This window comes from Bordetella genomosp. 1 (assembly GCF_002261335.1).
GTDB lineage: Bacteria > Pseudomonadota > Gammaproteobacteria > Burkholderiales > Burkholderiaceae_B > Bordetella.
In genome coordinates, this window is record NZ_NEVL01000001.1 from 669,430 (window position 1) to 725,298 (window position 55,869).

Here is a 55,869-nt window from a genome sequence, read left to right on the forward strand (position 1 = left end):
CTGGGACCACAATCGCGTGGTCGCCCTGCTGCCCGACGGTGCCGACCCGGCCCAGCTGCTGGCGCAGGCCGCCACCGAGGCCGGCCTCGATCCGGCGCTGTTCGAGGGCTGGACCCTGCGCGACGTGCCCGATGCCGACTGGGTGCGCCTGACGCAGGCGCAGTTCGGTCCCATCCAGATTTCCGAGCGCCTGTGGATCGTGCCGAGCTGGCATCGCGACGATCCCGGCGTGGCCGAGGCCATCGCCGCCACGCCCGACACCGCCATTCACATCGAGCTCGATCCGGGCCTGGCCTTCGGCACCGGCAGCCACCCCACCACGCACCTGTGCCTGGCCTGGCTCGAAGCCGAGCTGCCGCAGGGCGCCACGCTGCTCGACTACGGTTGCGGCTCCGGCATCCTGGCCATCGCGGCGCGCAAGCTGGGCGCCGGCAAGACGCTCGCGGTCGACATCGACCCGCAGGCGGTGCAGTCCAGCGTCGACAACGCCCGCACCAACCAGGTCGAGCTGAGCGCGATGCTGCCCGACGGCCTGGCCGACGGCACCTTCGACGTCGTGGTCGCCAACATTCTTTCCAATCCGCTCAAGGTGCTCGCGCCGATGCTGGCCGGCCGTGTCGCGCCGGGCGGCGCCCTGGTGCTGTCGGGCGTGCTCGAGCGCCAGGCCGAAGAAGTGGCCGCCGCCTACGCGCCGTGGATCGATCTGTCGGTCTGGCGTGCGCGCGACGGCTGGGTCTGCCTGAGCGGCCGCAAGGCCTGATGACGGGGGCGGCGGCATGGCCCTGGTGACCCGTTGCCCGCAATGCGGCGCCGCCTTCAAGGTGGTGGCCGACCAGTTGCGCGTGCGCAATGGCCTGGTCCGCTGCGGCGCCTGCCAGACCGTGTTCGACGGCCGCGCCTGCCTGGTGCAGCCCGAAGCGCCGGTCGTGCCGCTGCTCACGCAGCCGGCCGACGAGACGCCGCCCGCGCCGGTGCCCACGCCGGTGCCCACGCCGGTGCCCACCCCGGTGCCCACGCCCACCCCGGCGCCTCATCTGGCGCCGCCGGTCGAGCCCGCCATCCCCGACGTGCACACCCCGCCCGCGCCTGCCGTGCCCGAGGTCGCGCCCGCCGTGCTGCGCGGCCGCGCCGACATGCGCCGCGACGCGCCCGAGCAGGCGGCCGACGACGATAACGACGAGAACGACGCGTTCGACGAGGGGGCCGACGCGGCGCCCGCGCCGCTTGCGTCAGCCGCGCCGTATGGCCGCACCGAACCCCAGGTTTCCTTCCCGCCCCTGCGCGCCGCGCGCGACGAGGCCGGGCGCGAGCCGCGCCTCGGCACGCCGGCCCCCTGGGACGACACGCCCGCGCGGCCGGACGACGCGCCGGCCGTGATGCGCGGCGTGGCCCGCCCCGGCCAGGTGCGCGGCGAGCCCCGTCTCGGCGCGGGCCCGCGCGAGCCGGTCTGGCGCGATGGCGCCGGCGAGGCGCAGCCCCAGCCCGATCCCGACCCGGACGACGACGCGCCGCGCTGGCGCGCGCCCCTCGAGGCCGAGCCGCGCATCGGCGCCCACGAAGACGACGACATCCGCGCAGCGGATCCGCAGGACGACGAAGACGAGTCGCAGCCGGTGGTGCAGGGCGAGTCCCGCACCCGCTACTCCAGCGCCACCGACAGCGGCCGCACGCCGCCCGAATTCCTCGACGACGACCGCAGCGAATCGCGCCGTGCCGGCCGCCGGATCTGGAGCCTGCTGTGCGTGCTGGGCATCGTGGCGCTGCTGTTGCAGCTGCTCTACGTCTACCGCACCCCGATCGCCACCACGATTGCGCCGCTGCGCCCGGTGCTCGAGCTGGCGTGCCAGCCGCTCGGTTGCAGCGTCGGCTACGCGCGCCGCATCGAGCGCATCGCCATCGCCTCCTCGTCGTTGCAGCCGCCCAGCGGCAGCGCCGGCGCGGCGGAAGAAGGGCGCAGCCAGCTGGTTCTGAATGTGATTTTGCGCAACCGGTTCGACAAGCCGCAGCCCTGGCCCGCGCTGGTGCTGCAGCTCACCGACATGTCGGACACGGTGGTGGCGCGCAAGGTGCTGATGCCGCGCGACTACCTCACGCCGCAACAGGCCGCCGGCCCGTTCGCCGCGGCCGGCGAGGCGCGCATTTCGGTGCCCGTCCAGGTCAGCGGCCTGCAGGTCAACGGCTATCAGCTCGACAAATTCTTTCCCTGATTCATCTTTGAGGATCCAGCATGACGGCCCCTGTTTTGATTTGCGGTTCCATGGCGTTCGACACGATCGCCGTGTTCGAAGGGCGCTTCAAGGAACACATCCTGGCCGAGCGCATCCAGTCGCTCAGCGTTTCGTTCCTGGTGCCGTCGATGCGCAAGGAATACGGCGGTTGCGCGGGCAACATCGCCTACAACCTGAAGCTGCTGGGCGGCACGCCGCTGCCGGTGGCCACGGTGGGCGAAGACGCGGGTGAGTACCTCGACTACCTCGCCAAGCTGGGCATCGACAGCACCTACGTGCGCACCGTGCCGGGCACCTTCACGGCCCAGTGCTACATCACGACCGACCTCGACGACAACCAGATCGCCGCGTTCCACCCGGGCGCCATGGCCTTCTCGGCCGACAACGATCTGTCCGCGGCGCAGGCGCAATGGGCCATCGTCGCGCCCGACGCCAAGGAAGGCATGTTCGCGCACGCCCAGGCGCTCAATGCCCGCGGCATCCCGTTCATCTTCGACCTCGGCCAGGCCATGCCGCTGTTCGATCGCGACGACCTGGAGCGCATGATCGGCCTGGCGCAGGCCATGACCGTCAATGATTACGAAGCCGGCGTGGTCGAGCAGCGCACCGGCCGCAGCATGCAGGACATCGCCAAGACCCTGAAGGCCGTGGTCATCACCCGCGGCGCGCAGGGCGCGACGCTGATCACCGAAGGCCAGACCACCGAGATCGCGCCGCTCACGGCCGACGCCGTGGTGGACCCCACCGGTTGCGGCGACGCGCACCGGGGCGGTCTGCTCTACGGCCTGACCGCCGGCTGGAGCTGGGCCGACAGCTGCCGCCTGGGCAACCTGATGGGCGCGATCAAGATTGCCTCGCGCGGCCCGCAGAACCACGCCCCGTCGCACGCCGACATCGACGCGCGCCTGCACGCCGCCTACGGCCTGCGCCTGGGCTGAGATCGGGCGGCCATCCCGCCGGGGTGGCCGCCGTTTTGCGCAAAATCAGACTTTGCGCTTGCCACCACGCCTTTGGCGGGAACCTCCCGCCAAAGCGCCGCCTCTAATCATCGGATAAGCTCAAACAGGGCCAAAACGATGTTCCCGGCCTCCCGCCCCTCGCTTCGGCGATCCCCGCGGTTACAGGCTCGTCTACCTTGGTTTCACCCTGTTTCGGCCTCGCGCAAATAACGGCACGGGCCGGAGTATCATCAATTCATCAGTGTCGTCGTTCCGATCGAGGAGTTTCAATGACCCCCACTCTTACCCCCTCCAAGTCGGTTCCGCGTGCCGGCCGCTGGCTGGCTGTGGCCGCCCTCGTCACGTCCGTGGCCGTGCTGTCGGGTTGTGCCAATCCCAGCGCCTCGGCCAACACGTATTCCTACGGCCAGGCCCAGCGTGAACAGATCGTGCGCACCGGCACCGTGACGGGCGTGCGTCCGATCACCATCCAGAACGACAAGTCCAGCGGCGGCGGCATGCTCGCCGGCGGCGCCCTCGGCGGCGTCGCAGGCAACGCCATCGGCGGCGGCACCGGCCGCGCCATCGCCACGGTCGGCGGTGTGATCCTCGGCGCCCTGGCCGGCAACGCGGTCGAAAACCAGGTGGGCCGCAGCTCGGGCTACGAAATCACCGTGCGCCTCGACAACGGCGAGACCCGCGTGGTCGCGCAGGAAGCCGACGTGCCCGTGAGCGTCGGCCAGCGCGTGCAGGTCGTCAGCGGCGCAGGCCCGACCCGCGTCACGCCGCTCTGATTCCCGGTTTTACCAGGCATCGCGCGCAGTAGGATGGGCCCCACTGCCGGGCCTGGCCTCACCGCCAGGTCCATGCGAGCAAACCCGCGTCCCTCAGGGGCGCGGGTTTTTTATTGGGCGCCGCGCGGCGGTGCGGCGGCATCGTGTGTTCCGTACCACAAGCCTCATCCCCATGGATGAGATTCAGCGTGTCGTCAGTTATCGGCTTGTATAGTCGCGTCGCAACTCTCGGGGGCGGGGGTGATCAAGCCCGTAGAGGGCGCCTGACCATATTCATCCTATGCACACCGAGCAAGAACTCCACACCCGGATCGGCGAGATCGTCGAGTCGATCGTCCTGAAGAAAGTCTCTCCCGATACCCCGCTGATCTCCTCCGGCCTGGTCGACTCGCTCGCCGCCGTGGACATCACTCTCGCGGTCGAAGCGGAGTACGGTTGCAGCATCCCGGCTCCCGAAATCGCTGAGCACATGCAGTCGGTTCGCGTTCTCGCCGGCTATGTTGCTGCCCACGCTTCGTAATCCCCGCCTGCTGTCGCACATCGCTGCGGCAGCCACCGCCACGGCGCTGGCGCTGGGATGCTATCTGGGCGCCGACACCGCGCTGACGCAGGCGGTGCAACCGCGCTCCAGCCTGCCCTCGGTCAGCGACAACTACCTGCCCAACCTCGGCCCCGACTGGGGCACGCAGAACGTCAACCTGACGCGCCTGGGCAATGCCCTGTCCGACGGCACGCTGGTGGTGCTGGGCTCGTCCGAGCTGTCCAGCCACGACCTGCGTTTCGTGCCGTACCGCTTCTTCCCGCAAGAGCTCAAGGTGCCGACGCTGGCCTATGGCCACGCCATGTTCCAGTCGTATGGCATCGTCAGCGTGCTGGAGTCGGTGGCCGATTCGCTCACGCCCAACTCGCGCCTGGTCGTGATGGTGTCGCCGGCCTGGTTCGCCTCGGGCGGACAGTTGCCGCGCTCCGCGTTCGCCGAGCATGTGAGCGGCCCGGTCTGGGACAGGCTCTGGGACCGGCCCGCCACGCGCGAGCAGATGCAGACCTGGATCACCAACAACGCCAACTGGGGCCTGCTGTGGCTGATCGCCAATGGCCAGGCCGCCGAGCTGAAGGACAAGCTGCAGCTGTGGTGGAAGGCGCGCGGCGAGCCGCAGCCCGACAAGCCGCGCAGCGCGCTGTCGGTGCCGGCGCACAAGTACGTGACCTGGCCCTCGGCCGCGCGCCTGTCGGGCACGCAGTGGGACAAGCTGCTGGGGCAGGCGCATGAGGTCGAGCACAAGCTGGGCAGCAACAATCCCTACGACGTGCGCGACGACTACTACCAGCAGTATCTCGCGCCGCTGAACTCGCCCGCGCGCAACGAATTTCCCGATCTCGCGCCGATGGCGCGCCCCGAGCTCGGCGACCTGGCGCGCGTGATGGCGCTGCTGCAGCAACGCAAGGTGCGCGCCTACTTCGTGATCCAGCCCTTCAACCCCAAGCTGATCCTCGACGTGGAGCGCTTCGATCCGGTGGTCGATGCGATCAAGGGGATGTGCGAGCGCTACGGCATGGGTTGCCTGGACATGTACAGCATCCCCTTCCAGCGCGGCATGGTGCGCGACGACATGCACCTGGCCGAAGTCGGCTGGGCCATGGCCGACCGGGGTATTGCGGAGTTCTTCTCGCGATGAAACGCTTTCTGTGGCACCTGTGCCTTTATATCGGCCTGATCCTCGTGTTCGTGCTGCAGGCGACGCCGCCTACCGGCAGCGGCGGACCGATCAAGGTCGAATTCCAATACCAGCAGTTCTGAGTTCGCCATGGAACTGTTCGCCAGTTTGAATTTCTTCGGCTCCGCGCTGCTCGGCAGTCTCGGCCTGCTGGTCTACCGCTCGCTCGCGCTGCCGTGGCGCATCGGCTACCGCCAGGTGATCGCGCTGCTGTCGGTGGTGATCTGGCTCGCGATCTTCGGCGCGCGGCCCTGGCAGCCGCTGGCCCTGCTCGCGATCTCCGGCGCCGCGCTGTATGCCAACCGCCGCGGCTGGTTGCCCACCTGGGCCAGCGTCATCATCACGATGTCGCCGCTGCTGCTGGTCAAGACCGGCGTCACCACGCTGCCCGGCATGCTGGGCCTGTCGTTCGCCACCTTCCGCGCCATCGACGTGCTGCTGTTCGCGCAGCGCAACGAGCGCGTCTCCGCGCTCGACTACTTCATCTATCTGTTCTTCCCGCTGGCGCTGCTGGCCGGGCCCATGTATCGCTGGCGCAGCTTCCAGGCCGACCTGAAGCGCGGCTACGAAGGCGTCACGCTCGACACCTGGCTCACCGGCCTGGAGCTCACGCTGCTGGGCGTGATCCAGAAGTTCGGCCTGGCCGAGGCGATCTGGCGCTACGGGCTGGCCACGCTGGACGCGCACGATTATTCGTTCACCGGGGTCGCGCTCAACGCCTCGCTCTACAGCTTCTACCTGTTCTTCGACTTCGCCGGCTACAGCAGCATGGCGATCGGGATCGGCATGCTGTTCGGCTTCACGCTGCCCGTGAACTTCCGCAATCCGCTCGCCACTCTCAACCCGCAGGACTTCTGGCGCCGCTGGCACATCAGCCTGTCGGAGTGGCTGCGCGACGTGGTGTTCATGCCGATCTACAAGGCCCTGTCCAAGACGCGCTTCTTCGGCCGTCATCGCCTGGCCGCGCAGAACATCGGCATCTTCGCCACGCTGCTGGCGATGGGCGTATGGAACGGGCTGGCCTGGCACTACATCGTCAGCGGCCTGATGTTCGGCGCCTATTCGGTGGGGCACAACCTGCTGGTCAACGCGAGCCGTACGCGCCCGGGGCTGCAGGCCTTCATGGCGCGCCGGCCGGTGCAGTGGGCGGGCCGCGCGCTGACCCTCGTGCTCGCCGCGCTCGCGCTGTATGTGTTCAGCGGCCGCAGTCCCATCTGAGGCGGCCACGCCGCTACGCTCCCGACCCTGGTGTTCCATGCGACTCGATCTGCACACGTTCCAATTCGTCGACGCGGCGCGCGCGGATGACGCGCCCGCCGTGGTCGCGCCCGATCGCAGCCTGAGCTGGCAGGCCCTCGCGGCCGAGGCGCGGGCCTGGGCCGAGCGCGCCCGCGCGGCGGGTGCTGGCCCCGACCGCGCCGTCGTGGTCTACGGCCACAAGCAGGCCGGCTTCTTCGTGGCCATGACCGGCGCGCTGCTGCTCGGCGCGCCGTTCGTGCCGGTCGACACCATCTATCCCCCCGAGCGCCTGCGCCGCATCGTCGAGATCGTCGGCGCCGCCACCGTCTATGACGCCGCGCAGGACCGCTTCGAGGCCGGCGCCGCCGCGCCGCGCGTGCTCGACGAAACCGGCCTGGCCTACGTGATGTTCACCTCGGGCAGCACCGGCGATCCGAAGGGCGTGCAGATCGGCCGCGAGAGCGTGGCGCTGCTGGGCGAATGGATGGCGCGCGACTTCGGTTTGGGCGAGGCGCCGGTATTCATGAACCAGGCGCCGTTCAGTTTCGACCTGTCGATGTACGAGGTGTTCGGCACGCTCGCCACGGGCGGCACCTGCTTGATGTCGTCGCGCGACCAGATCGCCGCGCAGGCGGCGTGGCTCGCCGGCCTCGCGCAGGCCGGCATCAACGTCTGGGTCTCGACGCCGTCGTTCGCGCACCAGCAACTGGTGAGCCGCGATTTCTCGCCGGCCATGCTGCCGACGCTGCGCTGTTTCCTGTTCTGCGGCGAGCCGCTGCCGGTGGCCCTGGCGCGCAAGCTGCGCCAGCGCTTCCCCGATGCGGTCATCCTCAATACCTATGGCCCGACCGAGGCCACCGTCGCCACCACCGCGATCGCGATCGACGACGCCGTGCTGGCGGCGCACGAGGCGCTGCCGATCGGCCGCGCCAAGCGCGACAGCCTGGTGTTCGTGCGCGACGGCGAGCTCTGCATCGTGGGCGATCACGTGATGCGCGGCTATCTGAATCGGGCCGACCTGAACCAGAGCAAGATGTTCGTGCACGAGGACGGCCGGCGCGGCTTTCGCACCGGCGACCTGGGCGAGGAAGGCGAGGGCGGGCTGTTGTTCTGCCGCGGCCGCATGGACGACCAGATCAAGCTCAATGGCTATCGCATCGAGCTCTCGGAAATCGATGCCGTGCTGGCCGATCTGCCGGGCGTGGCGGGCGGCGCCTGCGCCGTGCTGCGGCGCCCGGACGGTACCGCGGTGCGGCTGATCGGTTTCGTGGACGCGGCGGTGGCGCGCGCGGGCTTCGACGTGCCTGCCGCGCTGGAAGACTGGAAGGGGCGGCTGGCGCGGCGCCTGCCGCCTTATATGGTGCCGTCGGAACTGGTGGCCTGCCCGGGCCTGCCGATGTCGGCCAACCACAAGACCGACCGCAAGAAGCTGCTCGACATCTACGCCGCGATCGAGGTGTGACGCGGCCTCAGGCCGCGCCGATCGCCAGGGCGTTGTAGCTGAGGCGGCCCAGCATCATCAGCACCACCTGCGCGATGATCAGCACGACCAGCGGCGAGAAATCGATGGCGGTGCGCGGCAGGATGCGGCGCACCGGCTCGAGCAGCGGCGCGGTGAGCGTCTGCAGCAGCGCCATCAGCGGCGACATCGGATTCACCCACGACAGCACGGCCTGGATCAGCGTGAGCCACACGATCAGGTTGAGCGCCCACTTGGCCACCGTGATCAGCGCGACCAGCAGCAGCATCGGGAACAGCGCGCCGATCAGCTGCACCGGCAGCGTGACCAGCAGCGACAGCACCAGGAACACCAGCGCCGCCAGCCAGGCCGCGGCCAGGCTGGTCCAGTCGATCGAGTTGCCCGCCGGAATCACCTTGCGCAGCGGCACCACCAGCCAGTTGGTGACCTGGTAGACGGTCCGGGCCAGCGGGTTGAACGGGTGCAGCCGCACGGCATGGATCCAGGCGCGCAGGATCAGCGCGGCGCCGAACAGGGTGAACAGGATGTCGATCAGGAAGTGCAGGATTTGGGCGAGCATGGACTCTCTACCGGGCTGAGCAAGCGGCTATTTTCGCACGGCTGGAATGCAAAAAGCCGCCTGGCTGGGCCAGGCGGCTTGAAGTACAGCTAGCGCGTTGACGCGTCCGTATTACGGACGGCCACCCGTCGGGAAGGGCCACGACGCGGCAGGATTCAGCGCGGACTTGGCACCCGGGGCAGCAGCCGTGGAGGGCGGCGTAGCGGGCTTCTTGGGGGCAGCCTTCTTGGCAGCGGGCTTCTTGGCAGCAGCCTTCTTCGCAGCCGGGGCCTTCTTGGCAGCAGGCGCCTTCTTGGCAGCAGCAGCCTTCTTGGCAGGCGCCTTCTTGGCGACGGCCTTCTTGGCTACGGCTTTCTTGGCGACAGCCTTCTTGGCAACGGCCTTCTTGGCAGGCGCCTTCTTGGCGACGGCCTTCTTGGCAACTGCCTTCTTGGCTACGGCCTTCTTGGCGACGGCCTTCTTGGCAACCGCCTTCTTGGCGACGGCCTTCTTGGCAACGGCCTTCTTGGCGACAGCCTTCTTGGCTACGGCCTTCTTGGCTGCCGGTTTCTTGGCGGCGACCTTCTTGGCTGCCGGCTTCTTGGCGGCAACCTTCTTCACCGCCGGCTTCTTCGCGGCGACCTTCTTCACTGCAACCTTCTTGGCGGCAGCTTTCTTGGCCGGGGCGGCCTTCTTCACCGCGGCCTTCTTGGCTGCGGGTTTCTTAACCGCCTTCTTGGCGGCCTTCTTGGCAGTTGCCATGGTCATGCTCCTTAGGTTCAGGGGTCCCAGAACTTAAACCCGTGTCATCACCCGCCAACAAGGCGGGCAACACCCGGGCTATTCATCGGCGCATGCTCCTGTCCCTTGCAGGCGACAGCACTTCAGCTTGCGCTAATGAATTCAGCACAGCCATTTGATATGGCCCTCGCTCCGGCGCGAGCCATCTCAAATGGCGTCGATAGGCACATGCCTACCGCTACGTCCTACGTGTCCGAACACTGACCGGGGGCATCCCAGGCGCTCGCCGGCCAGTGTGTCGGGCTTGGCCAATTCCATTGGCCGGCGAGTGTCAGCAGGTCTTATTCCCAGCTCAGCGCACCGCCGGTCTGGTATTCGATCACGCGAGTCTCGAAAAAGTTGCGTTCCTTCTTCAGGTCGATCATCTCCGCCATCCACGGGAAGGGATTTTCTTCCTGCGGGAACAGCGGCTCGATGCCGATCTGCTGGCAACGACGGTTGGCGATGAAGCGCAGGTAGGACTTGAACATCGGTGCATTCAGTCCCAACACACCGCGCGGCATCGTGTCTTCGGCGTAAGCGTATTCGAGTTCGACTGCTTTTTGGAAGAGTTCTCGAATTTCTTCGCGGAATTCCGGCGTCCAGAGATGCGGATTCTCGAGTTTGACGGTATTGATCAGGTCGATGCCGAAGTTGCAGTGCATGGATTCATCGCGAAGGATGTACATGTACTGTTCGGCCGCGCCGGTCATCTTGTTCTGGCGGCCCAGCGCCAGGATCTGCGTGAAGCCCACATAGAAGAACAGGCCTTCCATCAGGCACGCGAACACGATGAGCGACTTCAGGAGCGTCTGGTCCGCTTCGGGCGTGCCCGTGCGGAAGTCGGGATCGGCAATCGCGTCGATGAACGGGATCAGGAACTCGTCCTTGGCACGGATCGAGGGGACCTCGTTGTACGCGTTGAAGATCTCCGACTCGTCCAGGTCGAGACTTTCGACGATGTATTGATAAGCGTGGGTGTGGATCGCTTCCTCGAACGCCTGGCGGAGCAGGAACTGGCGGCATTCGGGCGCCGTGATGTGGCGGTAGGTGCCCAGCACGATGTTGTTGGCCGCGAGCGAGTCGGCGGTCACGAAGAAACCCAGGTTGCGCTTGACGATGCGGCGCTCGTCCTCGGTGAGCCCGTTCGGGTTCTTCCAGAGGGCGATGTCGCGCGACATGTTGATTTCTTGCGGCATCCAGTGGTTCGCGCACGTGGCCAGGTATTTTTCCCAAGCCCACTTGTACTTGAACGGCACCAGCTGGTTGACGTCGGTTTCGCCGTTGATGATGCGCTTGTCGGCCGCCTTGACGCGGCCCGACGAACCGAGGGTGTTCAGTGCGGCGGCGTGCTCCGGTGCGCTCGGCGTCGGCAGCGCCGAGTCGCCGAACACGCCGGTGGCGGCGCGCACGTTGTTGTCCTCGGACGCAGCGTTACCCGCGCCGGATTGCTCCGGCGATTTCGCGGGTTGCGTGGCGAGGTTGTCGTTATCCCAATTAAGCATGATCGAATTCTCCGGTGGCGGTTACTGGCAGGCCTCGCACTCTTCGAAGCCGGGATCGCCCGGCCGCATGGTGCAAACCGCCCCGACGATTTCGGGTTCCGGCAAAACAGGTGCTGCTGCGGAGGCTGCGGCGGCGCTGTGGCCACCGGTGCTGACGGCGTTCAGTTCGCCGCCACGGCCCGTCGACTTCTCGGCGCTGGTGGCACCCAGGGTGCGCAGGTAGTAGGTGGTCTTGAGACCACGCTGCCACGCCAGCTTGTAGGTGTCGTCGAGCTTCTTGCCCGACGCGCCCGCCATGTAGATGTTCAGCGACTGCGCTTGGTCGATCCACTTCTGACGGCGCGACGCGCACTCGACCAGCCAGCTCGGTTCGACTTCGAACGCGGTGGCGTAGAGTTCACGGAGTTCGGAAGGCACGCGATCGATACGGGACAGGCTGCCGTCGAAGTACTTGAGGTCGGCGACCATGACTTCGTCCCAGAGACCGAGTTTCTTCAGGTCACGCACGAGGTAATCGTTAACGACCGTGAACTCGCCGGAGAGATTCGATTTGACGTACAAGTTCTGGAAGGTGGGTTCGATGCACGCAGATACACCAATGATATTGGAAATCGTCGCGGTTGGGGCGATGGCAATGCTGTTCGAGTTGCGCATGCCGTGTTCTTTGATGCGTGCACGCAACGCATCCCAATCGAGCGTGCTCGATTCATCGACCTCGACGAAGCCACCACGCGCATCGCGCAGCATCTTCACGGTGTCTTGCGGCAGGATGCCTTGCGACCACAGCGAGCCTTCGTACGTTTGATAGCGGCCGCGTTCCTTCGCGAGATCGCTCGATGCCCAATACGCGTGATAGCACACGGCTTCCATCGAACGATCGGCGAATTCGATCGCGGCTTGCGATGCGTACGGCACGCGCATCATGTGCAGGCAATCCTGGAAGCCCATGATGCCCATGCCCACCGGACGGTGCAGCGCGTTGGAATTGCGCGCCTTCTCGACGGCGTAGTAGTTGATGTCGATCACGTTGTCGAGCATGCGCATGGCGATGCTCACCGTGCGCTTGATCTTGTCGTGGTCGAGTTCGAAGCCGCCGTTGGCGGTGGGCTTCATGTGCGCGACCAGGTTCACCGAACCCAGGTTGCACACCGCGATTTCCTTGTCGTTGGTGTTCAGCGTGATCTCGGTGCAGAGATTCGAGCTGTGCACCACGCCCACGTGCTGTTGCGGCGAGCGGATGTTGCAAGGATCCTTGAACGTGATCCACGGGTGGCCGGTTTCGAACAGCATCGACAGCATCTTGCGCCACAGCGAGACGGCCGGCATCTTCTTGAACAGCTTCAGGTCGCCGCTGGCGACGCGCGCTTCATAGCCGACGTAGGCGGCTTCGAAAGCGGCGCCGTACTTGTCGTGCAGGTCGGGGCAGTCGGAGGGCGAGAACAACGTCCACTCGCCGTTTTCCATGACGCGCTTCATGAACAGGTCGGGAATCCAGTTCGCCGTGTTCATGTCGTGGGTGCGGCGGCGTTCGTCGCCGGTGTTCTTGCGCAGTTCCAGGAATTCTTCGATGTCCAGGTGCCACGTTTCGAGGTACGTGCACACCGCGCCCTTGCGCTTGCCGCCCTGGTTCACCGCGACGGCGGTGTCGTTGACGACCTTCAGGAACGGAACCACGCCCTGGCTTTCGCCGTTGGTGCCCTTGATGTGGCTGCGCAGCGCGCGCACCGGGGTCCAGTCGTTGCCCAGGCCGCCGGCGTACTTGGCCAGCAGTGCGTTTTCCTTGATGGCGTCGTAGATGCCTTCCAGGTCGTCGGAGACGGTGGTGAGGTAGCACGACGACAGCTGCGAGTGCAGGGTGCCCGAGTTGAACAGCGTCGGGGTCGAGCTCATGAAGTCGAACGACGACAGGATCTCGTAGAACTCGATGGCGCGGGCTTCGCGGTCGTCTTCACGCAGCGCCAGGCCCATGGCCACGCGCATGAAGAACACCTGCGGCAGTTCGATGCGGGTGCCGCGGATGTGCAGGAAGTAGCGGTCGTACAGCGTCTGCAGGCCGAGGTAGCCGAATTGCAGGTCGCGTTCGGCCTTCAGCGCGGCGGCGATGCGGGCCAGGTCGAACTTGGCCAGCTCGGGCGACAGCAGGCCGCCTTCGATACCGCGCGTGATGAAGGTCGGGAAGTAGTCGGCGTAGCGCGTGGCCATGTCGGCCTGCGAGACTTCTTCGCCCAGCACTTCCTTGCGGACCGTGTGCAGCAGCAGGCGGGCGGTGACCTGGCTGTAGGCCGGATCTTTCTCGACCAGCGCGCGGGCCGACAGGATGGCGGACTTGAACACTTCGTCGATCGGCACGCCGTCGTAGAGGTTCTTGACCGTTTCCTTGAGGATCGACTCGGTGTCGATGAATTCGGTCAGGCCGACGCCGGCGGCTTCGATCGTGGCGCGCAGGGCGGCCATGTCGAGCGGGCGGCGGGCGCCGTTGTCGTTGACGTAGATCGCGTGTTCCTGGGGCGCGGGCGCGGCCTTGTCCAGCACGTCGGCGGCGGCGGCGCGCTCCTGGGCGCGCTTCTCGCGGTACAGCACGTAGGAGCGGGCGACGTCATGCTGGCCCGAGCGCATCAGCGACAGCTCGACCTGGTCCTGCACGTCTTCGATGTGGAAGGTGCCGCCACCGGGGCGGTTGCGCACCAGCGCGTTGACGACCTGGCTGGTCAGTTGTTCGACCAGCTCGCGCACGCGTGCCGAGGCGGCACCCTGGCCGCCGTTGACGGCCAGGAAGGCCTTGGTCATGGCGATGGCGATCTTGCCCGGCTCGAACCCCACCACCGAGCCGTTGCGGCGGATGATGTTGTAGCTGGACCATTGGCCAGCGGGCGAGCCTTGTTGGGCGGAGGTGGATTCGGGCGGCACGGCGGTGGAAGGCCGAGTCACAGAGGCGATCGTAGTCTGCATGGAAGCTCCTGTGGGAATGCGAAAAAGGTGAGACATGGCCCGTGCCATGCCTGGGTACTGAGAAGAATTCGGTGTGCGGGGACGTAAAGCTTGGACCGAGAGTCCGGGCGCGTGGCCGTGGGTCCAGCTTATGTATTGACCACTATATGTAGTGTACCACCCCCTCGCGGTGCACTAATTCTAGTGAGCGAAGGCGCACGCTACAAGACAGCGCGGTGACATCATTGCGATTTGTTTGTTACCAAATGTGGAAGCGCGCCGTAAACGGCGCGCCCGGGTTAGCAACTGCTCAGGCTGACGGTTTCAGGCGCTTCTGCGCACCGATACCGCCGCAAAGCCAGGAGACTCAAAGCTCGCGAGAAGCGTGTCCCGCTCGGTTCGGAACCGGGCGATGGCCGCTTCCTTGATGTGACCGTATCCGCGGACCGATTCAGCAAGGCCGGCGATTGTAGCCGCTTCGCCGATGTTGTCCGCGCGGAGGTTTTTCAGCAGGCGCCCGACCAGCTCGCGGTACTCGCCGATCAGGGCGCGCTCGGCGCGGCGCTCGGCCGTGCGGCCGAACGGGTCGGCCCAGGTGCCGCGCAGGCGCTTGCCGTGGGCCATCCAGCGCAGCAGGGTGCGGGTGCGCGGACCGAGCGTCATCTTGCGCGGCACGCCGGTGTGCGGGTCCTTGCGGGCCAGCAGCGGCGGCGCCATGTGGAAGCGCAGCGAGTAGTCGCCCTCGAACTGGGCATCGAGCTGGGCCTGGAAGGCCGGGTCGGTGTAGAGCCGCGCGACCTCGTATTCATCCTTGTAGGCCATGAACTTGAACAGGCCGCGCGCCACGGCGGTGGCCAGGCGCAGGCTGCGCGCCTCGGGCGCGAGTTCGCGCTCGCGTGCCGCCACCGCGTCGACCAGCTTGCGGTACTCGGTGGCGTAGGCGGCGTTCTGGTAGGCGGTCAGGTCGCGTTCGCGCCGGGCCACCACCTGCTCGAAGGTTTCGGGGATGTGCAGCTTGATGACCTGCGCCGCGGGCGCGAGCAGGCCGGCCAGCGCGTCGGGCTCGTGCGCGGCCAGGCGGCCGGCGTCGAAGGCCTTGCGGTTGGCGGCCACGGCCACGCCGTTGAGCTCGATGGCGCGGGTGAGGGCGGCCAGCGTGAGCGGCACGTCGCCGCGCTGCCAGGCGTAGCCGAGCATGAAGATGTTGGACAGGATGCTGTCGCCGAACAGGGCGAGCGCGGCGGCGTGCGCGTCGATCGCGGCGGTCTGGGAACGGCCCGCGGCGTGCTCGATCTTGGCCAGCAGGGCCTGGGCATTGAGCGGCGCGTCGGGGTTGCGGGTGAAGTCGGAGACGGGCGCGACGTAGGTGTTGACGGTGACGCGGGTGCGGCCGTTGGCCAGCGCGCCGAGCGAATCGGGCGCGGTGGCGGCGAGCGGGTCGCACAGGATGGCGGCGTCGGCCTGCTGCCAATCCAGCCGCACCGGACCCGGCGCGGCATGCGCCGGCGCCAGGCGCAGATGGCTCACCACGGTGCCGCCCTTCTGCGCCAGGCCGGTCAGGTCGAGCACGCTGGCCGACAGGCCCTGCAGATGCGCGGCCATCGACACCAGGGCGCCGATGGTGATCACGCCGGTGCCGCCCATGCCGGCCACCAGCAGGCGGTACGGCGCGTCGAGCTCGGGCACCTGCGGCAGCGGCAGCGCCGCGATGCGCGCGGCCAGCCGGTCCATGTCGGGCTTGGGTGCGGCGCTCTTCTTGGGCGCGCCGCCCATCACCGACACGAAGCTGGGGCAGAAGCCTTCGGCGCAGGAGAAATCCTTGTTGCAGCTGGACTGGTCGATGGCGCGCTTGCGGCCGTACGGGGTCTCGAGCGGCACCACCGACAGGCAGTTCGACTGCACGCCGCAGTCGCCGCAGCCCTCGCACACCGCGCTGTTGATGAGCATGCGGCGCGCCGGATCGGGGAACTGGTTTTTCTTGCGCCGGCGGCGCTTCTCGGCGGCGCAGGTCTGGTCATGGATCAGGACCGTCACGCCCGGAACCTCGCGCAGCTCGCGCTGCAGGCGGTCGAGCTCGCGGCGGTGGTGCACCGGCACGCCGGCCAGGTCGACGCCGCGATACTTCTCGGGCTCGTCGCTGGTGACCACGATGCGCGCGACGTTCTCGCCGCGCAGCTGCTGGCAGATCTGCGGCACCGAGATCGGGCCGTCGACGGGCTGGCCGCCGGTCATGGCGACCGCGTCGTTGAACAGGATCTTGTAGGTGATGTGGGTGCCGGCCGCCACGGCCTGGCGGATCGCGAGATAGCCGGAGTGGTAATAGGTGCCTTCGCCCATGTTCTGGAACACGTGCGGCGTGTCGATGTAGCGCGACAGGCCGATCCAGTCGACGCCCTCGCCGCCCATCTGGGTCAGGCCGCCGGTGTCGCGGTCCATCCAGGCCGCCATGTAGTGGCAGCCCACGCCGGACAGCGCCTGGCTGCCCTTGGGCACCTTGGTCGAGGTGCTGTGCGGACAGCCCGAACAGAAGTAGGGGCGGCGGCGCATGCCGTCGGCCTCGTTGGACAGCGGCTGCGGACAGGCGCTGGCGCCGCCGCTCAGGTCGGTGTGCAGGCCGAGGGTGCGGCCGAGCCAGGCGCCCATCGGGCCCGCCAGCTGCGACGGGCGCAACTGCCCGGCGGCGGTGATGAGCGGCTCGCCGTCCAGGCCGGTCTTGCCACACACCGTGGGACGCTCGGGCAGGTTGAAGAGCATGTCCTTGATCTGCGGCTCCATCACGCCGGCCTTCTCTTCGATCACCAGGATGTGCGAGAGGCCCTGCGCGAAGGCCAGCAGGCGTTCGCGGTCCATCGGCCAGACCAGGCCGGGCTTGTAGACCCGCACCGGCGATTGCGGCGACTGGATGTCCAGGCCCAGGCGCTGCAGCGCCTCGAGCGTGTCGAGCGTGACCTTGCCGGCGGTGACGATGCCCACGCGGGCCTGCGGCGCGGGCGCGATCAGGCGGTCGAGGCTGTGCGTGCGGGCGAAGGCGCGCACCGCGGCCAGGCGCCGGTGCATGCGGGTCTCGACCGCGAGCGAGAGGAAGTCGCGCGCGTTGTACTCGCGCTCGGCGGCCTCGCCGTCGTCGGGCATGTCGAAGCGCGGGGGCGGCGCGGCCACGTACGACTGGCCGGTTTCCACCGATTCGGAGGTGGCCTTGAGCGCGACCCAGCTGCCGCTGTAGCGCGACAGGGCCCAGCCCCACAGCGCAAAGCTTTCGTATTCGTCGATCGAGGCGGGGTGCACGATCGGGATCTGCCAGCCGATCAGCGAGGTTTCGCTGGCGTGCGGGATCGACGAGGAGACGGCGGTGTGGTCGTCGCCCACCACCAGCAGCACGCCGCCGTGGCGCGAGGCGCCGGCCGCGTTGCCGTGGTGCAGGGCATCGCCGGCGCGGTCCACGCCGGGGCCCTTGCCGTACCAGAGCGCGAACACGCCATCGACCTTGCGGTCGTCGCGCATGCCGGCCTGCTGCGTGCCCATCACGGCGGTGGCGGCGAGGTCTTCGTTGATGCCCGGCATGAACGTGACCTGGTGCGCGTCGAGCGCCTTCTGCGCCTTCCACATCGCCATGTCGACCCCGCCCAGCGGCGAGCCGCGGTAGCCCGACACGAAGCCCGCCGTGTTCAGCCCGCGCGCGGCGTCGGCGCGGCGCTGCGCCAGCACCATGCGCACCAGCGCCTGCGTGCCGGTCAGGAAGATGCGGCCGGCCTCGCGGGTCAGGTTGTCGGAGAGTTGGTAATCGGTGTCGAGATGGGGTTCGACCGCGGGGGTGCCGTCCATATTGCGCGCTCCTTGGGCTTTCGATCATGATAGGTGCGCAGGACCCACGATTCATTGCGTTATCGGATCGTGGATTCCCTATAATTTGAAATGAACGTTTCGTTTTCACCGCATGCGGCCGTCCGCATGGCGTGGCGGGGGGCGAAACGTCGCAGGCCGGGCACGCGCCCGCGCCGCCGGGGCGCCACCGCGTGCCGGCCCACCGTCAGGGAACCGGCCCTGGCGGCATATCCGAACGGGCACAGACCCATTGACGAGGAGACCACATGGACAAGACCGACCTGGGCATTCTGCGGGCCCTGCAAACCGACGGACGCGCCTCGGCGCAGCAGCTCTCGGAAACGGTGGGGCTGTCGGCCGCGCCGGTCTGGCGGCGGGTCAAGGCCATGGAGGCGAGCGGCGTGATCCAGGGCTATGGCGCGCAGATCGACCGCACCAAGGTCGGCCTGGCCGGCTGCATGTTCGTGCAGATCAGCCTGGAGCGGCACGCCTCGGCCAACGTCGAGAATTTCGAGCGGACGGTGCGCGACGCGCCGGAGGTGGTGGACTGCTATGCGGTGACGGGCGATTCCGACTACCTGCTGCGCATCCTGGTCGAGAGCACGGAGGCCTACGACCGCTTCATGCACCGCTTTCTGTTCAACCTGCCGGGCATCCGCCAGACGCGCACCATCGTCGCGCTGCGCGAAATCAAGCACGACACCCGGCTGCCGCTCTGAGGCGGCGGGCGCGCCACGCGCTCTCTATATAGAGCAGTGCGCGCGCCGCGGGCTCACTGCGCCTGGATGCCGACCACCGATACCCATTCCTTCCAGCGCACGGCATCGGCGCGCACGAAGTCGGCGAAGGCCGGTTGGGTCATGCTTTCGGGTTGCAGGCCGAGCGCCCGGAACTTGGCGGCCGTCTCCGGGTCGGCGAGGGCGGCCCGCATGTGCGCGTTCATCTTCTCCACCTGCGCCATCGGCGTGCCGGCCGGCGCCGACAGGCCGAGCCAGCCGGCCACCACGTAGTCCGGAAAGTAGTCGCCCATGGTCGGCACGTCGGGCCACATGGGCGCGCGCGTCTTGCCGGTGACGGCGATCGGCACCCGGCCCTTGCCGTCGATCTGGCCCATCGCGGTGAGGTAATCGACGAAGGCGAAGCCGATCTGCTTGCCGCGCAGGTCGGTGATGATCTGCGTGATGTTCTTGTAGCCCGCGCCGCCGATGTCGATGTTGGCGCGATGCTTGAAGAGCTCGGCCGGCACCTGCGACGAGGAGCTGTAGTAGCCGAAGAACACCTTGCCCGGGTGGGCGCGCGCGTAGTCCACCAGTTCCGGCACGGTCTTGTACGGACTGTCGGGCGGCACCACGCCCACCGCGCCGAAGAGCCCGAACATGCCGACCTGCACGAAATCGCGCTCGGCGTCGTAGGGCAGCTGCTTGAACAGGTACTGGTTGGCGGCGTGCGTGGAGTTGGTGGAGAGCAGGAAGGTGTAGCCGTCGGGCTTGGCGGCCTTGGCCGCCTGGGTGCCGACCACGCCGCCCGCGCCCGGCCGGTCTTCGACCACCACGGTCTGGCCCGTCTTCGCGCCGAGATACTGCGCGAACGTGCGCGCGGTGAGATCGGCCGCGCCGCCGGCGGCGGACGGGACGATCAGCGTGATCGGGCGGGCGGGCCAGTCGGTGTCGGCCTGGGCGGCGCCGGGCAGCAGCGCGGCGAGGCTCAGCGTGAGGGCGGCGCCCAGCGTGGTCGACAGCGTGGGAATGCGGTTCATGGTTGTCTCCTGTTTTATGGGTGCCGGCCCGAGTCGGGTCAGGCCGGCGCGTGGCGCGCCACGGGGAAAGCGTGGTTGCACCACTGCAGGATCGCGTCGGCGCTGGCGCGCCAGGCGGGTCCGTACATCATGCAGTGCGGCTGCTCGGCCAGCACGCGGTGCGCAAAGCCATAGTGCCGCGCCACCGCCGCGTCCTGGCCGGGCGGATGGCGGTCATGCGTGTCGCGGCCGGCCGCCAGGCACAGGCCCGGCACGCGGATCGCGGCGGGATCGACCGCCACGCGCAGCAGGTAGCGGTCGTTCAATACCTCGGGCGCGGCCGGTATCAGGCGCGCCAGCACCGGGCGCACGTCGGCGCCCGGGGGCAGCGCGAGAAAGCGCTCGCGCACCTCGGTCTCGCCGGGCGGCGCGCGCAGCACGCCCGCGGGCACGGGCGGCAGGGGCGCCGCCTGCGGCACGTTGGCCGGGGGCGAGGGCGCCAGCAGCACCACGCCGGCCACCGGCGCCTGTGCCGCGCAGAGCAGCGCGGGCAGGGCGCCCATGCTGTGGCCGACCACGATCACCGGCGCGCCGATCCGCGCAACGGCGGCGCGGGCGCATGCGCCCAGCTCGGCGATCGTCTGCGTGGGCGAGGGCGCCGGATAGTCGAGCGCGTAGCAGCCCCAGTCCGCCCGGGCGAAGTGGGCGAGGTAATGGGCGTAGCACCAGCCGCCGTGATAGGCGCCCGGCAGCATCAGCAGCGCCGGGCGACCGGGCGCGGCGGCACGGCCTTCGATCAGGCGGGCCTCGCCGAGCGGGCGCGCCGGCAGGCGGTCGAAGAAACTGAAATCGAAAAGAGGGCGGTCCATGCCGCGCATCTTAGGCAGCGGTCGGGAATAAAAAAAATTTATTATTCCAATCGGAAAATAAGCCGAACTAATAGAGGTGCGTCATGGCCGGCCTGCCCGAACTCAGCGTGAATCACTACCGCCACTTTCTGTTGGTGGCCGAGCTGCGCAGCTTCGGCCAGGCCGCCGAACGGGCGCACCGGTCGCAGCCCGCCCTGTCGCTGTCGATCCGCGAGATGGAGCAGCGGCTGGGCCAGGCGCTGTTCGAGCGCGGCAGCCGCGTGGCGCTCACGGCCTATGGCCGCGAGTGCCTGCCGCTGGCCCGCGAGCTGGTGGCGCACCACGAGCGCGTGGCCGCCGCGCTGGGCGGACTGGCGCGCAACGAAACGGGGGTCTTGCGGCTGGCCACCGTCGCCACCGTGGCCACGCACTGGCTGCCCGAGCTGGTGGCGCGCTACCGGGCGCGTTTTCCCGGCGTGCGGCTGCGGCTCTACGACGACAACTCGGAAGGCGTGGAGCGCATGGTGCTGGCCGGCGAGGCCGAGCTGGCGGTGTGCAGTCGGGTCTCGCAGGATCCCCGCCTGCACTTCGAGCCGCTGCTGCGCGATGCGTTCGGGCTGGTGTGCCATGCGGGCCATCCGTTGGCGCGGCGCAAGTCCCTCGCGTGGGCCGAGATCGCGCCCCTGCCGCTGGCGGGCACGGTGGCGCACCGGCAGTTGATCGGACATCCCGCCGCCGCGTTCATGCACGACCGGCCGGTGTTCGTGTCGAACATGATGTCGCTGCTCGCCATGCTGGCGCGCGGCGAGGGCGTGACCGTGCTGGCGCGGCTCGGCGTGCCGCCGGATTCGGCGCTGGCCTTCGTGCCGCTGCGCGCGCCGCGCATCGAGCGCGAGCTCGGGTTGTGCTGGCTCACGGGCCAGACGCTCTCGCCCGCCGCGATGCAGATGGCGGAACTGTTGCGTGCGCACGCACATGCGCAATCCGGCCGCGCCGCGCGCAGCACGGCTCGAAAAATGCTGTCACCAAACTGACGGGGCCGGTTCGCAAACCGTGCAAGCATGCGGGTTCCGAGCCGATTTACAACACTCCGGTGTTGCGCCGACGCACTGCGTGCAGAAGCGCATTGATTTGTCCGCTGCCGCTATTTAGAGTGCGTGCATGCCGTCGCATGCCTATATGAATACGCAGCGTGGCAGATCGTGCTGGGGTGGTCCCGAGGAAGTCATGATTCGTTCGTATTTGTCCTGGACCCGCGCCGCCGGCATGGGTTTGATCGTGGGTGTGGCCCTCGCCGGCTGCGCCGTCAAGAAGCCGGCCGAGAACGCCGGGGCGGCCGAGCCCGCGCCGCCGAAAAAGGTGGTCTGCACGCCCGCGTCGGCCAACAGCCCGATGGTCGGCACCTGGTACTCGGTATCGCGGCCGCGCGGCTTCGCCGGCGACTTTCAATCGCTTACTGTCCTGTCTGCCGATGGCACGATGAGTTACGAGACGCAGCTGAAGGTGGGCAAGCGCACGCGCCCCGCGTTGCGTGAAACCGGCTGCTGGACCCACGACAACGGCATCTACACGCTGCAGACCACGCAGTCCAACGGCGAGCCCGTGGATGCCGACGATCCGATCTACCGCACCGCGTACAAGGTCGAGAGCGTGGACCGCACCAAGCTCACCCTGCGCGAGATGAAGTCCAACGGACAGGTCGTCACGGCCCGGCGCATGCAGCCCGGCTACCGCATGCCCTACTGAGGCATCGTCAAAGCGGGCGGGCGGGTGTAAGGTTGCGGGCTTGTCGTCCGTCGCCCGCACCTGATCCGCCATGACCACCGCGTATTCCGAGAGCCGCGCCATCGCGCTGCTCGCGCTCGCCGCTTTCGTGAGCGCGAGCGCGTTTCGCATCTGCGATCCCATGCTGCCGCAGCTCGCGGCCGATTTCGGCACCTCCACCGGCCAGGCCGCGCACGCCATCACGGCGTTTGCCGTGGCCTACGGCGTGCTGCAGATGTTCTTCGGCCCGGTCGGCGACCGCTACGGCAAGTACCGCGTCATCTCGATCGCCACCTTCGCCTGCGCGCTGGGCAGCCTGGGCGCCGTGTTCGCCGGCAGCCTGGACTGGCTGGTGCTGTGCCGCGCCCTGTCGGGCGCCGCCGGCGCCGGCATCGTGCCGCTGTCGATGGCCTGGATCGGCGACAACGTGCCCTACGAACGGCGCCAGGCGACGCTGGCGCGCTTTCTCACCGGCACCATTCTCGGCATGGCGGCCGGCCAGCTGGCCGGCGGCCTGTTCGCCGACACCATCGGCTGGCGCGCCGCCTTCGCCACGCTGGTGGCCGGTTATCTCGTGGTCGGCGTGCTGCTGCTGCGCGAGGTGTCGCGCCAGCGCGCCGCCGGCATCGCCATCGTGCAGGCGCCCGCCGTGCAGGGCTTCGTGGCCCAGGCCCGCACCGTACTGCAGGTGCGCTGGGCGCGCATCGTGCTCTTCACCGTGTTCTGCGAGGGCCTGCTGGTGTTCGGCGCGCTGGCGTTCGCGCCGGCCTATCTGCACGAGCGCTTCGAGATCTCGCTGACCGCGGCCGGCGCGCTGGTGGCGGTCTATGCGCTGGGCGGCCTGGCCTACACCGTGGTGGCGGCGAAGCTGGTGCGCCGCCTGGGCGAGCGCGGCATGTCGGTCGCCGGCGGCCTGACGCTCGCGCTGGCGTTCCTGGGCTATCTGCTCGGCCCGGTCTGGGCCTTCGGCATGGTGGCCAGCGTGCTGGCCGGTTTCGGCTATTACCTGCTGCACGCCACGCTGCAGACCAATGCCACGCAGATGGTGCCGAGCGCGCGCGGCACGGCCGTGGCCTGGTTCGCCTCGTGCCTGTTCATGGGCCAGGCGGCGGGCGTGGCGGTGGGCGGCCTGGTGATCGACGCGGCCGGCGCCGGCGCGCTGTTCGCCACCGCCGCGGTGCTGCTGCCGCTGCTCGGCGCCGGCTTTGCCCGCGCGCTCTACACGCGCCAGCGCGCCGCCCTGCAATCGGCGTGACGCCACGCGGGGCAACGAAAAAGCCGAGGCATGCCTCGGCTTTTTTACGGGTTGGTGCGGTTCAGGCTTCGGTCATTTGGTGTTCGGCCGCACTGCGCGCATGCCGATCCTCGACAGGTCGATGTCGACCATCATCCAGAATCCGCCTTTGAAATCGGCATGGCCGACCCAGGCTTCCGGCGTGGAGGGCGCGGGAATCGCGTCGCCCTCGCCATGCAGATGCGCCTCGACGGCCTCCTGCGCCGCGCGCGGCAGGTCGCGCAGTTTGTCGGCGGCGGCGAAGCAGCCGGGAAAATCGGGAAACGATGCGCCGTACGCGGTATTCACGGCTTTCTGTATATGGAGGGGGGATCGCATGGAGGACTCCTGACGCAATCCGCTGACCCCTTCCGCCTCAGTCGAGAGAGCGAATCCGCGGTATTCCTGAATGCGGATTATCGGGCCTACAGTCGATGACGCGATAACCCGAAAGTCCGCTTTTGGGCGTATGCCGGCAACGAAAAAGCCGAGGCATGCCTCGGCTTTTTCGGGGGGAAGGCGCGCTCAGGCGGGCAGGTTGGCCAGGCGCTTGAGCACCTCGTCCTTGCCGAGCAGCACCAGCACCGCGTCGACGGCCGGGGTCTGGGGGCGGCCGAAGACGGCGACGCGCAGCGGGATGGCCAACTGCGGCATCTTCAGGCCACGCTCGGCCAGCACCTGCTTGATCAGCGCGGCCACGGCCTCGCGGGTCCAGTCGGTGCCGGCGGCGGCCTGGGCGAAGGCGGCCAGCGCCTCGCGCGCGGGCGCGGTCAGGTGCTGCGCGACCACATCGGCCTCGGCGGGCTTGAATTCGCCGCAGAACAGCATGGCGTCGTCGGCCAGCTGTTCGAGCGTTTCGGCGCGGTCCTTCAGCAGGTCCATCACGGCGGTCAGGTCGGCCGACCCCGGCTTGCCGCCACGGCGCTCGACGCGCGGCGCCACGCGGCGGGCCAGCTCGGCGCTGTCCATCGCCTTGATGTAGTGGGCGTTGACCCAGTTCAGCTTCTTCGGGTCCCACTGCGAGGCGGACTTGGTCAGGTGGTCGGTGTCGAACCATTCGACCAGCTGCTCGCGGGTGAAGAGCTCGTCGTCGCCGTGGCTCCAGCCCAGGCGCGCCAGGTAATTGACCATCGCTTCCGGCAGGTAGCCCTGGGCGTCGTAGTCCATCACGTTGACCGCGCCGTGGCGCTTGGACAGCTTCTGGCCGTCGGGGCCGAGGATCATCGGCACGTGGCCATACTGGGGCAGCTCGGCGCCGAGGGCCTTCAGGATGTTGATCTGGCGCGGCGTGTTGTTGACGTGGTCGTCGCCGCGCAGCACGTGGGTGATGCCCATGTCCCAGTCGTCGACCACCACGCAGAAGTTGTAGGTGGGCGTGCCGTCCGGGCGCGCGATGATCAGGTCGTCGAGCTCGGTGTTGTCGAAGCTGATCGTGCCCTTGACCATGTCGTCCCAGCTGGTGGCGCCGGACTGCGGGTTCTTGAAGCGGATCACGGGCTTGCGGTCGGCCGGGATGGGCGGCAGGACCTTGCCGGGCTCGGGGCGCCAGGTGCCGTCGTAGCGCGGCTTGTCGCCGCGCGCGCGCGCGGCCTCGCGCATCGCCTCGACTTCCTCGGGCGAGCTGTAGCAGTGATAGACGGTGCCCGCCTCCAGCATGCCGGCCAGCACCTCGCGATAGCGGTCCATCCGCTTCATCTGGTAGAAGGGGCCCTCGTCGGGCTGCATGCCGAGCCAGTCCATGCTGTCGAGGATCGCCTGCACGGCGGCGTCGGTCGAGCGCTCGACGTCGGTGTCTTCGATGCGCAGCACGAACACGCCCTTGTGGTGGCGGGCGAAGGCCCACGAGAACAGGGCCGTCCGCGCGCCGCCCAGGTGCAGGAAGCCGGTGGGCGAGGGGGCGAAGCGGGTGCGTATGGGTTTCGTGGCGGTCGTGGTCATGGTGGGTCCGGGCGCGGCGGGTGGCGCTGCGCGCCTCCTTCTAGAAACGGCGCGCCGGGCTCGGCTCGCCGTATAGGGTGACTGGTTGTATTGTTACGATCAACGCCATTTTAAATGAGTGTCCCGACCGCGATGTTGCGCCATGCCTTAGCCCCGATGTTCGAGCCGCGATCCCTGCTGATCGTGGCCGACCGCAGCCTGCCGGCCGCCTCGGTGCTGCCGGCCGCGCTGCGCGCCCGCACCACCATCATCGACACCGACTGCGGCGAAGCGCCGTTGCTGCCCGAGGCCTGCATCGGCCTGGCGCCTGGCGAGCGGCCCGACCTGGCGCTGGTCTGCGTGTCGCCGGCGGTCCTGCCCGAAACCCTGCGCCGCCTCACGCCGCTGGCGCCGCGCGCGCTGATACTGCTGCCGCACGAGCTGCCGGACCCGTATCCGCGCGGCACCCAGGCGCTGTGCCGCTCCTGGGCCGAGGCCAATCACTGCGAGCTGCTGGGGCCGCGTTCGTTCGGGGCCCAGCGCCCGCATGCCGGGCTCAACCTGAGCCAGCATCCCACCCTGGCGCGCGCCGGGCGCGTGGCGCTGGTGGCGCAATCGCGCTCGATCATGGCCGCCGTGATGGATTGGGCCGAGGACGTGCACATCGGCTTTTCCACCGCCGTGTCGCTGGGCGACGAAGCCGTGCTGGGCCTGTCGCCGGTGCTCGACTATCTGGCCAGCGATCCGCGCACCGACAGCATCGTGCTCTACCTCGAGGACATCGGCGCGGCGCGTGAATTCATGAGCACGCTGCGCGCCGCCGCCAGCGTCAAGCCGGTGATCGTGCTCAAGGCCGGCCGCGGCGACGCCGACGGCGCCGATGCGGTGTTCGACGCCGCCCTGCGCCGCGCCGGCGCGGTGCGGGTGCGCTACTTCGTGCAGCTGTTCTCCGCCGTGAAGGTGCTGGGCTATGCGCGCCGTCCGCGCGGCCGCAGGGTGGCGCTGCTGTCCAATGGCAGCGGCCCGCCGCAACTGGCGCTCGACCTGATCGGCCCGGACGCCGCGGTCACCCGCGCCGAGCTGGCGCCCGCCACGCGGCGCGAGCTGGCCGGCATGCTCGAGCCCGACGCCGCCACCGACAACCCGGTCATCACCTACACGCCGCTCAACCCCGAGCGCCTGCAGTCGCTGCTCGACACGCTGCTGGCCGACGGCGCGGTCGACGGCGTGCTGGTGCTGCTCGCGCCCGACGCGCTGGCCGACATGACCGCCGTGGCGCGCCAGCTGGCCCAGATCGCGCCCAAGGCACGCAAGCCGGTGGTGAGCTGCTTCATGGGCGATGCGGGCATGCGCCCCTTGCGCCGCATGCTCGACGACGCCGGCACCCCGGCGTTTCGCACGCCCGAGTCGGCCGCCGACGCGTTCGGCGTGCTGGCCACGCACTTCTACAACCAGCAGTTGCTGTTGCAGACGCAACCGCCCGAGCCGCCCAGCCTGGTGCCCGACCTGACGGCCGCGCGCGACCTGATCGCGCAGGCTCGCGCGCAGGGCCTGCGCGAGCTCTCCGCGGCCGATGCCCGCACGCTGCTCGATCTGTTCTACGTGCCGCTGCGCGCGGGTCCGATGGGCGTGCGTCCCGGCGAGGCCGAATCGCGGCCGATGGCGATCCGGGTCCGGCGCGATCCCAACTTCGGCCCGGTGATCCGCTTCGGCGCCGGCGGCCCCGACGCGATCCTGAGCGCGGATCGCGGCATGGACCTGCCGCCGCTCAACGGCTACCTGGCGCGCCAGCTGGTGGAGCGCAGCCGGCTGTGGCGGCGCGTGCTGTCGCCGCAGGTGAGCAACCTCGCGGCCGATGCCCTGCAGCACGCGCTGGTGCAGGTCTCGGAGCTGGTGTCGGAGCTGCCCGACATCGACGCGGTCGATATCGATCCGCTCTACGCCGGCGAGACGCAACTGCGCGCCGGCGGGCTGCGGATCACGCTCACGGCCGAGCCGGCTTGCGAATCGCCGCAGGTCAGCGGCTATCCGCACATGGCCATCCATCCCTATCCGGCGCGGCTGGTGCAGGTGCGCCGCTTCGACGACGGCACGCCGTGGGTGATCCGGCCGATCCGCCCCGAAGACGGCGAACCCTTGCAGGAGTTCATCCGCGGCCTGTCGGAGCGCTCGCGCTACATGCGCTTCGTGTCGATGATGCGCGAGCTCACGCCGCGGATGGTGTCGCGCTACACCCAGATCGATTACCACCGCGAGCTGGCGCTCGTGGCGGCCACGCAGGTGCCCAATCCGGCCAACCGCGGGCATCCGCGCGAGGTCATCATCGGCTTCGCGCACTACCTGCGCAACCCCGATGGCCGCGGCGCCGAATACGCGCTGGTGATCGGCGACGACTGGCAGCGGCGCAAGCTGGGCGGGCAGCTGATGTCGGCCCTGATCGACGCCGCGCGCGAGCAGGGGCTGGAATACATCGACGGGCTGGTGCTGTCGACCAACCGCCCGATGCTCACGCTCATGACGCGGCTGGGCTTCACCAACGACGCCGATCCCGAGGATCCGACGATGCGGCGGGTCTGGCTGGACCTGAATCCGGGGGCCTGACGAGGCGCGGGCGCGAGTCGCCCGCGCGCGTCGATCGCGCCGCTCACTGCAGCGGCGTCGTCTTCAGCTCGAAATACCATTCGGCCGCATGATGGACGTGCCGGGCCGCCAGCATGCCGGCCAGCTCGCCGTCGCCGGCCTTCACCGCGCCCAGGATGCCCGCGTGTTCCTGCCAGATCTCGGCCGCGCGCGCGGCATGGCTGCGTGAGAACAGCAGGGCGGTGCGGTCGCGCAGCGAGCGCATCAGGTCCTGCAGCACGCCGTTGCTACTGGCGCCGCCCAGCAGATCGTGGAAGCGCCGGTTCTGTTCGAGCAGCGCGGGCATGTCCTCGCGCTCGATCGCCGCCTGGCCGGCGCGGATCGCGCCGTCGAGCGCCGCCATCTGCGCCGGGCTGCGGCGTTGCGCCGCCAGGCGCGCATTGAGCGCCTCGAGCGTGGCGCGCACCTCGACGATGTCGTGCGCATGCTCGCGCGACAGGCTGGTGACCGAGGCGCCGCGGCGCGGCTCGATGCGCACCAGCCCCGCCGCCGCCAGCGCGCGCAGGGCCTCGCGCACCGGAATGCGCGACACCCCCATTTCCAGTGCGATATCCCCCTCCACCAATCGCTCGCCCTGCCGGTAGTGGCCGGCCAGGATGCGGCGCCGCAGGGTTTCCTGCACGAGGGCGAAGAGCGGGGCGTGCTGGCTGCCGAGCGTCATGGGCGCGGTGGATATCCGGCGAGAAAAACTCAACGTATATCGTATTCAATCATCGGTCAATCGGGAAACTCCTGTTCCTCGGGTTTGTCTCGATCCTGGCTGATAAATCCTTAAATATCAGTGCTGTAGGCCGGAATTACCGCTCGCCTGGACAAACGGTAGAACATATGACTTTTTGTCTATTACGAATATAGTATACGAAACGCCGCGCGAGCCGCCGTCAGAGTGGCCGCGCGGGTCGTGGCGTCAACAAGCCGATTCGTACGGCGATCAGGGGGTAAATCATGGATCAACAAGTCGTCATCACTGCCGCGCACTGGATGTATCTGCTCGGGGTGCTGGTCATCGTCGTCACGATGATCTTTCGCGCCAACGTCGTCGTGCCGTCGCTGCTCGGCACGCTGTTGGTGGGCATGGCCTTCGCGGGCGGCAGCGTCGTGGCCGGCGTCACCGCCGTCTTCAACGCGAGCTTCGTGGCGGCCAAGGAGCTGTTCAACATCTTTCTCGTCATCGCCTTCATGACCGCGTTGCTGAACGCGCTCAAGACGCTGGGCTCGGATGTGCGCATGGTGCAGCCGTTTCGCGCGGTGATGACCAACGGCCACATCGCGTTCGTGGTGCTGGCCCTGGCCACCTACCTGATCTCGCTGTTCTTCTGGCCGACCCCGGCCGTGCCGCTGGTGGCCGCGATCCTGCTGCCCGCCGCGATCGCGGCGGGCCTGCCGCCGCTCGGCGCCGCGTGTGCCATCGCCATTGCCGGCCAGGGCATGGCGCTGTCCTCGGACTATGTGATTGGCGTGGCGCCGGGCATCAGCGCCAAGGCCGCCGGCGTCGCCGTGGCGCTGGTCGCGGAACGCACGCTGGTGCTCTCGCTCGTGACCGGCCTGCTGGCGCTGTTGCTCGCCTACCTGGGCATGCGGCGCGAGATCAGCGCGCCATCGGAAAGCCTGCTGGCCGCCTGGCAACGCAAGGCGGTGGCCGTGCCCGAAGCGGTGGAGGAGGCCGGCACCATGGACAAGGAGGCGCTGGCCGAAGCCGTCGAATACGGCCCGGGCCCGGTGACGGCGCCGAACACGGCTTGGTCGCGGCTGTTCGCCATCCTCACGCCGCTGGCATTCCTGGCCATCGTGCTGGTGATGGTGGCGCCGCGCCTGTTCCCCAATCTGCCGCCGCTGCGTGGCGGCGAGGCCGCAGCGCTGGTGGGTGGCACCGCCGCGTTGCTGATGGTGCTCGCCACGCTGGCCGGCGTGGCGCGGCGCGAATTCCTCAACACCGCGGCCGACCACGTCACCGACGGTTTCGTGTTCGCCTTCAAGGCCATGGGCTCGGTGCTGCCGATCGCGGGCTTCTTCTTTCTCGGCGCGCCCGACCAGAGCGCCGCGATCCTCGGCGCGGAGCCCGGCCATGCGCCCAACCTGTTGTTCGACCTGCTCGCGGCCTCGCAGAGCTGGATTCCGGACAATGCCTTCGTGGTGGGTTTCGGCGTGCTGCTGGTCGGCATCATCACGGGTATCGACGGCTCGGGCTTCTCGGGCCTGCCGCTGACCGGCGCGCTGTCGGGCGCGCTGGGCGCGACCTCCGGCGTGGATGCCGCCACGCTGGCCGCGATCGGCCAGATGGGCGCGGTCTGGACCGGCGGCGGCACGCTGGTGGCCTGGTCGTCGCTGATCGCGGTGGCGGGCTTTGCGCGCGTCTCGGTGCTGGACCTGGTGCGGCGCCTGTTCCTGCCGGTGGTGACCGGGCTGATCGTCTCGACCGTGGTCGCGATCAGCTTCCTGACCTGAAGCCTCAGACGCCCAGATAGCGCGCGAGCGCTTCGGGCCGGCTGGAGAAAGCGGCGCTGTCGCCGCCTTCGACCAGCCGGCCCTTTTCCATCACCACGCAGCGGTCGGTGTGGGCGAGCACGGCGCGAAAGTTGCGATCCACGATCAGCGTCGAGATGCCGGTGGCGCGAATGCGCGCGATGATCTGCCAGATCTCCGCCACGACCAGCGGCGCCAGCCCCTCGGTGGCCTCGTCCAGGATCAGCAACTCGGGATTGGTCATGAGCGCGCGGCCGATCGCCAGCATCTGCTGTTCGCCGCCCGAGAGCTGCTGGCCGCCATGGCCCAGCCGTTCGCCCAGCCGCGGAAACGTGGCCAGCACGCGGGCGTAGTCCCATTGCTGGCGCGCGCCGTTGCCGCGCCGGGCCGCCACCTGCAGGTTTTCGCGCACGCTCAGGTTGGGAAAGATGCCGCGGCCCTCCGGCACGTAGGCCACGCCGAGCCGCGCGATCGCATGGGGTTGCGCGCGCGTGCAGTCGCGGCCGCCGACGTGCACGCTGCCGCGCGTCGGCCGGACCAGGCCGAGCATGCTGCGGATCAGCGTGGTCTTGCCCATGCCGTTGCGGCCGATCAGGCCGATGGCCTCGCCCGGCGCGATGTCCAGGTCGACGCCGCGCAGCACGTGGCTGGCGCCGTAATGGGTATGCAGGTCCTGCGTGCGCACCAGCGCGCTCATGCGTGTTCTCCCAGATAGGCGGTCTGGACCTGCGGGTTGGCGCGCACCTCGGCGGGCGAGCCGCTGGCCAGGGTGCAGCCGTTGACCATCACCGTGATCGTGTCCGCGACGCGGAACACCGCGTCCATGTCGTGCTCCACCAGCAGGATCGCGTGATCGCGCTTGAGCACGGCCAGCAGTTCGAGGATGCGCTCGGTTTCCTCCGGGCCCATGCCGGCCAGCGGTTCGTCGAGCAGCAGCACCGAGGGCGCGCCGGCCAGGCACATGGCGATCTCGAGCTGGCGCTTGTGGCCGTGCGGCAGCAGCCCCGCCGGGCGGTCGGCCTGGGCCTCGAGGCCGGTGCGCGCCAGCGCGTCGCGCGCGCTGCCGGCGCTGCTGGCGCAGGCGCCGGCGTCGGCAAACCAATGCCAGAAGCGCTGCCTTCCCGCCTGCGCGGCGAGCCGGCAGTTCTCGTGCACCGACAGGGTGGGGAAGATGGTCGAGCGCTGGTAGGTGCGGCCCAGCCCCGCGCGGGCGCGGCGCGGCTGCGGCCACTGGCTCACGTCGGTGTTCTTGAGCGTGACGCGGCCGCTGGTCGGCGCGAGCTCGCCCGACAGGATGTTGATGAGCGTGGACTTGCCCGCGCCATTGGTGCCGATCACGGCGTGTACCGCGCCCCGCGCGAGGTCGAGCGAGACGCCGTCGACGGCGAGCAGGCCGCCGAAGCGGCGCGTGATGGCGTGAGCCGAGAGCAGGACGTCAGGCATGCGAATCTCCCGAAACGGGCAGCGGTTGCGCGGGGTCGGTGGCGCCGCGCGGCGCGGCCGCAGGCGCGGGGGCGGCCGCGGTATCGGCCGGCGGCCGGACGCGGCGCCGCGCCAGCCCGATCAGCCCGTCGGGCAGCCAGGCGACCAGGACGATAATGGCGAGCCCCAGCGACAGGTGCCAGTGGCGCGCGAAGGCGCCGAACACCTCCTGCGACTGGAACAGCTCCTGCAGCAGCACCAGGCCCGCCGCGCCCAGCACCGCGCCGCCCTGGCGCGCGAGGCCGCCCAGGATCACCATCAGCAGCACCAGCCCCGACTGCTCCCAGGCCATCAGCTCCGGCGTGACGAAGCCGTCCTTGAGCGCGTAGAGAAAGCCGGCGAGACCGGCCAGCATGCCCGCCAGCACATAAGCGGCGAGCTTGTAGGGATAGGTGGAATAGCCGGCCGCGCGCATGCGTTGCTCGTTGGTGCGGATCCCGGCCAGCGCGGCGCCGAAGGGCGAGCGCCGCACCAGGGCCAGCAGGATCCAGGCCAGGCACAGGCAGGCCAGCACGAAGAAATAGAAGGTGGTGTTGTCGCTCAGGTCGAACGGCAGCCAGCCGCCCAGGCTGAGCTCGGGCCGGAAATACAGATAGATGCCGTCGCTGCCGCCGCCCAGCTTGGTGTCGTGCATCACGTAATAGGCCATCTGGGCGAACGCCAGCGTGACCATGATGAAGTAGATGCCGCGCGTGCGCAGCACCAGCGCGCCCGTGACCAGCGCGTAGAGGCCGGCGCACAGCACCGCGGCGGGCAGCAGCAGCCACAGCGAGCCGGCCTGCGCCTCGGGGCTCAACAGGGCTGCGGCGTAGGCGCCCAGGCCGAAGAACGCGGCATGGCCCAGGCTCACCAGCCCGACCCCGCCCACGAGCAGCTGCAGGCTCAGCGCGAACAGGCCGTAGATCATGATCTTCATGGCCAGGCCGGTGTAGTAATCGCTGCCCGACCACGCGAACGCGGCCAGGGCGAGCACGCAGACCAGCGGCAGACCGTGGCGGGAGAGTTTGCTTGTCGACATCATGGACTCCTGCCCTCAACCCTGCTTGAACAGCCCTTCGGGCCGGTACAGCAGGATCGTCGCCATCAACACATACACCAGCACCCCCGCCGCGGCGGGGAAGAACACCTGGCCGAAGGTCTCGACCGCGGCCACCAGCATGGCGGCCAGGAAGGTGCCGCGCACCGAACCGATGCCGCCGATCACCACCACCACGAAGCAGATGATGAGCACGCCGTTGCCCATGCCCGGATACACCGACGACACCGGCGCGGCCAGCGCCCCGGCCAGCGCGGCGAGCGCCACGCCGGCGGCGAACACCCAGCGATAGAGCCGGTTGATGTCGATGCCGAGCGAGCCGATCATCTCGCGGTTGCTGGCGCCGGCGCGCACCATCATGCCGACGCGCGTGCGTGTGATCACCCAGTAGAGCAGCGCGCACACCGCCAGCGCGGCGCCTGCGATGAAGAGCCGGTACACCGGATACGTCATCACGTCGCCCAGCGGCACCGTGCCCGCCAGCCACGCCGGCATGGGCACCCCGTGCACGTCGTTGCCCACCAGGATGCTGCGCAGTTCTTCGAACACCAGGATCAGCCCGTACGTCATCAGCACCTGCTGCAGATGATCGCGCCGGTAGAGAAAGCCGAAGAACAGCAACTCCAGCACGTACCCCAGCACCGTCGCCGCCACCACGCACACCAGCAGCGTCACGAAGAAGCCGCCGCCCAGCCCGCGCTCGACCAGCGGGCCGAGCGCGAAGGCCATGTAGGCGCCGATCATGTAGAAGCTGCCATGGGCCAGGTTGATGATGCCCATGATGCCGAAGATCAGCGTCAGGCCGCTGGCCACGAGGAACAGCAGCAGCCCGTACTGAACGGCATTGAGCGTATGGATCAGGAGGATGCCGGGGTCCATGGCGCGCTCCGGACCTCAGAGCTTGCAGCCGCGCGCCGGATCGGCGAGCTTCTGCACGGCCACGCGTTGCACCTTGTTTTCCAGGCCCTCGACCTTGCGCAGGTAGATGTCCTGCACCGGGTTGCCGGCAGCCGACAGCGTGAAGGGGCCGCGCGGGCTGTCGATCGTGGCCGACCGCATGGCGTTGCGGAAGTCGGCCTTCTTGCCGATGTCGCCCTTGACCGCGGCCAGGCCGGCCTGCATCAGCTGGGCCGCGTCGTAGCCCTGCACCGCGTACACGTCGGGCGCAAGCTTGTAGGCCTTGTCGTAGTCGGCGCGGAAGGCGTTGTCGCGCGGCGTGTTCAGGCCGTCGGCATAGTGCAGCGTGGTCATCAGGCCTTGTGCCGAGGGGCCCTGGGCCTGCAGCGTGCCGTCGGTGAGAAAGCCCGAGCCGTACAGCGGGATGCTCTTGTTCAGGCCGGCCGCGTGATAGTCCTGCACGAACTTCACCGCGCCGCCGCCGGCGAAGAAGCTGAACACCATGTCGGGCTTGGCCGCCGCGATCTCGGTCAGCACCGACTGGAACTCCACGTTGGGGAACGGCACCGTCAGGTCTTTCACGACCTTGCCGCCGGCCTTCTCGAAGCCTTCGCGAAAGCCCTTCACCGCCTCGTCGCCGGCCGCGTACTTCCAGGTCACGGTGATCGCGGTCTTCTTGCCGTCGGCGAAGGCCACCGGGCCCATGGCATAGGCCGGCTGCCAATTGGTGAACGAGGTGCGGAAGATGCCGGGGCCGCACATCGGGCCGGTGATCGCGTCGGCGCCGGCATTGGCCACGATCAGCGTGGTGTCGCTGTCCTTGGCGGCCTTGGCCAGCGCCATCGCCACGCCCGAGTGCACCGTGCCCACCACGACGTCGACCTGGTCGCGCTTGATCAGGCGGTTGGCGTTCTCCGAGGCCTTGGCCGGATTCGATTCGTCGTCGACCTTGAAGTACTCGACCTCGCGGCCGCCCAGCTTGCCGCCCTGTTGCTGCACGTACAGCTTGAAGCCGTTCTCGATCGCGGTGCCCAGCGCGGCGTAGGTGCCGCTGTAGGGCAGCATGAAGCCGACCTTGATCTTGTCGGCCGCGTGGGCCGGGGCGGTGGCGAACATCAGGGCGCTGGCGCCGGCCAGCAGCGCGGCGCGATTCAGGATCGGGTTCATGGCGGAAGTCTCCTGTGGTTGTTATCGGCCGCCGGATGGGGCGGCCCGGCGCGTCGGCAGGGTGTCGACGAAATGCCGCATCGCCTGAAGCACGGCTTCGGGCTGATCTTTGTGCGGGGAATGCCGGCAGGCGGCAATCTCGAGCAGACGGGTCTGGGGCGCGCGGCGCCGGATGCCGCGGATCTGTTCCAGCGAACCGTATTCATCGTCCAGGCCCTGGATGGCGAGCACGGGACAGCGCAGCGCATCCAGTTCGGCCGTGATGTTCCAGGCGGCGAACGTGGGCGACAGCCACACATCGTTCCAGCCCCAGAAGGCCGAGTCGGGATCGTCGTGATGGCGCGCCAGCCGCGCCCGCAGGTCGGTGTGCAGATAGGCCTCGCGCGCCTGCGCGATGCTGGCCAGCGTGACGGGCTCGACCAGGATGTGCGGCGCCGCCACCGCCACGCCGGCCACGGCGTCGGGATGCGCGGCGGCATACAGCAGCGCGATCGAGGCGCCATCGCTGTGGCCGAACAGGATCGGCGGCTCGGCGCGCGCGTCCACCCCCAGCGCCGCCAGCAGCGCCGGCAGCACCGTGCGCGCCTCGTGGTGCATGAACCCGGCCGGCCAGCGCTCGTCGCGCGCCCGCGGGGTGGAACGGCCGTAGCCGGCGCGCGAATACACCAGCCCGCGGCAGCCCGTGGCCGCGCACAGGCGCGCGGGCCAGTCGCGCCACATCGCCACCGAGCCCAGCCCTTCGTGCAGGAACACGATCAACGGCGCATCGCGCCGCGCGGCGTCGATCCAGGCGTACTCGAGCCGCAGGGCTCGCCCCGCGGCGTTCACCTCGGCCAGCAGGGTGGCCGGGCGCGGCGGGGCAACGGCCGACGCAGCGGCGCCCGACGCAGCGACCCCCGACGCGTTCACAGCGAGGCCTCTTCCATCTGGCGCAGGCGGAAGCGCTGGATCTTGCCGGTGGCGGTCTTGGGCAGCTCTTCGGTGAAGTTGATCTGGCGCGGATACTTGAACGGCGCGAGGTGCTGCTTCACGTACTGCTGCAGCGCCGCGCCGGTCTGGTCGTCGGGCGCGTAGCCGGGGCGCAGCACCACATACGCCTTGGTCTTCACCAGGCCGTCGTGGTCCGGCACGCCGATCACGGCGGCCTCGAGCACGGCCTCGTGCTGGATCAGTACGTTCTCCACCTCGACCGGCGACACGTACTGGCCGCTGACCTTGATCATGTCGTCGCTGCGGCCGGCGTAGGTGTAGTAGCCATCGGCGTCGCACACGTATTTGTCGCCGCTCTTGAGCCAGTCGCCGAGAAAGCACTGGCGGGTCTTGTCGCGGTTGTTCCAGTACATCAGGGCGGCGCTGGGGCCCTTGATGTAGAGATCGCCGATGGCGCCGGAGGGCACCGGCAGGCCGCTATCGTCGCGCAGCTGCACCTCGTAGCCCGGCACCGGCTTGCCGGTGGTGCCGTAGCGGAACTGACCTTCCTGGTTCGACAGGAAGATGTGCAGCATCTCCGTCGAGCCGATGCCATCGAGGATCTGGCAGCCGAAATGGCGGGTGAAGCGCTCGCCGATGTCGCGCGGCAATGCCTCGCCGGCGGAGGTACAGACGCGCAGCCGCACCTGCTCGCGCGGCGGCAGGTCGCTCGCGGCCAGCATGCTGGCGTAGAGCGTCGGCACGCCGTAGAAGATGGACGGGCGGTGCGTGGTGAGCCGCTGGAACACGGCCTGCGGCGTGGGCCGCTCGGCCATCAGGATAGTGGTCGCGCCGACCGATAGCGGAAAGGTCAGGCCGTTGCCCAGGCCATAGGCGAAAAACAGCTTGGCCGCCGAGAACACCACGTCGTCCTCGCGGATGCCCAGCACCGGCTTGGCGTACAGCTCGGCGGTGTGCCACAGATTGCCGTGCGTGTGGACCACGCCCTTGGGCTTGCCGGTCGAGCCCGACGAGTAGAGCCAGAAGGCGATCTCGTCGGCCAGCGTGCGCGCCGCCGGCACCAGCGGCGCCTCGGCCAGCAGCGCTTCGAACTCGTGCTCGCCCGGCTGCGCGGCGGCGGTGGGCTGCGACACGATGAGGTGCTCGATGTCGCCCGGACACTGCGCGAGCGCCTGGCGCAGCGTGGGCAGCAGCGCGCCCGACACGACCAGCGCGCGGGCCCGGCAATGACCGATGATGTAGGCGTAGTCTTCGGCGGTAAGCAGCGTGTTCACGGCCACCGGCACCACGCCCGCGTGCAGCGCGCCGAGGAAGGCGCTGGGCCAGTCCACCGTGTCGTGCATCACCATCAGCACGCGTTCCTCGCGCCGCAGGCCGAGCTGGCGCAGCGCGCCGGCCATGCGCGCCACGCGCTCGGCCAGCTCGCCATAGCTGAGCTGGCGATGGTCGTCGATGTAGGCGGTCTTGGCCGCGCGGGGCGCGTTCAGGGCCGCCAGGTAGCTGGCGTAATTCAGCTCGTTCGGGCAATCGTGCATGCTTGTCTCCTCGAGGGACCGGGCCTGGCCGTCATGCGGCTCTGGGTAGGCTCCGGGGGGCGCGGTCGTTGCGGCCGGGGATGGATCAGGGCGTCATGGGACGGTCTCGAAAGCGGGCGCCGGGCCGTGCAGGCGCGGCAGGGCGTCGAGCCGCTGCAGCGCGCCCTGCACGGCGCAACGGCGGTGATAGAAGGCCAGCGCGCGCAGTCCGCCCAGCTCCTCGCCGCCTCCGGCGCGGCCGGGGCCGCCATGCAGCGACTGCGGCATGACGTTGCCGTGGCCCGTATGGCTCTTTGCCACCTCGGCGCTCACGCCGTGGATGCGGCCGTGGCTGTCGGCCAGGGCCAGGGCGGTGTGCGCCAGGAAGCGGGTGTCGTCGGTATAGACCGAGGCCACCAGCGAGCCCTGGCCGCGGCGCGCCAGCGCCCACGCGTGGTCGGCGTCGCGATACGGCATCAGCGTGGCGACCGGCCCGAACACCTCGGTGTGGTGCACGGCCGGATGGCCGTCGGGGTCGCGCGTGCCGAGCAGCGTCGGCGCCATGCAGGCCGCGATCGCGGGATCGGCATCGACCAGCGGGGCCTGCCGGCCGTCGTGCAGCATGTCGCAATCGGCGGCCAGCCGCGCGAGGCCCGCGCTCACGCTTTCATACTGGGCACGGCTCACCAGTGCCCCCATGCGCACGTCGGCGCGCGGGTTGCCGACCGTGAGCGTGGCGAGGCGCGCGCCGATGGCCTGCGCCACGGCCTCGTAATGCGCCTGCGGCACGAAGATGCGGCGGATCGCGGTGCACTTCTGGCCCGACTTCACGCTCAGTTCGCGCACGACCTCCCGCACCAGCGCCTCGAAGGCGGGGCTGCCGGGCAGGGCGTCCGGGCCGAGCAGGGCGCTGTTCACGCTGTCGGTCTCGGCGTTCAGGCGCACGCCGTCGCGCGCGACCGATGGATGCGTGCGCAACTGCATCGCGGTGTCGGCCGAACCGGTGAAGGACAGCAGGTCGAGCGGCTGCAGGGCGTCGAGCAGGCCCGCCGAGCCCCCGCACACGAGGCTGAGCGCGCCGTCCGGCAGCACGCCGGCCGCGATCACGTCGCGCACCATTTCATGCGCGAGCCAGGCGGTGGCGGTGGCCGGCTTGGCGATCACGGGGACGCCGGACAGCAGGGCCGGCGCGGCCTTTTCCCACAGGCCCCAGGCCGGGAAGTTGAACGCGTTGATCAGCATCGCCACGCCGCGCACCGGCGCCAGCACGTGCTGCACGCCAAAGCCGGGCTCCTTGGCGAGCGTGTCGGGCGTGCCGTCCATGCGCCAGGCGCGGTCTTCGATGCGGGCGCCCTGGCGCGCGTAATAAGAGAGGGTGTAGAGCGCGCCGTCGATGTCCACGGCCGAATCGTTCTTCACCGTGCCGCTGTTGCGCAGGGCGATCTCGTAATACTTGTCGCGCTGGCCGGTCAGCACCTCGGCCACACGCGCCAGCAGCGCGGCGCGCTCGGCGCAGGAGAGCGCCCGCAACGCCGCGCCGCCCGTGTCGCGGGCGTAGGCGCAGGCGCGAGCCAGGTCGAGGCCGGCGCTGCTGGCGCCGGCCAGCGTCTCGCCGGTCACGGGGTCCTTGAGCCAGGCGGGCTCGCCCGTGCCGCCGACCCAGGCGCCGTGGACGTAGCTGTCGAGCATGTGCATGGGCTTTCCTCAGGCCGCGGGCCGGGTGAATTCGATGGCGCCCGCGGGCAGCAGGTACAGCACCAGCGCATGGCCGTCGCTCACCGTGGGCGCATGCGCCGAGTCCGGGCCGTAGACCAGCCAGCCGGCGCCGTGGCCGTCGAAGCGCGCGGCGTCGGTGAGCGGCATGATGAGGTCGATCTCGCCGTTGGGATGGCGGTGATGCGGGCCGGCGAGGTCGTCCATGTCGACCACGTCGACGGAGTAGCCGCCCAGGGATGGGTCCGGCTTGATGACGCGGCCATAGCGGATCCCGCCGCCCTCGTACTTGCACATCCAGCCCTCGGCCACCCCGGTCTTACAGGCCTCGAACAGCCGGCTGTAGAGCGTGCTGCCGGGGCCGATGTCGCGGTTCAGCTGGTGCTGCAGTTGCGCGTCGAGCGGCGCGTCGCCGATCCGGTCGGTGACTTCCCGGATCAGGGCGTGGAACTGTTCAGGCGTACTCATGGCAGCGTCCTTTACACTATCGACCCCCGGCGGCCCTGCATGCAAAACAGTGCGTGCGGTGCAGGCGGTGCCCGGGTTCTCAGCACAAGTTCAAGCGGGTGATGGAAAAATAGTGCTTTAAATTAAGAGCGTCAAGCACTATAGTTCATGTCACCTTGCGATTAAGGGTTATTGCGGAGCATCTATCCCATGGAGCAAGCGCTCGAATCTGCGCCGATGGAACCTCGCCGCGAGGCGTTCCTGATCGCCCTCGGCGAGCGGGTGCGCCGCCTGCGCGCGATCCGCGGCATGACGCGCAAGAGCCTGGCCCAGGCCACCGGCGTTTCGGAGCGCCATCTCGCCAATCTCGAGCACGGGGTGGGCAATGCCTCGATCCTCGTGCTGCTGCAGATCGCGCGCGCCTTCAACTGCGCGCTGGCCGAGCTGGTGGGCGACGTCACCACCGAGTCGCCCGAGTGGCTGCTGATCCGCGAGCTGCTCAGCGGCCGCAGCGAATCCGACCTGCAACGCGCCCGCGAGGTGCTGACCCAGCTGTTCGGCGTGGGCGCGGGCGCACAGCGGCCCAACCGGTTCCAGCGCATCGCCCTGATCGGCCTGCGCGGCGCGGGCAAGTCCACGCTGGGCCAGATGCTGGCCGATGACCTGGGCTATCCGTTCATCGAGCTCAACAAGGAGATCGAGCGGGTGGCCGGGTGCAGCATCCTCGAGATCCACAATCTGTATGGCCCCAACGCCTACCGCCGCTACGAGCGCCGCGCGCTCGAGGAGGCGGTGCAGATCTATCCCGAGATGGTGCTGGCCACGCCCGGCGGCCTGGTCTCCGAGCCCGCCACGCTCAACCTGCTGCTGGCGCATTGCTACACGGTGTGGCTGCGCGCCACGCCGGAAGAGCACATGGGCCGCGTGATGGCGCAGGGCGACTTCCGTCCGATGTCCGGCAACAACGAGGCCATGGCCGACCTCAAGCGCATCCTGGCCGGCCGCGAGGCCTTCTATGCCAAGGCCGACCTGACCTGGGTCACCAGCGAGCTCAGCCTGCCCGAGAGCTTCGCCGGCCTGCGCACCCACGTGCGCAAGGCCTGCGGCCTGCCCCTGTAAAAAACTGCATTTTTGTGCACGTCAGCCTTGACGTGCTTTTTCTCGTGCACTATTCTGCATTTTAATTCATCACATGCAGTATTGTGCTTTCGTGGTGAAGCCACAGGCATCGAGAGAAGGCCGTCAGGAGACAAAGCATGAGCACAGTTTCATCCGCGGTGGATTTCCGCACCGAACCGAGCCGCTACCGCCACTGGCGCCTGAGCTGCGAGGGCAGCGTCGCCACCCTGGCGATGGACGTGGCCGAAGACGCCGGCCTGCGCCCGGGCTACAAGCTCAAACTCAATTCGTACGATCTGGGCGTGGACATCGAGCTGCACGATGCCTTGCAACGCATCCGCTTCGAACATCCCGAGGTGCGCACCGTCGTCGTCACCAGCATGAAAGACCGCGTCTTCTGTTCGGGCGCGAACATCTTCATGCTGGGCCTGTCGTCGCATGCGTGGAAGGTGAACTTCTGCAAGTTCACCAACGAAACCCGCAACGGCATGGAAGACGCGAGCGAGCACAGCGGCCTGAAGTTCATTGCCGCGCTCAACGGCGCCTGCGCCGGCGGCGGCTACGAGCTGGCGCTGGCCTGCGACGAGATCCTGCTGGTCGATGACCGGTCCTCGGCCGTTGCGCTGCCGGAGGTGCCGCTGCTGGGCGTGCTGCCCGGCACCGGCGGCCTCACGCGCGTCACCGACAAGCGGCGCGTGCGGCACGACCATGCCGACATCTTCTGCACCCTGGTCGAAGGGGTGCGCGGCCAGCGCGCCAAGGAGTGGCGCCTGGTCGACGACGTGATCAAGCCGGCCCAGTTCCAGGAAGCGGTGCAGGGCCGCGCGCAGGCGCTCGCCGCGCTGAGCGATCGCCCCGGCGGCGCCGGCGTGGCGCTCACGCCGCTGCAGCGCGAGGCCGATGCCGAAGGACTGCGCTATCGCCACGTCGACGTGCGCATCGACCGCGACGCCCGCCTCGCCACCTGGACCGTGCGTGCGCCGCAGGAGGCGGTGCCCGACGAGATCGACGCCATCCTGGCGCAGGGCGCCGACTGGTGGCCGCTGGCCATGGCGCGCGAGCTCGACGACGCGATCCTCTACATGCGCACCAACGAACTCGACATCGGCACCTGGGTGCTCAAGACCGCGGGCGATGCCACGCGGGTGCAGGGCGCCGACGCGGCGCTGGAGCGCCACGCCGGGCACTGGTTCGTGCGCGAGACCACCGGCATGCTGCGCCGTACGCTTGCGCGGCTCGACGTGACGTCGCGCACGCTGTTCGCCTTCATCGAGCCCGGCTCCTGCTTTACCGGCACCCTGCTCGAGCTGGCGCTGGTGGCCGACCGCATCTACATGCGCGACGACGAGGATGCCGACGCGCCCGCACGCATCGCCCTCACTGGCCGCAACTTCGGCGCCTATCCCATGGTGACCGGCCAGAGCCGGCTGCAGCGGCGCTTCTACGAAGAGGAGGGCCCGCTCGAGGCGGTGCGCGCCGTCGCCGGCCGCGCGCTGGATGCGCGCGAGGCGCTGGCGCTGGGCCTCGTCACCTTCGCGCCCGACGAGCTCGACTGGGACGACGAGGTGCGCCTGGCCCTGGAGGAGCGCCGCGCGCTCTCGCCCGATGCGCTCACCGGCATGGAGGCCAACCTGCGCTTCGGCGGCAAGGAAAACATGGCGACCCGCATCTTCGGCCGCCTGACCGCGTGGCAGAACTGGATCTTCAACCGCCCCAACGCCGTCGGCGAGAAGGGCGCGCTCAAGCTCTACGGCAAGGGCGAGCAGGCCAATTTCGACTGGAACCGGGTCTGAGGACCGCGCCGCCGGCGCGGGCGCGAGCCCCGCGCGCCGGCACCACAGGCAGGGCGCGGCCCGACCCGCGCCGCCACAACGGAGAAGAGACATGAGCGGCATCAATTACAGCGAGAAGATCCCCAACAACGTCAACCTGTCGGGCGATCGCGCCCTGCAGCGCGCGCTGGAACACTGGCAGCCCAACTACCTGCAATGGTGGCGCGACATGGGTCCCGACGGTTCGCACCAGCACGACGTGTATCTGCGCACCGCCGTGAGCGTGGAGCCCGATGGCTGGGCCCACTTCGACCACGTGAAGATGCCCGACTATCGCTGGGGCATCTTTCTCGCGCCGCAGGACGGCCAGCGCAAGATCCATTTCGGCGAGAACATGGGCCGCGACGTGTGGCAGGACGTGCCCGGCGAACATCGCGCCAACCTGCGCCGCATCATCGTGACCCAGGGCGACACCGAGCCCGCCTCGATCGAACAGCAGCGCCACCTCGGCCTGACCGCGCCGTCGCAGTACGACCTGCGCAACCTGTTCCAGATCAACGTCGAGGAAGGCCGCCATCTGTGGGCCATGGTGTACCTGCTGCATCGTTACTTCGGCCGCGACGGCCGCGAGGAGGCCGATGCGCTGCTGCAACGCACCTCGGGCGACGCCGACAATCCGCGCATCCTGGGCGCGTTCAACGAGAAGACGCCCGACTGGCTCGCCTTCTACATGTTCACCTACTTCACCGATCGCGATGGCAAGTTCCAGCTGTGCGCGCTGGCCGAGTCCAGCTTCGATCCGCTGGCGCGCACCACCAAGTTCATGCTGACCGAGGAGGCGCACCACATGTTCGTGGGCGAATCGGGCGTGTCGCGCGTGATCCAGCGCACCTGCGAGGTGATGAACCAGCTCAAGACCGACGACCCGGCCGCGATCCGTGCCGCCGGCGTGATCGACCTGCAGACCATCCAGCGCTACCTGAATTTCCACTACAGCGTCACCATCGATCTGTTCGGCGCCGACCAGTCGTCCAATGCCGCGATCTTCTACAGCTCGGGGCTGAAGGGGCGCTACGAAGAGGGCAAGCGCACTGACGATCACCAGCTCAAGAACGACACCTATCGCATCCTTAGCGTGGTCGACGGCCGCCTGCGCGAGATCGAGGTGCCGATGCTCAACGCCCTCAACGAAGTGCTGCGCGACGACTTCATCCGCGATTCGATGGCGGGCGTGGCGCGCTGGAACAAGGTGATCGAGAAGAACGGCATCGGCTTCCGGCTCTCGGTGCCGCACAAGGCCTTCAACCGCCAGATCGGCACGCTGGCCGGCATCCGCGTGTCGCCCGAGGGCGAGGTGCTGAGCGAGGACCAGTGGCGCGCCAACCAGCACAAGTGGCTGGCCACGCCCGAAGACCGCGCCTTCGTGGCCTCGCTGATGGGCCGCGTGGTCGACTCGGGCAAGTTCGCCAACTGGATCGCGCCGCCCGTGATGGGCGTGAATCGCCAGCCGGTGAACTTCGAGTACGTCCGTTTCAACTGAGTGCCGGGGTCTGCCATGAACGCGCCCTTGTCGAGCGAGCTGTTGAAGCAGCACCTGATCGATCCCGAGATCTGCATCCGCTGCAACACCTGCGAGGAAACCTGCCCGATCGATGCGATCACCCACGACGGCCGCAACTACGTGGTGAACGCGGAGATCTGCAACGGCTGCATGGCCTGCGTGCCGCCGTGCCCCACCGGCTCCATCGATAACTGGCGGCTGGTGGCGCGCGGCGATGCCTACAGCCTCGACGAGCAGTTCTCCTGGGACGAGCTGCCCGCCGAGAAGCCGGTGGCGGTCGACGTGCGGGCGACCGATGCCCCCGCGCCGGACGCCGTGGCGGCCCAGCCCGCCGAGGACGCGCCGGCCGCGGTGCCGGTGGCGCCCGGCGCCATCGTGCCGCCCTGGTCGGCCGCGCATCCGTACGTGAACCTGTACTCGCACAAGACGCCGGTCGAGGCGACGGTGGTGGGCAACTACCGCGTCACCGATGCCGACACCGACAGCGACATCCATCACATCGTGCTGGACTTCGGCCAGTTGCCGTTCCCGGTGCTCGAGGGCCAGTCGATCGGCGTGCTGCCGCCCGGCGCCGATGCGCAGGGCCGGGCCCACCACGCGCGCCAGTACTCGCTGGCGAGCCCGCGCAACGGCGAGCGGCCCGGCTACAACAATCTTTCGATCACGGTGAAGCGCGTCACGCAGACGCACGACGGCAGCCCGGTCAACGGCGTCTGTTCGAACTACCTCTGCGACCTGGCCAAGGGCGACACGGTGCGCGTGATCGGCCCGTTCGGCAACACCTTCCTGATGCCGAACCATCCGCGCGCCAACCTGATGATGATCTGTACCGGCACCGGCGCCGCGCCGATGCGGGCCATGACCGAGCACTGCCGGCGCCGCATCGCCGAGGGCGAGCTGGGCGAGCTGATGCTGTTCTTCGGCGCCCGCACCGAGCGCGAGCTGCCGTACTTCGGTCCGCTGATGAAGCTGCCGCGCGACTTCATCGACATCAACCTGGCCCTGTCACGCGAGCCCGAGCGGCCGCGCCGCTATGTGCAGGACCTGATGCGAGAGCGGGCCGCCGACGTGCTGCGGCTGCTGACCCAGGGCGACACCTATGTGTATGTGTGCGGGCTGAAGGGCATGGAGTCGGGCGTGCTGCAGGCCCTGCAGGACATCGTGGCCGAGGCCGGCCACGACTGGCCGGGCCTCGCCGACCGGCTGCGCCGCGAGGGCCGCCTGCATCTCGAAACCTACTGAGGGCTCAGGCGCTGCGGCGCAGGCCCGCGGCCGGCACCAGCCGCGCGCGGGCCTCGTCCACCGAGAGCACGTCGCCGAAGAACAGCATCCAGCCCTGCAGCGCGTGCTCGTGCTCCTGCGGCGTGACGGCGGCCAGCCCGTCGTCGATCATCACCGTGCGGAAGTCGCGCATCATGGCATCGCGCGCCGTGGATTCGCAGCACACATTGGTGACCGTGCCCGTGACGAACAGCGTGTCGATGCCGCGTCCGCGCAGCAGGGGCTCCAGCTCCGACGACCCCGGCGCCATCGCGCTGTAGAAGCGCTTGGTCACGCGCAGATCGCCGTCGCGCGCGTCCATGCCCGGATGCAGCGCATACCCGGGCGCGTCGCGCCGCAGCGTCTCGAGCCGGCGCCGGCTGCGCTCCGGCGTCAGCATCACGCCATGATGATGCGACCAGAAGCTGTCCGCGTTGTCCGATGCCGTCTGCACCCACACCACGGTGCCGCCGGCCGTGCGCAGCGCCTCGCACAGGCGATTGATCGGCGCGATGATCTCGCGCGCCGGCGCGCACTCGCCCTGGAAGCCGGGCTCGGTGAAATAGCGCTGCATGTCGATCACCACCACCGCGCAGCGCGCCGCGTCGAAATGGTCGTAGGGATGCAGCCGGCCCTGGCGCGCGATCACGCGGTCCTGCACCCATTGCGGGAATTCCATGCCGCTCTCCTTCAGGCGTAGCGCCGCATCACGGCGGCCTCGATGCGATAGATGGCGAGATACATCAGGCTGGAGATGATCGCCAGCAGGGTGATCGCGGTCATCACGATGTTGAGCTTGAAGATCTGGCTGCCGTTCATGATGAGAAAGCCCAGCCCCGAGTCGGCCGACTGGAACTCGCCCACGATCACGCCCACCAGGGCCAGGCCGATGTTCATCTTCACGGCGGCGATCAGCGTGGGCACGCTGCCGGGCAGCACGACCTTGGTGAGGATCTGCCAGCGCGACGCGCCGAAGGTGTGCGCCAGCTTGATCTTGTTGGCGTCGATGCCGCGAAAGCCCGCGTACACCACCATGATGGTCACGAACACCGCGATCGCCACGGCCATGCCGTACACCGCATAGTCGGAGCCCAGCCACAGGTAGAAGATCGGCACGAAGGCGATCTTGGGCATGGCGTTGGCCACCACCAGGAACGGATCCAGCACCTTGTAGACGAAGTCCGACCACCACAGCAGCGCCGCGCAGGCGATGCCCAGCCCCATCGACAGCACGAAGCCCACCAGCGTGGCCGACACGGTGGTGGCGATGTGCTGCGGCAGATTGCCGTTGCGCCACAGCTCGATGAAGGTGGGCCACAGCGCGCTCGGATAGCTGGTGAGCAGCGGATTGAGCACGTGCATGCGCGGCAGGATTTCCCACAGCGCGAAGAACAGCACCAGCAGCGCGAGCTGGGCCAGGCGGACGTGGGTGCGGCGGCGCTCGGTGCGGCGCAGCCAGGCCTGGTATTGCGGGCTGGGCGGCGCGACCGCGCGCAGCGCAACGGCGGGGGTAGTCATGGTTCAGCCCTCCACGTGCACGTCGAGCTCTTTCCAGAGCTGTTCGAAATAGCTGTTGAATTCGGGCCGCGTGCGCGCCTGGAACGGCGTGGGCCGCGGCTGCGCGAAGGCGATGCGGTATTGGCTCTTGATGCGGCCCGGACGGCGCGACAGCACGATCACGCGGTCCGTCATGGCGATGGCCTCGCCGATGTCGTGGGTCACCAGCACCACGGTCTTGCCTTCGCGCCGCAGGATGTCGACCACCTCGTCGGAGATCGCGAGCCGGGTCTGCGAATCCAGCGCGGAGAAGGGCTCGTCGAGCAGGATCACGTCGGGCTCGGTGACCAGCGTGCGCGCCAGCGCGGCGCGCTGCCGCATGCCGCCCGAGAGCTGGCGCGGCGTGTGGTTGAGGAACGCGCCCAGCCCGCATTTCTCGAGCAGGTGCACGGCGCGCGCCTCGCTGCGCGCGTCGCGCCGCCCCTGGATCTCGGCGCCCAGCATCACGTTCTCCAGGATGGTGCGCCACTCGAACAGATAGTCCTGCTGCAGCATGTAGCCGATGCGCGGCGAGGGCCGCGTGACCGGCGCGCCGTCCACCAGCACGCTGCCGGCGGTGGGCGCGATCAGGCCGGCCATCAGCGAGAGCAGGGTGCTCTTGCCGCAGCCGCTCTGGCCGATCAGGCTGACGAACTCGCCCGCGGCGAGCTCGAACGACACGTCCGAGAGGGCCTGGGTCTCGCCGTCGGCGGTGAAGTAGCTCAGGCAGACGTTGCGGATCTCGATCTTGGCGCTGGCCGGCGCCTGCGCCGGGGCCAGCGTGTGCACGACCGCGCTCATGGCTGCACCTTGTTGGCGAAGTCGGCGATCACCACGTCTTCGTATTTCACGCGCGCGCTTTCCTTCATCACCGCGCTGGCCACCAGCATGTCCTGCAGCTGGTTCATGGCCTGCGGCGTGACGAGCGGCGCGGTCTTCCAGATCTGGTATTGCTTGTAGCGTTCGATGGCGTCGACGATGCCGGCCTGGTCCATGCCCGGGAAGAAGCTCGCCACCTGCGGCGCGAGCGTGCCGGCGGGTGTGGCCTGCACGTACTTTTCGGCGCGCGCCACCGCGTCGGTCCAGGCCTGGATCACCTTGGGGTTGTCGCGGATGTATTTGTCGGTGGCGGTGAACACCGTGTAGTCGACCTGGCCCACCTCGTGCCCGACCGAGGCCACGATGTGGCCCTTGCCGTTGCGCACCAGCTCGCCCGCCTCGGGTTCGAGGAAGATGCCGTACTCGCCCTGGCCCGCCATCCAGGCGCCGGCGCGCGCCGGGATGCCGATGTTGTTGAGCAGCTTCACGTCCTTCTGCGGATCCACCCCGTGCTTGCGCAGGGCGGTCTCGAGAAACACGATCGGATTCGAGCCCGGCCTGAAGCCGATGATCTCCTTGCCCTTGAGCATCGACCAGTCGAACTTCTCCACCGGCTTGCGCGAGAGCAGGAAGAAGCCGTCGGTCGCCGTCAGGCCGGCGAAGATGCGCGGCTTCACCGGCGATTCGCTGTTCTGCACGTAGATCGAGGCCTCGGGGCCGATCAGCACGATGTCCGCGCTGCCCGAGAGCAGGGCGGTCATGCCCTTGTCGGTGCCCTGCGAGGTCTTCATGGCCACGTCCAGGCCGGCTTCCTTGAAGTAGCCCTGCGACAGGGCCACGTACTTGGGCACGTACAGGATGGACCGCACCACTTCCTCGTAGCGCACCTTCACGGGCGGGTTGAGCGCCTCGGCGGCCGAGGCGGCGCCGGAGGCACAGAGCAGGGCCGCGGCGCAGAGCCAGCGGCCAAGGGATGCCAAGGGATAGATCTTCACGGCGAGCTCCGGCGTGGGCGGCCGTCACGGGCGGCGCGCGAGGTCGCCGCCGGCGCGGGGCCGCGGAAATCGATTGGGTGTGTTGACGTCGTACAGCGGTGCAGCGACTGCGGGAACAGCGGCAAAGCGCAAAGACGAGGGGCGGGGAGAATGCGCCGGCGGGGACCGGCCTGCCCGTCGCCCGGCGCGTCCTGGTACGGACGCGGGGCATGGATTGAATACTATATTCAGGAATCCGGGCGGACAAGCCGGTGCGAATTAGCGTTTTCCTGTAGAAAACGCCAAATCATGGGGTGGTGGGATACCGGCTTGTATACAAGCTGCCCCGGAGCGCAGGGCTTGCCGGGTCAGCGCAGGTGCTCGCGCAGGAAGCTGCCGATGTCGTTGATCTCTTCGATGCACACCGAGTGGGGCATCGGATAGGTGTGCCAGCTCACGTCGTAACCCAGCGCGGTGAGGCGGGCCCGCGACGCCTCGGCGCGCGCGATGTTGACCACCGGATCGTAGGTGCCGTGCGCCATGAAGATCGGCGTGTCGCGATTGGCGTCGTGGCGCTCGGCCTCGGCCAGGTCGAGCAGCGGCAGATAGCCGGACAGCGCGATCATGCCCGCCAGCTTCTCCTGCAGGCGCAGCCCGGTGTGCAGCGTCATGGCGCAGCCCTGCGAGAAGCCCGCCAGGAAGATGCGCGAGGTCGGGATGCCGCGCGCGTTTTCGCGCGCGATCAGCGCCTGCACCGCGGCCTCGGAGGCACGGATGCCGTTGGCATCCTCCTGGCGCACCAGATCGAGCACCAGGATGTCGTACCAGGAGCGCATCGCCATGCCGCCGTTGATCGTGACCGGCTGCACCGGCGCGTTCGGGAACACGAAACGCACCGGCGGCGTGGCGCCCAGACGCAGTTCCGGCACGACCGGCACGAAGTCGTTGGCGTCGGCGCCCAGCCCATGCAGCCAGATGACGGCGTGGGTCGGATTGGGGCCGGTTTCGAGTTCGATGCAGTCGAGCAGATCAGCGGTGGCGGTCATGGGACTCAAGCGGTTACTGGCGGGGGAGGGGTCAGGCGAGCAGGGCCTTGAGCGCCTGGAACAGCGCGCGGTAATGCTTGCGCTGCGGTTCCTGGCCCGGGTTCAGGTTGGCGTTCTGCTGCGCTTCCTTGCGCGCGGCGCGGATCACCGCGCGCAGCTGCTGCACGTCGGCGCCCGGGTGCGTCTGCAGCAGGGTGGTGAGGGCGTCGTCGTCGGCCAGCAGGCGTTCGCGCAGCGTCTCGAGCCGGTGCATCGCGGCGGTTTCTTCGCGCGAGCCGTTTTCCCACACATCGAGTTGATGGCGGATCTCGTCGGCCGGCGCGTTACGCATCAGCTTGCCCACGAAGTGCACCTGGCGGCGCAGGCCCTCGCGGCCGGTGGTGCGCTGGGCCTCGCGGATCGCCTCGTAGAGACGCTCCTCGATCGGCAGCTGGCGCAGGCGTTCGGGCGACAGCTCGATCAGCTGTTTGCCCAGGTCGACCAGGGCGTGCAGCTCCCGTTTGACCTGGGATTTGCTGGGCCGGTCATAGTCGTAATCGTCGAATTCGGCGTCGTCGCCGGCATCCTGGTGCGGAAAACTCATTGGAACACTGAAAAAAGACAGGTTTGGCTATGATAACCGTCTCTGTAAATTGGACAGCAATGGTCACTTCCTCTTCTTCCCTGCCCATCGCCGCGAATCACGCGCGGTTTTCCGAACTGGTCGAGAGCGCGCTGGCGCATGCGCGCAAGGTCGGCGCGAGCGACGCGGCCGCCGAGGTGTCCGAAAGCCTGGGGCTGTCCGTCTCGGTGCGCAAGAACGACATCGAGACCGTCGAACAGACGCGCGACCGTTCGCTCGACATCACGGTCTACGCCGGCCAGAGCCGCGGTTCGGCCTCGACCTCCGACTTTTCCGACGACGCCATCCGCCAGACGGTCGAAGCGGCCTGGCACATCGCCCGCCACACCGCGGCCGACGGCGCCGCGGGGTTGCCCGATGCCGACATGCTGGCCACCGACTTCCCCGACCTGAAGTTGCACCACCCCTGGGCGGTCAGCACCGCCGAGGCGGCCGAGCTGGCGCTGCGCTCCGAGCGCGCCGCCCGCGCGGTCGACCCGCGCATCACCAACACCGATGGCGCCACCGTGGGCACCTACGAAGGCCAGTTCGTGATGGGCAACACGCGCGGCTTCATGGGCGGCTACGCGTACTCGCGCCACAGCCTGTCGGTCGCGCCGATCGCCGGCCGTGGCAGCCAGATGCAGCGCGATTACTGGTACACCTCCGAGCGCGATCCGGCCAAGCTGGCCTCGCCCGAAGACGTGGGCCGCTATGCCGCCGAACGCACGCTGGCGCGCATGTCGGCGCGCCGCATCCCGACCGGCAAGGTGCCGGTGCTATTCGAGGCGCCGCTGGCGCTCGGCCTGCTGGGCGCGTTCACCCAGGCCACCAGCGGCGGCGCGCTCTACCGCAAGGCCAGCTTCCTGGTCGATTCGCTGGGCAAGCCGATCTTCCCCGACCACATCGACGTGCTCGAGGATCCGCACGTGGTCGGCGCGATGGGCAGTTCGCCGTTCGACGACGAAGGCGTGCGCACCCAGGCGCGCCGCGTGGTCAGCGGCGGCACGCTCGAGGGCTATTTCCTGTCGACCTACACCGCGCGCAAGCTCGGCATGGTCACCACCGGCAACGCCGGCGGCTCGCACAACCTCAGCCTGGTGTCGCGCAAGACCCGCCGCGGCGACAACTTCGAGGCCATGCTCAAGAAGATGGGCACCGGCCTGCTGGTCACCGAGCTGATCGGCCAGGGCGTGAACTACGTCACCGGCGGCTACTCGCGCGGCGCGTTCGGCTACTGGGTCGAAAACGGCAAGATCCAGCACGCGGTCGAGGAGATCACCATCGCGGGCAACCTGGCCGACATGTTCCGCCAGATCGTCGCCGTGGGCGCCGACACCATCTCGCGCGGTACCAAGACCACCGGCTCGATCCTGATCGAGCAGATGGCGGTCGCGGGCGCCTGACGCCGCGCTGCACAGCAGCGTTCGCTTCACTTGCCATGCGGCCCGGCGGGCCGCATGGCGCCTCGATTTCCCGCAGCGCAACACGGCCTGGCGCGGCTCGCCGGGCGGTTCGTGCGCGCGCAGCGTGTAATATCCCCGGGAAATCAAACGTTTCAATTCCCAATCTGACGCATAGTTTGTTCCACAGGAGGAGCCGTCAAATGCAACGTCGTTCGTTCTTGAAGAAAGCCGGTCTCGGTGCCGTTGCCGGCAGCGCGGCCGTCGCCGCGCCCGTTTTCGCCCAGGAAATGCCCGCCATCAACTGGCGCCTGGCCTCGAGCTTTTCGCGCAGCCTGGACACCCTCTACGGCACCGGCGACATTTTCTGCAAGTACGTCTCCGAAGCGACGGGCGGCAAGTTCAACATCCGCCAGTTCCCGGGCGGCGAAATCGTCCCGGCGCTGCAAGTGTTCGACGCCGTGTCGAACAACACCATCGAGTGCGGCCACACCGTTTCGTACTACTACTACGGCAAGGATCCGGCGCTGTGCTTCGACTCGGCCGTGCCCTTCGGCCTGAACGCCCGCCAGATGAACGCCTGGATGTTCGACGGCGACGGCATGAAGCTGACGCGCGAAATGTTCAAGCCGCACAAGATCGTCAACCTGCCGATGGGTAATACCGGCGTGCAGATGGGCGGCTGGTATCGCAAGGAAATCAAGACCCCCGAGGACCTGAAGGGCCTGAAGATGCGCACCGCCGGCTTCGCCGGTGAAGTGCTCTCGCGCATGGGCGTGGTGCCGCAGCAGATCGCCGGCGGCGACATCTATCCCTCGCTCGAGAAGGGCACGCTGGACGCGGTCGAGTTCGTCGGCCCGTACGACGACGAGAAGCTCGGCTTCAACAAGGTCGCCAAGTTCTATTACTACCCGGGCTGGTGGGAAGGCGGTCCGCAGGTTTCGCTCTACATGAACGAAGACGCCTGGGGCAAGCTGCCGAAGAACTACCAGGCCATCGTCGAAGCCGCCAGCCGCGTGGCCCACGTCGCCATGACCTCACGCTACGACGCCCTGAACGCCGGCGCCCTGCGCCGCCTGATCGCGGGCGGCGCCGAGCTGCGCGCGTTCCCGCGTTCGGTGATGGACGCCTCGTTCGAGGCCGCCAACACGGTCTACGCCGAGTTCTGCGCCAAAGACCCGAAGTTCAAGGCGATCTTCGACAACTACATGGGCTTCCGCGACGATCTGTTGCCGTGGTTCCGCCTGGCCGAAGGCGCCTACGACCAATACCTCGGCGTCGCCCTCGCCGCCCGCCGCAAGTAAGCCTCCTCTGTCCCGGCCCGAGCCCTGGCGCATCCCGCCAGGGCCCCGGTGCCGCGCAAGAAAAAGGTGTCAGACTGCATTTTCCTTAGGCTGGCGTGCCCATGGGCGAACGGCTGGGCCAGGAAAATGCAGTCTGACACCTTTTTCCATCCCAGAAAAATGTAGTCCGACACCTTTTCCCATCCACCGAAAAATGCAGTCTGACTCCTTTTTTTCGTCGTGGATCCGCCACGGCCGACCGCGCCGCACGGGGTAGGTCCGCCGACCGGCTTGCACAGTTTTTGAGCAAACATGCTATGATTGCCGGCTTCCCTTAGTTTGACTTCTTGCACGGGCGGGTAATAACGCTTAGGCGGGGGCAAAAGTACCAGCAGGTATCTCGGCAGCAGGGTCTGCAAGGATCCGCGGAGCGTGGCAACGCTGCCACCTCGGTTTTGCTGGATTGGGGGAAGATTCCCAGGCAAATGGTTGCCGGGAGAATTCTTTATCTAGGAACCATCATGAAGACCTTTGTGGCCAAGCCGCATGAAGTCAAGCGTGACTGGTTTGTGATCGACGCCAAGGGCAAAGTCCTCGGTCGTGTGGCCAGCGAAGTCGCACACCGTCTGCGTGGCAAGCACAAACCCGAATTCACGCCGCACGTTGACACTGGCGATTACATCGTCATCATCAACGCTGCCGATATCGTCGTTACCGGTACCAAGGCGAAGGACAAGAAGTACTTCCGCCACACCACGTACCCCGGCGGTATTCGCGAAACGAACTTCGAGAAAATGCAGGAGCGTTTTCCCGGTCGTGCGATCCAGAAGGCCGTCAAGGGCATGCTGCCCAAGGGTCCGCTGGGCTACGCCATGATCAAGAAACTCAAGGTGTACGCCGGTGCCGAGCATCCGCACACCGCCCAGCAGCCGAAGCAGCTGGATTTCTAAGGAAACGCCATGATCGGTAACTGGAACTACGGAACCGGCCGTCGCAAGACCTCGGTGGCTCGTGTTTTCATCAAGAAGGGCACTGGCAAGATCATCGTCAACGGCAAGCCCGTCGACGAATTCTTCGCTCGTGAAACCGGCCGCATGGTCGTGCGTCAACCGCTGGAACTGACCGGCCTGACCGAAGCGTTCGACATCAAAGTCAACGTTCACGGCGGCGGCGAAACCGGCCAGGCTGGCGCGGTTCGTCACGGCATCACCCGTGCACTGATCGACTACGACGCGACGCTCAAGCCCTCGCTGTCGCAAGCCGGTTTCGTGACCCGCGATGCGCGCGAAGTCGAACGCAAGAAGGTCGGCTTCCGCAAGGCACGTCGGCGCAAGCAGTTCAGCAAGCGCTAATGTCCCTCAAAAAGGCCGCGAAAGCGGCCTTTTTGTTTATGGCCCTCCCGGCATCGTGGACGATGCGCGCCGCGCTGGCGGCGCAGGGCCTGGCAGGACGGCGCGGCAGGGCGAGGCGAGGGCACGGTCCCGGCGCAACGCTCTGTCCCGCCTGAATCTTGAAACCGCGGGGAACCCCGCGGCGCGCGCCCGGTCGGATACGGACCAGAACCAGCCAGCGGTCAGATCTCCGCCCTGCGTCCGTTTCCTGAGCGATACAATCGTTCTACGTTTTACGGAACCTCACCATGGCCCAAGCTTCGAACTCCCGCATCAAGGTCGGCATCGTCGGCGGCACCGGTTATACCGGCGTCGAGCTGCTGCGCCTGCTGTCGCAACACCCCAATGTGGAATTGACCGCCATCACGTCCCGCAAGGAAGACGGGCTGCCGGTGGCCGACATGTATCCGAACCTGCGCGGCCGCGTGAAGCTGGCCTTCTCGGCCCCCGAGAAAGCCTCCCTCACCGACTGTGACGTCGTGTTCTTCGCCACCCCGCACGGCGTGGCCATGGCCCAGGCCCAGGAGCTCACCGCCGCCGGTACGCGCGTGATCGACCTCGCCGCCGACTTCCGCCTGCAGGACACGGCCGTGTTCGAACGCTGGTACAAGATGCCGCACAGCTGCCCCGACATCCTGGCGCAGCAGTCGGCCTACGGCCTGGTCGAGCTCAACCGCGAGGCGATCTCGCGCGCCAAGGTGATCGGCAATCCCGGCTGCTACCCCACCACCGTGCTGCTGGGCCTGGCCCCGCTGCTCGAGGGCGGCAAGAAGCTGGTCGATACCCAGACCCTGATCGCCGACTGCAAGTCGGGCGTGTCGGGCGCCGGCCGCAAGGCCGAGGTGGGCTCGCTGTTCTCCGAAGCCAGCGACAACTTCAAGGCCTACGGCGTGGCCGGCCATCGCCACCACCCCGAGATCGTCGAGCAGCTCGAGAAGCTGCATGGCGGCAAGGTCGGCCTGACCTTCGTGCCGCACCTGGTGCCCATGATCCGCGGCATGTTCTCCACGATCTACGCGCGCATCCTGCCCGAGGCGCGCGACACGGACTTCCAGGCCCTGTTCGAGGCCCGCTATGCCGACGAGCACTTCGTCGACGTGATGCCGGCCGGCAGCCAGCCCGAAACCCGTTCGGTGCGTGCCTCCAACAACCTGCGCATCGCCGTGCAGCGTCCGGGCAACGGCGACCAGCTGATCGTGCTCGTGGTCCAGGACAACCTGGTCAAGGGCGCGGCCGGCCAGGCGGTGCAAAACATGAACCTGATGTTCGGCTTGTCCGAGTCGGTGGGGTTGGATCAGGTTGCGATTCTTC

At 68.5% G+C, this 55,869-nt stretch carries 49 protein-coding genes (2 of these 49 cut by a window edge); 24 read left to right on the top strand and 25 right to left on the bottom strand.

Annotated features, from left to right (window positions below; genetic code table 11):
* The 9 genes from prmA to CEG14_RS03115 all read left to right on the top strand — a co-directional run.
* A protein-coding gene (gene prmA, locus CEG14_RS03075; protein WP_094824871.1) for a 50S ribosomal protein L11 methyltransferase crosses the window boundary here: on the top strand, window positions 1-760 show its 3' portion. The gene continues 164 nt to the left of window position 1, outside the view; the window shows 760 of its 924 coding nt (coding positions 165-924); its start codon lies off the left edge, out of view; the stop codon is at window positions 758-760.
* A gap of 16 nt (window positions 761-776) precedes the next feature.
* Window positions 777-2,207, top strand: coding sequence for a DUF3426 domain-containing protein (locus CEG14_RS03080; RefSeq protein ID WP_094824872.1), 1,431 nt, complete (start codon window positions 777-779; stop codon window positions 2,205-2,207).
* A 20-nt stretch (window positions 2,208-2,227) separates the two neighbouring features.
* Window positions 2,228-3,166, top strand: a complete 939-nt coding sequence (locus CEG14_RS03085; protein ID WP_094824873.1) for a carbohydrate kinase family protein — start codon at window positions 2,228-2,230, stop codon at window positions 3,164-3,166.
* Between the two features lie 290 nt (window positions 3,167-3,456).
* Window positions 3,457-3,960: a glycine zipper 2TM domain-containing protein gene (locus tag CEG14_RS03090; RefSeq protein WP_094824874.1), complete on the top strand. Its 504-nt coding sequence runs from the start codon at window positions 3,457-3,459 to the stop codon at window positions 3,958-3,960.
* A gap of 280 nt (window positions 3,961-4,240) precedes the next feature.
* Window positions 4,241-4,480 carry an acyl carrier protein gene (locus CEG14_RS03095; protein WP_094824875.1) on the top strand — a complete coding sequence of 80 codons (240 nt, stop codon included), beginning with the start codon at window positions 4,241-4,243 and terminating at the stop codon, window positions 4,478-4,480.
* Window positions 4,458-5,636, top strand: coding sequence for a D-alanyl-lipoteichoic acid biosynthesis protein DltD (locus CEG14_RS03100; RefSeq protein ID WP_094824876.1), 1,179 nt, complete (start codon window positions 4,458-4,460; stop codon window positions 5,634-5,636). The genes CEG14_RS03095 and CEG14_RS03100 overlap by 23 nt, the downstream gene beginning before the upstream one ends.
* Window positions 5,633-5,758 carry a hypothetical protein gene (locus tag CEG14_RS26555; RefSeq protein ID WP_094824877.1) on the top strand — a complete coding sequence of 42 codons (126 nt, stop codon included), beginning with the start codon at window positions 5,633-5,635 and terminating at the stop codon, window positions 5,756-5,758. The genes CEG14_RS03100 and CEG14_RS26555 overlap by 4 nt, the downstream gene beginning before the upstream one ends.
* 7 nt (window positions 5,759-5,765) lie before the next feature.
* Window positions 5,766-6,893: an MBOAT family O-acyltransferase gene (locus CEG14_RS03110; protein ID WP_094824878.1), complete on the top strand. Its 1,128-nt coding sequence runs from the start codon at window positions 5,766-5,768 to the stop codon at window positions 6,891-6,893.
* Between the two features lie 37 nt (window positions 6,894-6,930).
* Window positions 6,931-8,376: a D-alanine--poly(phosphoribitol) ligase gene (locus tag CEG14_RS03115; protein ID WP_094824879.1), complete on the top strand. Its 1,446-nt coding sequence runs from the start codon at window positions 6,931-6,933 to the stop codon at window positions 8,374-8,376.
* A gap of 7 nt (window positions 8,377-8,383) precedes the next feature.
* Here CEG14_RS03115 and CEG14_RS03120 read toward each other — a convergent pair whose 3' ends face one another.
* The 5 genes from CEG14_RS03120 to CEG14_RS03140 all read right to left on the bottom strand — a co-directional run bounded on the left by CEG14_RS03120 (window position 8,384) and on the right by CEG14_RS03140 (window position 17,967).
* Complete coding sequence (locus CEG14_RS03120; RefSeq protein WP_094824880.1) at window positions 8,384-8,953, bottom strand: YggT family protein; 570 nt, start codon at window positions 8,951-8,953, stop codon at window positions 8,384-8,386.
* 111 nt (window positions 8,954-9,064) lie between these two features.
* Window positions 9,065-9,694, bottom strand: a complete 630-nt coding sequence (locus CEG14_RS03125) for a histone H1-like repetitive region-containing protein (RefSeq protein WP_094825267.1) — start codon at window positions 9,692-9,694, stop codon at window positions 9,065-9,067.
* Window positions 9,695-10,014: 320 nt separating this feature from the next.
* On the bottom strand, window positions 10,015-11,217 hold the full coding sequence (locus CEG14_RS03130) for a ribonucleotide-diphosphate reductase subunit beta (RefSeq protein ID WP_094824881.1): 1,203 nt from the start codon (window positions 11,215-11,217) through the stop codon (window positions 10,015-10,017).
* Window positions 11,218-11,238: 21 nt separating this feature from the next.
* On the bottom strand, window positions 11,239-14,166 hold the full coding sequence (locus tag CEG14_RS03135) for a ribonucleoside-diphosphate reductase subunit alpha (protein ID WP_094824882.1): 2,928 nt from the start codon (window positions 14,164-14,166) through the stop codon (window positions 11,239-11,241).
* A 303-nt stretch (window positions 14,167-14,469) separates the two neighbouring features.
* On the bottom strand, window positions 14,470-17,967 hold the full coding sequence (locus tag CEG14_RS03140; protein WP_094824883.1) for an indolepyruvate ferredoxin oxidoreductase family protein: 3,498 nt from the start codon (window positions 17,965-17,967) through the stop codon (window positions 14,470-14,472).
* 266 nt (window positions 17,968-18,233) lie between these two features.
* Between CEG14_RS03140 and CEG14_RS03145 the strand changes: the two genes are divergently transcribed.
* Entirely contained in the window at window positions 18,234-18,686 is a 453-nt protein-coding gene (locus tag CEG14_RS03145; protein WP_094824884.1) for an Lrp/AsnC family transcriptional regulator, read from the top strand.
* A gap of 53 nt (window positions 18,687-18,739) precedes the next feature.
* Here CEG14_RS03145 and CEG14_RS03150 read toward each other — a convergent pair whose 3' ends face one another.
* Window positions 18,740-19,723 (bottom strand): Bug family tripartite tricarboxylate transporter substrate binding protein, encoded by a 984-nt coding sequence (locus CEG14_RS03150; protein WP_094824885.1) that lies wholly within the window; start codon window positions 19,721-19,723, stop codon window positions 18,740-18,742.
* A gap of 38 nt (window positions 19,724-19,761) precedes the next feature.
* Entirely contained in the window at window positions 19,762-20,571 is an 810-nt protein-coding gene (locus CEG14_RS03155; protein ID WP_256985565.1) for an alpha/beta hydrolase, read from the bottom strand.
* An 83-nt stretch (window positions 20,572-20,654) separates the two neighbouring features.
* Between CEG14_RS03155 and CEG14_RS03160 the strand changes: the two genes are divergently transcribed.
* The 3 genes from CEG14_RS03160 (at window position 20,655) to CEG14_RS03170 (ending at window position 23,569) form a co-directional block, all read left to right on the top strand.
* A complete protein-coding gene (locus tag CEG14_RS03160) occupies window positions 20,655-21,584 on the top strand; it encodes a LysR family transcriptional regulator (protein WP_094824887.1) in 930 nt (309 codons plus the stop codon).
* Window positions 21,585-21,777: 193 nt separating this feature from the next.
* Window positions 21,778-22,296 (top strand): hypothetical protein, encoded by a 519-nt coding sequence (locus tag CEG14_RS03165; RefSeq protein ID WP_094824888.1) that lies wholly within the window; start codon window positions 21,778-21,780, stop codon window positions 22,294-22,296.
* Between the two features lie 70 nt (window positions 22,297-22,366).
* Window positions 22,367-23,569, top strand: coding sequence for an MFS transporter (locus CEG14_RS03170; protein WP_094824889.1), 1,203 nt, complete (start codon window positions 22,367-22,369; stop codon window positions 23,567-23,569).
* A 72-nt stretch (window positions 23,570-23,641) separates the two neighbouring features.
* Here CEG14_RS03170 and CEG14_RS03175 read toward each other — a convergent pair whose 3' ends face one another.
* Both CEG14_RS03175 and gltX read right to left on the bottom strand, forming a co-directional pair.
* Complete coding sequence (locus CEG14_RS03175) at window positions 23,642-23,944, bottom strand: type II toxin-antitoxin system HicB family antitoxin (RefSeq protein WP_256985566.1); 303 nt, start codon at window positions 23,942-23,944, stop codon at window positions 23,642-23,644.
* A gap of 168 nt (window positions 23,945-24,112) precedes the next feature.
* Window positions 24,113-25,525 (bottom strand): glutamate--tRNA ligase, encoded by a 1,413-nt coding sequence (gene gltX / locus CEG14_RS03180; protein WP_094824891.1) that lies wholly within the window; start codon window positions 25,523-25,525, stop codon window positions 24,113-24,115.
* Between the two features lie 132 nt (window positions 25,526-25,657).
* Between gltX and CEG14_RS03185 the strand changes: the two genes are divergently transcribed.
* A complete protein-coding gene (locus CEG14_RS03185) occupies window positions 25,658-28,105 on the top strand; it encodes a bifunctional acetate--CoA ligase family protein/GNAT family N-acetyltransferase (protein ID WP_094824892.1) in 2,448 nt (815 codons plus the stop codon).
* Between the two features lie 43 nt (window positions 28,106-28,148).
* Here CEG14_RS03185 and CEG14_RS03190 read toward each other — a convergent pair whose 3' ends face one another.
* Window positions 28,149-28,805, bottom strand: coding sequence for a GntR family transcriptional regulator (locus CEG14_RS03190; RefSeq protein WP_094824893.1), 657 nt, complete (start codon window positions 28,803-28,805; stop codon window positions 28,149-28,151).
* 284 nt (window positions 28,806-29,089) lie between these two features.
* Between CEG14_RS03190 and CEG14_RS03195 the strand changes: the two genes are divergently transcribed.
* Window positions 29,090-30,589, top strand: coding sequence for a hypothetical protein (locus CEG14_RS03195; RefSeq protein WP_094824894.1), 1,500 nt, complete (start codon window positions 29,090-29,092; stop codon window positions 30,587-30,589).
* 4 nt (window positions 30,590-30,593) lie between these two features.
* Here the strand turns inward: CEG14_RS03195 and CEG14_RS03200 are convergent, their stop codons facing one another.
* The 9 genes from CEG14_RS03200 to CEG14_RS03240 form a co-directional block, all read right to left on the bottom strand.
* Window positions 30,594-31,304, bottom strand: a complete 711-nt coding sequence (locus CEG14_RS03200) for an ABC transporter ATP-binding protein (protein WP_094824895.1) — start codon at window positions 31,302-31,304, stop codon at window positions 30,594-30,596.
* Window positions 31,301-32,050: an ABC transporter ATP-binding protein gene (locus CEG14_RS03205; RefSeq protein ID WP_094824896.1), complete on the bottom strand. Its 750-nt coding sequence runs from the start codon at window positions 32,048-32,050 to the stop codon at window positions 31,301-31,303. The genes CEG14_RS03200 and CEG14_RS03205 overlap by 4 nt, the downstream gene beginning before the upstream one ends.
* Window positions 32,043-33,110, bottom strand: a complete 1,068-nt coding sequence (locus CEG14_RS03210; RefSeq protein WP_373454171.1) for a branched-chain amino acid ABC transporter permease — start codon at window positions 33,108-33,110, stop codon at window positions 32,043-32,045. The genes CEG14_RS03205 and CEG14_RS03210 overlap by 8 nt, the downstream gene beginning before the upstream one ends.
* Before the next feature lie 12 nt (window positions 33,111-33,122).
* On the bottom strand, window positions 33,123-34,004 hold the full coding sequence (locus tag CEG14_RS03215) for a branched-chain amino acid ABC transporter permease (RefSeq protein ID WP_094824898.1): 882 nt from the start codon (window positions 34,002-34,004) through the stop codon (window positions 33,123-33,125).
* A gap of 15 nt (window positions 34,005-34,019) precedes the next feature.
* On the bottom strand, window positions 34,020-35,189 hold the full coding sequence (locus CEG14_RS03220; protein ID WP_094824899.1) for an ABC transporter substrate-binding protein: 1,170 nt from the start codon (window positions 35,187-35,189) through the stop codon (window positions 34,020-34,022).
* Between the two features lie 21 nt (window positions 35,190-35,210).
* A complete protein-coding gene (locus CEG14_RS03225; RefSeq protein WP_373454172.1) occupies window positions 35,211-36,098 on the bottom strand; it encodes an alpha/beta fold hydrolase in 888 nt (295 codons plus the stop codon).
* Window positions 36,095-37,654: a benzoate-CoA ligase family protein gene (locus CEG14_RS03230; protein WP_094824900.1), complete on the bottom strand. Its 1,560-nt coding sequence runs from the start codon at window positions 37,652-37,654 to the stop codon at window positions 36,095-36,097. The genes CEG14_RS03225 and CEG14_RS03230 overlap by 4 nt, the downstream gene beginning before the upstream one ends.
* Window positions 37,655-37,747: 93 nt before the next feature.
* Window positions 37,748-39,328, bottom strand: coding sequence for a 3,4-dehydroadipyl-CoA semialdehyde dehydrogenase (locus tag CEG14_RS03235; RefSeq protein ID WP_094824901.1), 1,581 nt, complete (start codon window positions 39,326-39,328; stop codon window positions 37,748-37,750).
* Window positions 39,329-39,337: 9 nt separating this feature from the next.
* Window positions 39,338-39,814 (bottom strand): 4-hydroxylaminobenzoate lyase, encoded by a 477-nt coding sequence (locus CEG14_RS03240; RefSeq protein ID WP_094824902.1) that lies wholly within the window; start codon window positions 39,812-39,814, stop codon window positions 39,338-39,340.
* Between the two features lie 189 nt (window positions 39,815-40,003).
* Between CEG14_RS03240 and CEG14_RS03245 the strand changes: the two genes are divergently transcribed.
* The 4 genes from CEG14_RS03245 (at window position 40,004) to boxA (ending at window position 45,487) form a co-directional block, all read left to right on the top strand.
* Entirely contained in the window at window positions 40,004-40,912 is a 909-nt protein-coding gene (locus tag CEG14_RS03245) for a helix-turn-helix transcriptional regulator (protein WP_094824903.1), read from the top strand.
* A gap of 137 nt (window positions 40,913-41,049) precedes the next feature.
* Window positions 41,050-42,705 (top strand): 2,3-epoxybenzoyl-CoA dihydrolase, encoded by a 1,656-nt coding sequence (boxC, locus tag CEG14_RS03250; protein WP_094824904.1) that lies wholly within the window; start codon window positions 41,050-41,052, stop codon window positions 42,703-42,705.
* Window positions 42,706-42,796: 91 nt separating this feature from the next.
* Window positions 42,797-44,224: a benzoyl-CoA 2,3-epoxidase subunit BoxB gene (gene boxB, locus CEG14_RS03255; protein ID WP_094824905.1), complete on the top strand. Its 1,428-nt coding sequence runs from the start codon at window positions 42,797-42,799 to the stop codon at window positions 44,222-44,224.
* A gap of 15 nt (window positions 44,225-44,239) precedes the next feature.
* Complete coding sequence (gene boxA / locus CEG14_RS03260) at window positions 44,240-45,487, top strand: benzoyl-CoA 2,3-epoxidase subunit BoxA (protein ID WP_094824906.1); 1,248 nt, start codon at window positions 44,240-44,242, stop codon at window positions 45,485-45,487.
* 4 nt (window positions 45,488-45,491) lie between these two features.
* Here the strand turns inward: boxA and CEG14_RS03265 are convergent, their stop codons facing one another.
* The 6 genes from CEG14_RS03265 to yjgA form a co-directional block, all read right to left on the bottom strand.
* A complete protein-coding gene (locus CEG14_RS03265) occupies window positions 45,492-46,184 on the bottom strand; it encodes an isochorismatase family cysteine hydrolase (protein WP_094824907.1) in 693 nt (230 codons plus the stop codon).
* An 11-nt stretch (window positions 46,185-46,195) separates the two neighbouring features.
* Entirely contained in the window at window positions 46,196-47,023 is an 828-nt protein-coding gene (locus CEG14_RS03270) for an ABC transporter permease (protein ID WP_094824908.1), read from the bottom strand.
* A gap of 3 nt (window positions 47,024-47,026) precedes the next feature.
* On the bottom strand, window positions 47,027-47,842 hold the full coding sequence (locus CEG14_RS03275; protein WP_094824909.1) for an ABC transporter ATP-binding protein: 816 nt from the start codon (window positions 47,840-47,842) through the stop codon (window positions 47,027-47,029).
* Entirely contained in the window at window positions 47,839-48,855 is a 1,017-nt protein-coding gene (locus CEG14_RS03280; RefSeq protein WP_373454173.1) for an ABC transporter substrate-binding protein, read from the bottom strand. The genes CEG14_RS03275 and CEG14_RS03280 overlap by 4 nt, the downstream gene beginning before the upstream one ends.
* A 347-nt stretch (window positions 48,856-49,202) precedes the next feature.
* Window positions 49,203-49,880 (bottom strand): alpha/beta hydrolase, encoded by a 678-nt coding sequence (locus CEG14_RS03285; protein WP_094824910.1) that lies wholly within the window; start codon window positions 49,878-49,880, stop codon window positions 49,203-49,205.
* 31 nt (window positions 49,881-49,911) lie between these two features.
* A complete protein-coding gene (gene yjgA, locus CEG14_RS03290) occupies window positions 49,912-50,463 on the bottom strand; it encodes a ribosome biogenesis factor YjgA (RefSeq protein WP_094824911.1) in 552 nt (183 codons plus the stop codon).
* Between the two features lie 59 nt (window positions 50,464-50,522).
* Between yjgA and pmbA the strand changes: the two genes are divergently transcribed.
* From pmbA to argC, 5 genes are all read left to right on the top strand, one after another.
* On the top strand, window positions 50,523-51,887 hold the full coding sequence (pmbA, locus tag CEG14_RS03295) for a metalloprotease PmbA (protein ID WP_094824912.1): 1,365 nt from the start codon (window positions 50,523-50,525) through the stop codon (window positions 51,885-51,887).
* Window positions 51,888-52,087: 200 nt separating this feature from the next.
* Entirely contained in the window at window positions 52,088-53,188 is a 1,101-nt protein-coding gene (locus CEG14_RS03300) for a TRAP transporter substrate-binding protein (RefSeq protein WP_094824913.1), read from the top strand.
* Window positions 53,189-53,688: 500 nt separating this feature from the next.
* Entirely contained in the window at window positions 53,689-54,117 is a 429-nt protein-coding gene (gene rplM, locus CEG14_RS03305; RefSeq protein ID WP_094824914.1) for a 50S ribosomal protein L13, read from the top strand.
* A gap of 9 nt (window positions 54,118-54,126) precedes the next feature.
* The gene (gene rpsI, locus CEG14_RS03310; protein WP_094824915.1) at window positions 54,127-54,519 is read left to right on the top strand and encodes a 30S ribosomal protein S9; all 393 of its coding nucleotides are present in this window, start codon (window positions 54,127-54,129) and stop codon (window positions 54,517-54,519) included.
* Window positions 54,520-54,806: 287 nt separating this feature from the next.
* Window positions 54,807-55,869, top strand: partial view of an N-acetyl-gamma-glutamyl-phosphate reductase gene (argC, locus tag CEG14_RS03315; protein ID WP_094824916.1) — the 5' portion only. The gene runs 5 nt beyond the window's last position; 1,063 of the gene's 1,068 nt are visible here — the first part of the coding sequence; it begins with the start codon at window positions 54,807-54,809; its stop codon lies off the right edge, out of view.

Excerpts from the sequence above, each read along its gene's own strand:
- gltX (WP_094824891.1), bottom strand. The coding sequence starts at position 25,525 with ATGACCACGACCGCCACGAAACCCATACGCACCCGCTTCGCCCCCTCG.
- CEG14_RS03170 (WP_094824889.1), top strand. The coding sequence starts at position 22,367 with ATGACCACCGCGTATTCCGAGAGCCGCGCCATCGCGCTGCTCGCGCTC.
- boxA (WP_094824906.1), top strand. The coding sequence starts at position 44,240 with ATGAACGCGCCCTTGTCGAGCGAGCTGTTGAAGCAGCACCTGATCGAT.
- CEG14_RS03135 (WP_094824882.1), bottom strand. The coding sequence starts at position 14,166 with ATGCAGACTACGATCGCCTCTGTGACTCGGCCTTCCACCGCCGTGCCG.
- CEG14_RS03145 (WP_094824884.1), top strand. The coding sequence starts at position 18,234 with ATGGACAAGACCGACCTGGGCATTCTGCGGGCCCTGCAAACCGACGGA.
- CEG14_RS03235 (WP_094824901.1), bottom strand. The coding sequence starts at position 39,328 with ATGCACATGCTCGACAGCTACGTCCACGGCGCCTGGGTCGGCGGCACG.
- CEG14_RS03200 (WP_094824895.1), bottom strand. The coding sequence starts at position 31,304 with ATGAGCGCGCTGGTGCGCACGCAGGACCTGCATACCCATTACGGCGCC.
- CEG14_RS03220 (WP_094824899.1), bottom strand. The coding sequence starts at position 35,189 with ATGAACCCGATCCTGAATCGCGCCGCGCTGCTGGCCGGCGCCAGCGCC.
- CEG14_RS03195 (WP_094824894.1), top strand. The coding sequence starts at position 29,090 with ATGGATCAACAAGTCGTCATCACTGCCGCGCACTGGATGTATCTGCTC.
- CEG14_RS03300 (WP_094824913.1), top strand. The coding sequence starts at position 52,088 with ATGCAACGTCGTTCGTTCTTGAAGAAAGCCGGTCTCGGTGCCGTTGCC.
- CEG14_RS03275 (WP_094824909.1), bottom strand. The coding sequence starts at position 47,842 with ATGAGCGCGGTCGTGCACACGCTGGCCCCGGCGCAGGCGCCGGCCAGC.
- boxC (WP_094824904.1), top strand. The coding sequence starts at position 41,050 with ATGAGCACAGTTTCATCCGCGGTGGATTTCCGCACCGAACCGAGCCGC.
- rplM (WP_094824914.1), top strand. The coding sequence starts at position 53,689 with ATGAAGACCTTTGTGGCCAAGCCGCATGAAGTCAAGCGTGACTGGTTT.
- CEG14_RS03150 (WP_094824885.1), bottom strand. The coding sequence starts at position 19,723 with ATGAACCGCATTCCCACGCTGTCGACCACGCTGGGCGCCGCCCTCACG.
- CEG14_RS03270 (WP_094824908.1), bottom strand. The coding sequence starts at position 47,023 with ATGACTACCCCCGCCGTTGCGCTGCGCGCGGTCGCGCCGCCCAGCCCG.
- pmbA (WP_094824912.1), top strand. The coding sequence starts at position 50,523 with ATGGTCACTTCCTCTTCTTCCCTGCCCATCGCCGCGAATCACGCGCGG.
- CEG14_RS03100 (WP_094824876.1), top strand. The coding sequence starts at position 4,458 with ATGTTGCTGCCCACGCTTCGTAATCCCCGCCTGCTGTCGCACATCGCT.
- CEG14_RS03230 (WP_094824900.1), bottom strand. The coding sequence starts at position 37,654 with ATGCACGATTGCCCGAACGAGCTGAATTACGCCAGCTACCTGGCGGCC.
- rpsI (WP_094824915.1), top strand. The coding sequence starts at position 54,127 with ATGATCGGTAACTGGAACTACGGAACCGGCCGTCGCAAGACCTCGGTG.
- CEG14_RS03080 (WP_094824872.1), top strand. The coding sequence starts at position 777 with ATGGCCCTGGTGACCCGTTGCCCGCAATGCGGCGCCGCCTTCAAGGTG.
- CEG14_RS03115 (WP_094824879.1), top strand. The coding sequence starts at position 6,931 with ATGCGACTCGATCTGCACACGTTCCAATTCGTCGACGCGGCGCGCGCG.
- CEG14_RS03190 (WP_094824893.1), bottom strand. The coding sequence starts at position 28,805 with ATGACGCTCGGCAGCCAGCACGCCCCGCTCTTCGCCCTCGTGCAGGAA.
- CEG14_RS03285 (WP_094824910.1), bottom strand. The coding sequence starts at position 49,880 with ATGACCGCCACCGCTGATCTGCTCGACTGCATCGAACTCGAAACCGGC.
- CEG14_RS03085 (WP_094824873.1), top strand. The coding sequence starts at position 2,228 with ATGACGGCCCCTGTTTTGATTTGCGGTTCCATGGCGTTCGACACGATC.
- CEG14_RS03245 (WP_094824903.1), top strand. The coding sequence starts at position 40,004 with ATGGAGCAAGCGCTCGAATCTGCGCCGATGGAACCTCGCCGCGAGGCG.
- CEG14_RS03265 (WP_094824907.1), bottom strand. The coding sequence starts at position 46,184 with ATGGAATTCCCGCAATGGGTGCAGGACCGCGTGATCGCGCGCCAGGGC.
- CEG14_RS26555 (WP_094824877.1), top strand. The coding sequence starts at position 5,633 with ATGAAACGCTTTCTGTGGCACCTGTGCCTTTATATCGGCCTGATCCTC.
- CEG14_RS03130 (WP_094824881.1), bottom strand. The coding sequence starts at position 11,217 with ATGCTTAATTGGGATAACGACAACCTCGCCACGCAACCCGCGAAATCG.
- CEG14_RS03140 (WP_094824883.1), bottom strand. The coding sequence starts at position 17,967 with ATGGACGGCACCCCCGCGGTCGAACCCCATCTCGACACCGATTACCAA.
- CEG14_RS03090 (WP_094824874.1), top strand. The coding sequence starts at position 3,457 with ATGACCCCCACTCTTACCCCCTCCAAGTCGGTTCCGCGTGCCGGCCGC.
- CEG14_RS03240 (WP_094824902.1), bottom strand. The coding sequence starts at position 39,814 with ATGAGTACGCCTGAACAGTTCCACGCCCTGATCCGGGAAGTCACCGAC.
- CEG14_RS03125 (WP_094825267.1), bottom strand. The coding sequence starts at position 9,694 with ATGGCAACTGCCAAGAAGGCCGCCAAGAAGGCGGTTAAGAAACCCGCA.
- CEG14_RS03165 (WP_094824888.1), top strand. The coding sequence starts at position 21,778 with ATGATTCGTTCGTATTTGTCCTGGACCCGCGCCGCCGGCATGGGTTTG.
- CEG14_RS03110 (WP_094824878.1), top strand. The coding sequence starts at position 5,766 with ATGGAACTGTTCGCCAGTTTGAATTTCTTCGGCTCCGCGCTGCTCGGC.
- CEG14_RS03210 (WP_373454171.1), bottom strand. The coding sequence starts at position 33,110 with ATGATGTCGACAAGCAAACTCTCCCGCCACGGTCTGCCGCTGGTCTGC.
- CEG14_RS03095 (WP_094824875.1), top strand. The coding sequence starts at position 4,241 with ATGCACACCGAGCAAGAACTCCACACCCGGATCGGCGAGATCGTCGAG.
- CEG14_RS03185 (WP_094824892.1), top strand. The coding sequence starts at position 25,658 with ATGTTGCGCCATGCCTTAGCCCCGATGTTCGAGCCGCGATCCCTGCTG.
- CEG14_RS03160 (WP_094824887.1), top strand. The coding sequence starts at position 20,655 with ATGGCCGGCCTGCCCGAACTCAGCGTGAATCACTACCGCCACTTTCTG.
- CEG14_RS03155 (WP_256985565.1), bottom strand. The coding sequence starts at position 20,571 with ATGGACCGCCCTCTTTTCGATTTCAGTTTCTTCGACCGCCTGCCGGCG.
- boxB (WP_094824905.1), top strand. The coding sequence starts at position 42,797 with ATGAGCGGCATCAATTACAGCGAGAAGATCCCCAACAACGTCAACCTG.
- CEG14_RS03215 (WP_094824898.1), bottom strand. The coding sequence starts at position 34,004 with ATGGACCCCGGCATCCTCCTGATCCATACGCTCAATGCCGTTCAGTAC.
- CEG14_RS03205 (WP_094824896.1), bottom strand. The coding sequence starts at position 32,050 with ATGCCTGACGTCCTGCTCTCGGCTCACGCCATCACGCGCCGCTTCGGC.
- yjgA (WP_094824911.1), bottom strand. The coding sequence starts at position 50,463 with ATGAGTTTTCCGCACCAGGATGCCGGCGACGACGCCGAATTCGACGAT.
- CEG14_RS03120 (WP_094824880.1), bottom strand. The coding sequence starts at position 8,953 with ATGCTCGCCCAAATCCTGCACTTCCTGATCGACATCCTGTTCACCCTG.